Source organism: Micromonospora coriariae (assembly GCF_900091455.1).
Lineage (GTDB): Bacteria > Actinomycetota > Actinomycetes > Mycobacteriales > Micromonosporaceae > Micromonospora > Micromonospora coriariae.
The window spans coordinates 6,421,066-6,476,551 of record NZ_LT607412.1; the positions used below are offsets into that span (position 1 = coordinate 6,421,066).

General features: G+C 71.4%; 55 protein-coding genes and 1 pseudogene (1 of these 56 cut by a window edge). 18 read left to right on the plus strand and 38 right to left on the minus strand.

Going from position 1 to position 55,486, the window contains the following annotated elements; genetic code table 11:
• Window positions 1-39: 39 nt before the first annotated feature.
• From GA0070607_RS29965 to GA0070607_RS29980, 4 genes are all read right to left on the minus strand, one after another.
• Window positions 40-690, minus strand: coding sequence for a TMEM175 family protein (locus GA0070607_RS29965; protein ID WP_089021202.1), 651 nt, complete (start codon window positions 688-690; stop codon window positions 40-42).
• 56 nt (window positions 691-746) lie between these two features.
• Window positions 747-1,181 carry a VOC family protein gene (locus tag GA0070607_RS33910; protein WP_197701189.1) on the minus strand — a complete coding sequence of 145 codons (435 nt, stop codon included), beginning with the start codon at window positions 1,179-1,181 and terminating at the stop codon, window positions 747-749.
• On the minus strand, window positions 1,117-1,560 hold the full coding sequence (locus tag GA0070607_RS29975) for a DUF5990 family protein (protein ID WP_089021203.1): 444 nt from the start codon (window positions 1,558-1,560) through the stop codon (window positions 1,117-1,119). Before GA0070607_RS29975 ends, GA0070607_RS33910 begins: the two co-directional genes overlap by 65 nt.
• A 101-nt stretch (window positions 1,561-1,661) precedes the next feature.
• Window positions 1,662-2,045 (minus strand): VOC family protein, encoded by a 384-nt coding sequence (locus GA0070607_RS29980; RefSeq protein WP_231930518.1) that lies wholly within the window; start codon window positions 2,043-2,045, stop codon window positions 1,662-1,664.
• 295 nt (window positions 2,046-2,340) lie between these two features.
• Between GA0070607_RS29980 and GA0070607_RS29985 the strand changes: the two genes are divergently transcribed.
• A complete protein-coding gene (locus GA0070607_RS29985; protein WP_089021204.1) occupies window positions 2,341-2,817 on the plus strand; it encodes a hypothetical protein in 477 nt (158 codons plus the stop codon).
• A gap of 62 nt (window positions 2,818-2,879) precedes the next feature.
• Entirely contained in the window at window positions 2,880-3,305 is a 426-nt protein-coding gene (locus tag GA0070607_RS29990) for an HflX-like GTP-binding protein (RefSeq protein WP_157743312.1), read from the plus strand.
• A gap of 72 nt (window positions 3,306-3,377) precedes the next feature.
• Here the strand turns inward: GA0070607_RS29990 and GA0070607_RS29995 are convergent, their stop codons facing one another.
• From GA0070607_RS29995 to GA0070607_RS32630, 4 genes are all read right to left on the minus strand, one after another.
• Window positions 3,378-4,640, minus strand: coding sequence for a helix-turn-helix domain-containing protein (locus tag GA0070607_RS29995; RefSeq protein WP_089021206.1), 1,263 nt, complete (start codon window positions 4,638-4,640; stop codon window positions 3,378-3,380).
• Window positions 4,630-4,797, minus strand: coding sequence for a hypothetical protein (locus tag GA0070607_RS32865; RefSeq protein WP_172899130.1), 168 nt, complete (start codon window positions 4,795-4,797; stop codon window positions 4,630-4,632). Before GA0070607_RS32865 ends, GA0070607_RS29995 begins: the two co-directional genes overlap by 11 nt.
• A gap of 129 nt (window positions 4,798-4,926) precedes the next feature.
• Window positions 4,927-6,117: a helix-turn-helix domain-containing protein gene (locus GA0070607_RS30000; RefSeq protein ID WP_089022190.1), complete on the minus strand. Its 1,191-nt coding sequence runs from the start codon at window positions 6,115-6,117 to the stop codon at window positions 4,927-4,929.
• A gap of 253 nt (window positions 6,118-6,370) precedes the next feature.
• Window positions 6,371-7,585 (minus strand): hypothetical protein, encoded by a 1,215-nt coding sequence (locus GA0070607_RS32630; protein ID WP_157743313.1) that lies wholly within the window; start codon window positions 7,583-7,585, stop codon window positions 6,371-6,373.
• Window positions 7,586-7,840: 255 nt separating this feature from the next.
• Between GA0070607_RS32630 and GA0070607_RS34220 the strand changes: the two genes are divergently transcribed.
• Window positions 7,841-8,713 (plus strand): DUF4231 domain-containing protein, encoded by an 873-nt coding sequence (locus tag GA0070607_RS34220; RefSeq protein ID WP_157743314.1) that lies wholly within the window; start codon window positions 7,841-7,843, stop codon window positions 8,711-8,713.
• 59 nt (window positions 8,714-8,772) lie between these two features.
• Here GA0070607_RS34220 and treZ read toward each other — a convergent pair whose 3' ends face one another.
• From treZ to glgX, 3 genes are read right to left on the minus strand one after another with little or no spacing between them, the layout of a single operon-like run.
• The gene (gene treZ / locus GA0070607_RS30010) at window positions 8,773-10,497 is read right to left on the minus strand and encodes a malto-oligosyltrehalose trehalohydrolase (RefSeq protein WP_089021208.1); all 1,725 of its coding nucleotides are present in this window, start codon (window positions 10,495-10,497) and stop codon (window positions 8,773-8,775) included.
• Window positions 10,494-12,818, minus strand: coding sequence for a malto-oligosyltrehalose synthase (gene treY, locus GA0070607_RS30015; RefSeq protein ID WP_089021209.1), 2,325 nt, complete (start codon window positions 12,816-12,818; stop codon window positions 10,494-10,496). Before treY ends, treZ begins: the two co-directional genes overlap by 4 nt.
• Window position 12,819: 1 nt before the next feature.
• Window positions 12,820-14,937, minus strand: a complete 2,118-nt coding sequence (gene glgX / locus GA0070607_RS30020) for a glycogen debranching protein GlgX (RefSeq protein ID WP_089021210.1) — start codon at window positions 14,935-14,937, stop codon at window positions 12,820-12,822.
• 330 nt (window positions 14,938-15,267) lie between these two features.
• Between glgX and GA0070607_RS30025 the strand changes: the two genes are divergently transcribed.
• Entirely contained in the window at window positions 15,268-16,671 is a 1,404-nt protein-coding gene (locus GA0070607_RS30025; protein ID WP_089021211.1) for a glycosyltransferase family 4 protein, read from the plus strand.
• A gap of 182 nt (window positions 16,672-16,853) precedes the next feature.
• On the opposite strand, the gene GA0070607_RS30030 is transcribed toward GA0070607_RS30025, so the two are convergent.
• The 6 genes and pseudogenes from GA0070607_RS30030 to GA0070607_RS30050 all read right to left on the minus strand — a co-directional run bounded on the left by GA0070607_RS30030 (window position 16,854) and on the right by GA0070607_RS30050 (window position 22,803).
• Window positions 16,854-18,137 (minus strand): citrate synthase, encoded by a 1,284-nt coding sequence (locus GA0070607_RS30030; protein ID WP_089021212.1) that lies wholly within the window; start codon window positions 18,135-18,137, stop codon window positions 16,854-16,856.
• A 163-nt stretch (window positions 18,138-18,300) separates the two neighbouring features.
• Window positions 18,301-20,301 (minus strand): sulfatase-like hydrolase/transferase, encoded by a 2,001-nt coding sequence (locus tag GA0070607_RS30035; protein WP_089022191.1) that lies wholly within the window; start codon window positions 20,299-20,301, stop codon window positions 18,301-18,303.
• 43 nt (window positions 20,302-20,344) lie between these two features.
• Window positions 20,345-21,775: a class I SAM-dependent methyltransferase gene (locus tag GA0070607_RS30040; protein ID WP_089022192.1), complete on the minus strand. Its 1,431-nt coding sequence runs from the start codon at window positions 21,773-21,775 to the stop codon at window positions 20,345-20,347.
• Window positions 21,776-21,792: 17 nt separating this feature from the next.
• Entirely contained in the window at window positions 21,793-21,942 is a 150-nt protein-coding gene (locus GA0070607_RS32870) for a hypothetical protein (protein ID WP_007459587.1), read from the minus strand.
• An 87-nt stretch (window positions 21,943-22,029) separates the two neighbouring features.
• Window positions 22,030-22,460 (minus strand): annotated as a pseudogene (locus tag GA0070607_RS30045) (sensor histidine kinase); the annotation flags it as partial.
• 112 nt (window positions 22,461-22,572) lie between these two features.
• Window positions 22,573-22,803: a hypothetical protein gene (locus GA0070607_RS30050; protein ID WP_089021213.1), complete on the minus strand. Its 231-nt coding sequence runs from the start codon at window positions 22,801-22,803 to the stop codon at window positions 22,573-22,575.
• A gap of 200 nt (window positions 22,804-23,003) precedes the next feature.
• Here GA0070607_RS30050 and GA0070607_RS30055 point away from each other — a divergent pair, with 200 nt between their 5' ends.
• The 3 genes from GA0070607_RS30055 to GA0070607_RS30065 all read left to right on the plus strand — a co-directional run bounded on the left by GA0070607_RS30055 (window position 23,004) and on the right by GA0070607_RS30065 (window position 25,590).
• Window positions 23,004-23,954 (plus strand): serine/threonine-protein kinase, encoded by a 951-nt coding sequence (locus GA0070607_RS30055; RefSeq protein ID WP_089021214.1) that lies wholly within the window; start codon window positions 23,004-23,006, stop codon window positions 23,952-23,954.
• A 63-nt stretch (window positions 23,955-24,017) separates the two neighbouring features.
• Entirely contained in the window at window positions 24,018-24,443 is a 426-nt protein-coding gene (locus GA0070607_RS30060) for an OsmC family protein (RefSeq protein ID WP_089021215.1), read from the plus strand.
• Window positions 24,444-24,741: 298 nt separating this feature from the next.
• Window positions 24,742-25,590, plus strand: coding sequence for a hypothetical protein (locus GA0070607_RS30065; protein WP_172899131.1), 849 nt, complete (start codon window positions 24,742-24,744; stop codon window positions 25,588-25,590).
• Between the two features lie 44 nt (window positions 25,591-25,634).
• Here the strand turns inward: GA0070607_RS30065 and GA0070607_RS30070 are convergent, their stop codons facing one another.
• From GA0070607_RS30070 to GA0070607_RS30090, 5 genes are all read right to left on the minus strand, one after another.
• A complete protein-coding gene (locus GA0070607_RS30070) occupies window positions 25,635-26,177 on the minus strand; it encodes an ATP synthase subunit B family protein (RefSeq protein ID WP_089021216.1) in 543 nt (180 codons plus the stop codon).
• A gap of 167 nt (window positions 26,178-26,344) precedes the next feature.
• Window positions 26,345-26,791 (minus strand): response regulator, encoded by a 447-nt coding sequence (locus GA0070607_RS30075; protein WP_089021217.1) that lies wholly within the window; start codon window positions 26,789-26,791, stop codon window positions 26,345-26,347.
• 68 nt (window positions 26,792-26,859) lie between these two features.
• The gene (locus GA0070607_RS30080) at window positions 26,860-27,207 is read right to left on the minus strand and encodes an STAS domain-containing protein (RefSeq protein ID WP_089021218.1); all 348 of its coding nucleotides are present in this window, start codon (window positions 27,205-27,207) and stop codon (window positions 26,860-26,862) included.
• Window positions 27,208-27,323: 116 nt separating this feature from the next.
• Entirely contained in the window at window positions 27,324-28,373 is a 1,050-nt protein-coding gene (locus GA0070607_RS33915) for a cobalamin B12-binding domain-containing protein (protein WP_089021219.1), read from the minus strand.
• Window positions 28,374-28,375: 2 nt separating this feature from the next.
• Window positions 28,376-30,136 (minus strand): PP2C family protein-serine/threonine phosphatase, encoded by a 1,761-nt coding sequence (locus GA0070607_RS30090; protein WP_089021220.1) that lies wholly within the window; start codon window positions 30,134-30,136, stop codon window positions 28,376-28,378.
• 196 nt (window positions 30,137-30,332) lie between these two features.
• On the opposite strand from GA0070607_RS30090, the gene GA0070607_RS30095 reads away from it, so the two are divergent.
• Window positions 30,333-30,671, plus strand: coding sequence for an STAS domain-containing protein (locus GA0070607_RS30095; protein WP_089021221.1), 339 nt, complete (start codon window positions 30,333-30,335; stop codon window positions 30,669-30,671).
• A 78-nt stretch (window positions 30,672-30,749) separates the two neighbouring features.
• Here GA0070607_RS30095 and GA0070607_RS30100 read toward each other — a convergent pair whose 3' ends face one another.
• A complete protein-coding gene (locus GA0070607_RS30100; protein WP_089021222.1) occupies window positions 30,750-31,064 on the minus strand; it encodes a hypothetical protein in 315 nt (104 codons plus the stop codon).
• Between the two features lie 203 nt (window positions 31,065-31,267).
• Between GA0070607_RS30100 and GA0070607_RS30105 the strand changes: the two genes are divergently transcribed.
• From GA0070607_RS30105 to GA0070607_RS30115, 3 genes are all read left to right on the plus strand, one after another.
• The gene (locus tag GA0070607_RS30105; RefSeq protein ID WP_089021223.1) at window positions 31,268-32,242 is read left to right on the plus strand and encodes a DUF2267 domain-containing protein; all 975 of its coding nucleotides are present in this window, start codon (window positions 31,268-31,270) and stop codon (window positions 32,240-32,242) included.
• A 117-nt stretch (window positions 32,243-32,359) separates the two neighbouring features.
• Window positions 32,360-33,154, plus strand: coding sequence for a spermidine synthase (locus GA0070607_RS30110; RefSeq protein ID WP_089021224.1), 795 nt, complete (start codon window positions 32,360-32,362; stop codon window positions 33,152-33,154).
• 67 nt (window positions 33,155-33,221) lie between these two features.
• On the plus strand, window positions 33,222-34,346 hold the full coding sequence (locus GA0070607_RS30115; RefSeq protein ID WP_231930521.1) for an AI-2E family transporter: 1,125 nt from the start codon (window positions 33,222-33,224) through the stop codon (window positions 34,344-34,346).
• A gap of 19 nt (window positions 34,347-34,365) precedes the next feature.
• Here GA0070607_RS30115 and GA0070607_RS30120 read toward each other — a convergent pair whose 3' ends face one another.
• Together GA0070607_RS30120 and GA0070607_RS30125 are read right to left on the minus strand one after the other, a co-directional pair.
• Window positions 34,366-35,667 carry an NAD(P)/FAD-dependent oxidoreductase gene (locus GA0070607_RS30120; protein ID WP_089021225.1) on the minus strand — a complete coding sequence of 434 codons (1,302 nt, stop codon included), beginning with the start codon at window positions 35,665-35,667 and terminating at the stop codon, window positions 34,366-34,368.
• A gap of 41 nt (window positions 35,668-35,708) precedes the next feature.
• Window positions 35,709-37,865: an amylo-alpha-1,6-glucosidase gene (locus GA0070607_RS30125; RefSeq protein ID WP_089021226.1), complete on the minus strand. Its 2,157-nt coding sequence runs from the start codon at window positions 37,863-37,865 to the stop codon at window positions 35,709-35,711.
• A gap of 119 nt (window positions 37,866-37,984) precedes the next feature.
• Between GA0070607_RS30125 and GA0070607_RS30130 the strand changes: the two genes are divergently transcribed.
• Window positions 37,985-39,433, plus strand: a complete 1,449-nt coding sequence (locus GA0070607_RS30130) for a M20/M25/M40 family metallo-hydrolase (protein WP_089021227.1) — start codon at window positions 37,985-37,987, stop codon at window positions 39,431-39,433.
• A gap of 207 nt (window positions 39,434-39,640) precedes the next feature.
• Here the strand turns inward: GA0070607_RS30130 and GA0070607_RS30135 are convergent, their stop codons facing one another.
• Both GA0070607_RS30135 and GA0070607_RS30140 read right to left on the minus strand, forming a co-directional pair.
• Window positions 39,641-40,168: a GNAT family N-acetyltransferase gene (locus tag GA0070607_RS30135; RefSeq protein WP_231930524.1), complete on the minus strand. Its 528-nt coding sequence runs from the start codon at window positions 40,166-40,168 to the stop codon at window positions 39,641-39,643.
• A 46-nt stretch (window positions 40,169-40,214) separates the two neighbouring features.
• Window positions 40,215-41,231 carry a LacI family DNA-binding transcriptional regulator gene (locus GA0070607_RS30140; protein WP_089021229.1) on the minus strand — a complete coding sequence of 339 codons (1,017 nt, stop codon included), beginning with the start codon at window positions 41,229-41,231 and terminating at the stop codon, window positions 40,215-40,217.
• A 125-nt stretch (window positions 41,232-41,356) separates the two neighbouring features.
• Between GA0070607_RS30140 and GA0070607_RS30145 the strand changes: the two genes are divergently transcribed.
• The gene (locus tag GA0070607_RS30145) at window positions 41,357-41,938 is read left to right on the plus strand and encodes a CGNR zinc finger domain-containing protein (protein WP_089021230.1); all 582 of its coding nucleotides are present in this window, start codon (window positions 41,357-41,359) and stop codon (window positions 41,936-41,938) included.
• Window positions 41,939-41,989: 51 nt separating this feature from the next.
• Here the strand turns inward: GA0070607_RS30145 and GA0070607_RS30150 are convergent, their stop codons facing one another.
• The 5 genes from GA0070607_RS30150 to GA0070607_RS30170 form a co-directional block, all read right to left on the minus strand.
• Complete coding sequence (locus GA0070607_RS30150; protein ID WP_089021231.1) at window positions 41,990-42,283, minus strand: DUF6510 family protein; 294 nt, start codon at window positions 42,281-42,283, stop codon at window positions 41,990-41,992.
• 38 nt (window positions 42,284-42,321) lie between these two features.
• Window positions 42,322-43,101: a ferredoxin reductase gene (locus GA0070607_RS30155; RefSeq protein WP_089021232.1), complete on the minus strand. Its 780-nt coding sequence runs from the start codon at window positions 43,099-43,101 to the stop codon at window positions 42,322-42,324.
• Window positions 43,094-43,693: a sulfite oxidase-like oxidoreductase gene (locus GA0070607_RS30160; protein ID WP_089021233.1), complete on the minus strand. Its 600-nt coding sequence runs from the start codon at window positions 43,691-43,693 to the stop codon at window positions 43,094-43,096. Before GA0070607_RS30160 ends, GA0070607_RS30155 begins: the two co-directional genes overlap by 8 nt.
• Window positions 43,694-43,769: 76 nt before the next feature.
• A complete protein-coding gene (locus GA0070607_RS30165; RefSeq protein ID WP_089021234.1) occupies window positions 43,770-44,792 on the minus strand; it encodes a TerC/Alx family metal homeostasis membrane protein in 1,023 nt (340 codons plus the stop codon).
• Window positions 44,793-45,009: 217 nt separating this feature from the next.
• Window positions 45,010-45,420, minus strand: a complete 411-nt coding sequence (locus GA0070607_RS30170) for a DUF2267 domain-containing protein (RefSeq protein WP_089021235.1) — start codon at window positions 45,418-45,420, stop codon at window positions 45,010-45,012.
• Between the two features lie 157 nt (window positions 45,421-45,577).
• Between GA0070607_RS30170 and GA0070607_RS30175 the strand changes: the two genes are divergently transcribed.
• Both GA0070607_RS30175 and GA0070607_RS30180 read left to right on the plus strand, forming a co-directional pair.
• Window positions 45,578-45,847 (plus strand): DUF2795 domain-containing protein, encoded by a 270-nt coding sequence (locus GA0070607_RS30175; protein ID WP_089021236.1) that lies wholly within the window; start codon window positions 45,578-45,580, stop codon window positions 45,845-45,847.
• A 45-nt stretch (window positions 45,848-45,892) separates the two neighbouring features.
• On the plus strand, window positions 45,893-46,561 hold the full coding sequence (locus GA0070607_RS30180) for a DUF1345 domain-containing protein (protein WP_197701190.1): 669 nt from the start codon (window positions 45,893-45,895) through the stop codon (window positions 46,559-46,561).
• 216 nt (window positions 46,562-46,777) lie between these two features.
• Here GA0070607_RS30180 and GA0070607_RS30185 read toward each other — a convergent pair whose 3' ends face one another.
• The 5 genes from GA0070607_RS30185 to GA0070607_RS30205 all read right to left on the minus strand — a co-directional run bounded on the left by GA0070607_RS30185 (window position 46,778) and on the right by GA0070607_RS30205 (window position 51,071).
• On the minus strand, window positions 46,778-47,443 hold the full coding sequence (locus GA0070607_RS30185) for a hypothetical protein (protein ID WP_089021237.1): 666 nt from the start codon (window positions 47,441-47,443) through the stop codon (window positions 46,778-46,780).
• A gap of 71 nt (window positions 47,444-47,514) precedes the next feature.
• The gene (locus GA0070607_RS30190; protein WP_089021238.1) at window positions 47,515-48,486 is read right to left on the minus strand and encodes a pirin family protein; all 972 of its coding nucleotides are present in this window, start codon (window positions 48,484-48,486) and stop codon (window positions 47,515-47,517) included.
• Window positions 48,487-48,548: 62 nt separating this feature from the next.
• Window positions 48,549-49,556 carry a hypothetical protein gene (locus tag GA0070607_RS30195; RefSeq protein ID WP_157743315.1) on the minus strand — a complete coding sequence of 336 codons (1,008 nt, stop codon included), beginning with the start codon at window positions 49,554-49,556 and terminating at the stop codon, window positions 48,549-48,551.
• A gap of 142 nt (window positions 49,557-49,698) precedes the next feature.
• Window positions 49,699-50,280, minus strand: a complete 582-nt coding sequence (locus GA0070607_RS30200) for a hypothetical protein (protein WP_089021240.1) — start codon at window positions 50,278-50,280, stop codon at window positions 49,699-49,701.
• Between the two features lie 479 nt (window positions 50,281-50,759).
• Complete coding sequence (locus GA0070607_RS30205) at window positions 50,760-51,071, minus strand: MazG-like family protein (protein ID WP_089021241.1); 312 nt, start codon at window positions 51,069-51,071, stop codon at window positions 50,760-50,762.
• 237 nt (window positions 51,072-51,308) lie between these two features.
• Between GA0070607_RS30205 and gdhA the strand changes: the two genes are divergently transcribed.
• Complete coding sequence (gene gdhA / locus GA0070607_RS30210; protein ID WP_089022196.1) at window positions 51,309-52,646, plus strand: NADP-specific glutamate dehydrogenase; 1,338 nt, start codon at window positions 51,309-51,311, stop codon at window positions 52,644-52,646.
• A gap of 146 nt (window positions 52,647-52,792) precedes the next feature.
• On the plus strand, window positions 52,793-54,163 hold the full coding sequence (locus tag GA0070607_RS30215; protein WP_089021242.1) for an aldehyde dehydrogenase family protein: 1,371 nt from the start codon (window positions 52,793-52,795) through the stop codon (window positions 54,161-54,163).
• Window positions 54,164-54,225: 62 nt separating this feature from the next.
• Here the strand turns inward: GA0070607_RS30215 and GA0070607_RS30220 are convergent, their stop codons facing one another.
• Window positions 54,226-54,939 (minus strand): hypothetical protein, encoded by a 714-nt coding sequence (locus GA0070607_RS30220; protein ID WP_089021243.1) that lies wholly within the window; start codon window positions 54,937-54,939, stop codon window positions 54,226-54,228.
• 256 nt (window positions 54,940-55,195) lie between these two features.
• On the opposite strand from GA0070607_RS30220, the gene tsaA reads away from it, so the two are divergent.
• Window positions 55,196-55,486, plus strand: the 5' portion of a protein-coding gene (gene tsaA / locus GA0070607_RS30225; RefSeq protein ID WP_089021244.1) for a tRNA (N6-threonylcarbamoyladenosine(37)-N6)-methyltransferase TrmO. 135 nt of this gene lie beyond the right edge of the window; only the first 291 of its 426 coding nucleotides appear in the window; the start codon lies at window positions 55,196-55,198; its stop codon lies beyond the right edge, outside the window.

Sequence of the window (55,486 nt, forward strand, 5' to 3'; positions counted from 1 at the left end):
GACTCCAACTTCTTCGGCGACCGCGGCCCAACGGACCGTTCAGTCGCGCAGGTCGCTGGCCTTCTGGTCCTCGCCGTACTCGCCGGGGATGGGTAGGTAGTAGGCGGGGAGGAAGCCGGCGATGATGACGACGCCCGCGATCGGCACGAACACGCCGACGAGGACCCCGGAGCCGATCCAGATCAGCGCGAGCGCGAATCGGCGACCGATTGCCCGAACACCGAAGGGGCCGAGACCGGGGTACAGCAGTTTCGCACGGCGGAGATGAGCCCAGGTGACGTTGAACAGGGCTGCCGCCGTCCACAGTGTGGCGCCGTAGACGACGACTGCCGTCCGTAGGCCCTGCTCCGCGCGCAACGCGCCGGCGAGCAGCGAGGTGGAGAACGGCAGGAACGCGATGACCATCAGGAGCAACGTGTTGAGGAACAGGACCGCACGGTCGACGTGCCGGACACGGTCGAACATGACGTGGTGATTGACCCACACCTGCCCGATGAGCAGGAAGCTCAGCGCGTACGCCAGGTACGACGACCACAACGCCCCGAGGCCCCGCAGGAGATGCCCGAAGTCCTCCGGCGGCTGGATCTCCAGCACGAGAAGCGTCACCGCGATGGCGAACACAGCGTCGCTGAAGGCCACCAGCCGGCCCGGACGACGCGCGAGCCGCGGGGTGTCGCTTCTCGAAAGCATGCCCCAATTATGCTGTTTGTCTACTCCCGCCGGGCTCGCCCGCAGCCCGTCGCGGCCTAGCTCTGCGGCGCCAGGGTGCGCAGGACGCAGAACTCGTTGCCCTCCGGGTCTGCCATGACCACCCAGCTCCGGCCTGCGCCCTGACCCACATCGGTCCTGGTGGCGCCGAGGCCGAGCAGTCTGGTCACCTCGTCCTCCGTGCTGCCGTCGATCGGGCTGACGTCGAGGTGGAGCCGGTTCTTCACGGTCTTGCCCTCGGGCACCTGGATGAACACCACGGTGGGCGACATCTGGCGGGCCGGAACATCCTCGACGGTCCGGACTGCCCAGAGTATGCCGCCCGTCCAACAGATCCGAGATCTGCTCACCAGGGACCTCAGACGGGCCGGGCCCGACCCCCGCAGCCCGTACGTCGCCGTGCGGCAGTCACTCCACCGACCAGGCAATGGCGGGAGGGCGCACCCGGGCGCACAGCGGTCCGCCGCTGGCATCGGTCAATCCGAGGCTGCCGACCAGGGTCCCGCGGTCCTCGTGTGCGGCGCGCAGCAGCTCTGTCGGGATGTCAGTGAACATCAACTTCGCGCGTCGGAACATCGCGAAGCCGTCATCGGTCACCGCGCCCCAGCTCAGATAGAGAAACCGGGCTCCGGGGCGCCCCTGCACCCACGGCCCTCCGACATCCAGCATCCCGTCGATCTCCCGGCTGGACACCTCGAAGCACCAGGTCGCCGTCGCCGCGTCGGCGGGCACCTGGTCGACCACCTCGGCCTTGCGCTGGACCCCGACGTGCACGTTGCCGAGCCGCAGCGCGTCGGCTTCCGCACCGGCGCGCCGCCCCGGGAGGTCGCTGCCGTCGATCCGGATCCGCATCCCACCGACTCTAGTAACGCGACCACGAACGTTGGCCAAGGGAGTGACGGTTCGGATTCTCCTGGCCGGGCCAGACGTCGGTCCGCGTCGGGCCTAGCCGTTCATGCCTGGTCGAAGCACAGGCAGAAGGGGTGCCCGGCGGGGTCGAACATCACCCGGACGTTCTGCTGCGGCTGGAACTCCGCCACTGTGGCTCCCAAGGCGACCGCGTCTGCGACGGCCGAGTCCAGGTCGCCGACCTGGAAGTCGAAGTGCATCATCGGGCGCTGTTCCCTGTCGACCGGGGGCCAGACCGGCGTCCGGTAGCCATCCGCCTGTTGGAACACGAAGAAGGGCCCTTGCGGGGAGGCGGCGACGATGGCTGTTCCAGGCTCCTCGTGTCCGATATGCCACCCGAGAAGCTCGGCGTAGAACCTGGCCAGACCGCTGGGGTCCGGTGCCTCGATCGTCGTTCCCCACCACATGCCACTGGTTCGCGACCTCATGCCAGTAGCCTGCCCTATGAACGCGACCATGTCGTGCCAAGAGCACCCGAGATCCGGCGGCGGCCTCCTCCAGCGGGCTGACCCGAAGAGCAACCCCCGGCCCGCGCTTGCGCGGGCGGTGCCGGCGTCGGGAGAATCCTGAGCCGTGTCGGAAGATCATCAGCCGGAGCGCGGCGAGGACGAGACGGTCATCGAAAGCCACGTCGCCTGGTGCCCTGTCGACCCGGAATTGGCCGGTCACATCATCGGGTTGGCAGACCTACAGTGGAACGATCGGGCTCTTACCGACAGGGCGATGCGCGGTCTCGGCTGGTCTGACGACGACGTACCGACCGACGAAGCTCGCCTCGTCACCACCGCCGGTCACGCCGTCTACGGCGACCACTGCCTCTACCTGCCGTTCGCCCATTCCTACGACGTCGGCGGCGAGTTGTGGCCGGACGACTTCTGGGGCTCGCTGCCCGGCTGGTCGAGCCGGCCGGCCGGCCGCGAGGAGTTCAAGGCGCACATCGACGCTGCCATCGAGCGGTTCGCCGAACAGCTCGGCCCACCGGATTGCGACGTCCGCACCGAAGGCCGGCACCTCACCATCGGTCGGTACTCGCGGCGGTACGCGGCCTGGCGACGTGACGGCAACATCCTCGTGATCGGCGTGGCCCTGGACGGCTACTCCTACGCCCAGGACGAGGAGGCTGTCATCTACATAGGTGAGTTCGCCACGGACAGGCCGTTCCCGGACGCCGCGGGCTTCCTCAACCTCATGCACACCTAGACCCGCTGCCGCCCGGCCGAATATTCCGTGGTGTGGAACAGCTGCCCTGGGATGCTGTCCGGGTGACCGTCATCCGCTCGGTGGTCCTGGTGGGCCTGTTCTCGGCGAAGGACCGCGATTACCAGGATCGCCTGGACGCGCTGGAGGCGCAGGTAACCGCACTGGGAGGCCAGGTGCTGGACCGGTTCGTCCAGCGCAGGGGCGTCTCCGATGGTGGGGTACGACTGATGTCCGCGCCATTGTCGCGTCGGTTTCTCATCGGTCCGGGAAAGCTGGACGAGATCGCCACGACCTGTTCGAGCAGAAACGTCGACGCCGTCGTCTTCATCAACGGCCTGAGCGGCTACCAGCGCCGATGGCTGTCGACACGCCTCGGGCGCCCGGTGCTGACCCAGGCCGACCTCGACCCGTCCGCGCATCACCTGACCACCCCTACCCAGTCTCAGCGTCGCGCCGACCGCGGCCAGCGACCCACACGCCGACGGTAGTGCGACATCACCTCACGTCTGCAACACGCTCAACGTGGAGTCGCCGAGCGGCCAGGTCCCGTGTGCGAAGGGTCAGCGGGTGAGGCCGACCAGCGTCGCCAGGCGCGCCACGCCGGCCGGCGCCGGGTGACCCCGGGCGACTTCGGCGATCACGGTACGCGCCAACGGCCGGCACCGGACCTCGGCCGGCGCGACACTGTCCGCGTCCACAAGGGCCCGAGCGGCGCCGCGCAGGTCACCCACCTGGAGGTACGCCCGCGCGGCATCGACCAGGTACGCGCCCCGGTACTCGGCCGGCAACCGCCGCCACGCCTCCCGCCGAATCACCGTGACGTGCCGCCGCACCGCCTCGCCGGCATCGCCCCGCAAGACCGCCACCACCACCCGCGCGAGGTCGACGGCGGTCGGCCCGAAGCCGGTGCGGTGCTGGTCGTCGTACCCCCGGAGTTGGGCGGCGATCCCGGCGGCCCGGTCGGTCAGCTCCTCGGCGCGGCGGGGGTCGCCGCAGCCGGCGGCGGCCAGGGCGGCCTGGAGCAGCAGCGTCCCACCCACGGCCCACTCCCCCGCCGCCCGCTGCGGCCTGGGTGCGCCACCGCCTCGGTGATCATGAGGTTGACGGGGGGTTTGATCTCTACACAGCCCGCCAACCTCATGATCACCGAGCGGGAAGAGGGCTGGGCGGGTGGGTGGTGTGCCCATGCGGTTGGCGGCGGTGAGCGTTGCGGCGAGAGCCAGGCGGTCCCGGCCCGACGCGCGCAGCGCCTGCCCGACCGACACGGCCGCCGTCGCCGCGAGCACCGGCTCGTCGCCGGCGGCGGCCATCGCCCGGTCGGCGGCCAGCCACCCGAGGTCGGCGTCGCCGAGCTTCACCAGCAGGGACGAGGTGATCCGGTACGCCTGCACCAGCAGCTCCGCTGACTGTGCGCCCTGGGCGGCGTCGAGCAGGCCCGGCAGCAGGCGCACCAACTGCGGGTAGTGCGCGTGCTGGTAGGTCAACCAGGCGTGCCCGATCTGCCGTCGCAGCTCTTCCGGCGTCTGGGCTGGGGCTTGCGGGGTGTCGTAGCGGGCGAGCGCTGCCCGGATGTCGTCCACCCCGTCCGGCGTGCCGGTCGGGGTGCTCCGCGGCTGGCCGAGCAGCACCTCCGGGTCGACCCGCAGCACGTGGGCCAGCTCCTGGATCACCGAGTACCGGTCCAGGGTGCGGACGCCCCGCTCGACCTTGTCCACCCAGCTCTTCGACCTGCGCAGCCGGTCGGCGAGCATCTGCTGGGTCATCGACCGCCGCACCCGCCACCGCGCGACGCGGCGGCCGATCGGCAGGTCATCACTGGTCACGCCGCCACCGCCGGTCCGGGACCGCGCGGGTCGTGTCCTCCACCGGTACGCGCTCCGCCTCCGCCTGAGCCAGGAGGCGTTGCTTGGCTGCCTCCCGCTCGGCCGCCTCCGACTGCTCGCCGCTGTTGTCCGGAGCGCTGTCGTCCCGACCGCTCATCCCCGCCTCCTCCTGAAGAGACCCAGCGGCGATGCTCAGAACCAATCACCGCCGCACATGGCCTACGGGACGCGAGTGCGGCCCAAAACGGACACTAGAGCCGGTCAGTGATGGCGGAATTACTGGCAGTTATACGGCCAGGTTGATGCCGATGCGGCCGGCGAGTAACCGCAGCTCGTCGGGGATGGCGCGGCGCCGGGCGCGCTGTGCCAGCGTCACCACGGCATCGCGGGCAAGGGGGTTGATGGCGAACGGGATCGGTGCCGCGCGCTCAGCCTGCACAAACGCGGCGAGAGCCTCCGTGTCCCGGCGACCGCCGTCGGCCAGCGCTCGGCCAACATCGAGCCAGTAGGACATCCGGCGATTAGATGCCACCAGCACCTGTGGTCGTACCGTCCGTGACAGCTCGATCACCTTGCCGGACTCGCCTTGCTCCGCTGCGATGGACATCTTCCAGAGCCCTACGTTGGTCGGCCCAAAGCAACAATCGTTGAAGCCGCCACCGTCAGCGGGATCTCCCAAACTCGCCGCCTCCCGCGTCGCCTCCGCGAGATGGTGGTGAGCATCATCCGGTCGACCATCTACCGTGGAGGCGAGCGCAGCCGTGAGGTGCAGTTGGCCGAGCATTTGCCTGACCCGGACGTCGGATGCGTTTCCCTGAAGCTCCGCCAGCGATCGGTCGGCAGCTCCGGCAGCCAACCGCGCCGCCTCGATTGGCAGGCTCTGCACGTACGCAAACCGAGATGCCCCGATCCATGCGCGATCTTCGACGTCCTCAGCAGCCAACACGGATACCCGAGCGGCATTGAGCGCCAGGTGTCGGTATCCGAGGTGCCGGAGGCAGGTGGAGGCTTGGTAGGCGACCTGAACCAGCGTGGCCCCACCCACGGCGGCGGCTTCGAGCAGCAGGCCGGGGAGCAGGCGAGCCATTGCCGGGTAGTTGCACGAGTTGCGGAGCTGGTCGCTGCGGGCGATCTCGGCGGCCAGACGGTCCTCGGTGTAGGTCGGCGGGCGGCGTTCGCCGTCCTCGATCTCGATCAGGGCCGACCAGATCGCCGGTACGCACTCGGCGGCGGCCTCGCGGGCAGGATCGCCGGACTCTGTGCCCTGGCCGAGCAGGTCCGCCACCGTGAGCTGGAGCGCGGCAGCGAGAGCGACCAGAGTGGATCGGCGGTCGATCGTCTTCCTGCCCGACTCGACCTGCGACACGTAGGACTGGGTGACCCCAGCGAGCCCGGCGAGGACGGCCTGAGTCATCCCGCCGCGGCGCATCCGCCAGTACCGGATCCTGGAACCGATGGTGTCCGGCTTCTTGACCATGCCTTCGCCCGCTCCCATTAGAAGACTGGGATAGCGGCCGCGGACCCCTATCCCGCATGGGTGGACGGTACACCGGTAGGGCCCCCCAGCGGTGACTCCAAGTACCCGGCTGTACCACATGTACCGCACTCCGGTGCGCCACCTTGGCGACCATGACCGGCCCGAACTGGTCGGAATCCACCACACCACAACAACCCGATCGCCAATTTGTGCAAAACTTCCGGGCGAAGCAGACGCCTACCTTTTAGCCAATTCACTGCTCACTAGACCAGAAACCCGGATAGAAGATTGTGAGAGGATTTTCCCCCTGATCATGTGACTCCATCGACATTCTGATCTGCGAGGCAATCTCAGTCCGGTACGTGTCCAACCGAGGCACAAGCGTATAGATCGAAGTTGTATCTATCTGCACGGTACGGAATTCCCTCACATCGAACGGCAGTCGATCCGCGACCCTACTTAGCTGCACAATTGGCTTACGTACAGCGTGCCTCAACGCGAGTTCATAAAAAACATTGGGATTGTGATAGGAGAGATCAGCAATTACCAGCGGCGCACGAACTATGTATTCAATCACTTGTTTCGAGATGAGGCCAGGATCAGTGATCTGGTCAGCACGGACAAGTTTCATTCCAAACTCTTGCAGGGCCGGCTCCACCAATGACCCCATGAACAAATCGGAATGCTGCCGCTCCTCCGATTCTGGTTGCCCAATGGGCGCAATGTAGAAGCAAGTGTCAGACATCGAGTCGCGCACTTGCACGTCCACTACTGACGCCACGCGTACGGTATCCGAAGCGACGGTACCTTCGATGACTTGAGGTACACGCTGAGACACGGCGAGTGAGAACTTGTCCATGTCTTCGAGAACGTGCTCTCTTGTGAGCAGCCGCTCGGCACCAGCTATCGTTCGAAGCAACCCTAGGAATTTCGCGTTAACAACGAAGGTTTCAACGCATTCGTTTGCGAAATCCTTATCTATACCTTGACTGAGTACATAATCTTTGAGAACAGAAGCAGTGGGTAGGCGATTTCCCTTAAAATTTTCGTACAGCTTCCGAAAGGCCTCGTTCTTCTCGATTGCAAGCTTAAATTGCGCGGCGAAACGCTCGGGTGGAGGCGTATCGGACGAGGTTGCGGTAGCTCCATCGGGCGTCAGTTCCAGGTGTTCGGACTTATAGCTACCAACCGTGATTCCATATTGGAACGAGCCGGTAATGATCGCGCGACTAGCCATGCTATCCGCTTCACGCTTCATGTTCTCAAACAATGTTAGGCGGCGAACCCTTTGCCCAGCGGCATGCTCCTGTATTGCATGTCCGAGCGTGAGCGCCTCATCGAACGTGATAGGCGGCACCGGCCGCGTTCGTCGTTTGCGACGCTCGGTGCCGGACGCCTCGCCAGGTGTTGTCGCGCCGTTCAGGGCTGTGGTTGCAGAGATGAGCGGCTCATCCTCGACCGATGTCATGCGCAGATGGTAACTTCACACTCCCTTGATCAACACGCGCCACAAGGGCCAACAAGGGGCAACTGACAAAGAAATGACACGGGCGCCACCATACTCGAACGTCCGTTCGGATAATGTTCGAACGGAGGTTCGAAAAGTTGCAATCAAGGACGACCGAGCCGCCGCAACACAGCTATTTCAGGGCCAACCCGGCACTATTTGCTACGAACCCGTTCAAGTAGGACTAGCGGGCCGCCCCTTCAGGAAGGCTATGACGTGTTAGAGGCTGAAGACTTCCCGCCGTTCCAGCGGGCCGTGTCCCGCGAGTCTCAGGTGGGAAAAAAGGTATTTCTGAGGCTGTCTGAACTACGGCTGTTGCTGCTACTGCTGGCGGCTGCAACTGGAGCGGTCAGTTGGAACATTAACAGATTGGCATTAGGCGCCCTGGTTGCCGCCTGTTGTTTTGCCACCGCCTCAGCTGTCGAAGTATTCCTGCTTACCAATCGTCCGAATCAGCGGTGGTATTCAGGTCGAGCCTTGTCCGAGTCGGTCAAGTCCTTGTCGTGGCGCTACGCAGTTGCAGCGGACCCTTTCCCCCGCTCACGGGGTGAACGAGAGTGCGCTGAGGATTTTACTAGTCGCTTGTTAGCCATGGCGGACGACATGGTTTCAGCCGGACTCGCGGCCCCGGCGGCAACTGGCCAACAAATCACTGGCCAAATGCGTGCTCTGCGCTTGTCGTCCTTCCAGGTGCGTCGAGTATCCTACGTCAACGGTCGACTGGAAGGGCAGAGGGTTTGGTATGCCAACCAGTGCAGTTGGCACCGAGCGAGAGCCAAAAGCTGGTCGGTGGCACTACTCGTACTAGAGATAGCTGGCGTAGTCCTTGCAGTGTTGCGCGTTGCTGGACTCACAACAGTCGATCTACTTGGCATCGCCGCTGCCGCAATTGCTGCAGGTGTCGCCTATATGCAAACAAGGCAATACGACAGCACGGCCATCGCCTACGCCTTAGCGAGCCAGGAGCTCGCTGCCATTGGATCAATCGCGGTGCAAGCCAACTCGGAATCCAAGTTCTCCCGGCTTGTAAACGATGCCGAGACAGCGATTTCGAGAGAGCATACGATGTGGCGAGCGCGGCGGCGCTGAGGGCGGAACGCATCAATAGCGCCTAGAACGTTCGTCCCGGTATGGCTGATTGCCTTCGTTTAGAGCGCCACGATCGCCGCGGTCTCTGCCGGCAGCTCGATCCGGTCCCGCATCACCGTGACCCCCTCCCCCGTGGCGAGCAGCACCCGCCGCGCCACCCCAGGCAGGCTCACCCCTTGCCCCCGCCCAGCCAGGTTCGCCACCACCAGCGTGTCCCCCCGCCGCATCAGCAGGAACTGGTCCCCATGCTGCACGTTAACGGCGTGCAACCGAGGATCCGACAGGTCCGGAAGCGACCGCCGCAGCGCGATCAACCGCTGGTAGAACGAGAACATCTCCCGGTGCTCCGGCTTGTCCAGCTCCGCCCAGTCCAACCGCGACCGCACGAACGTCTGCGGATCCTGCGGATCCGGCACGTCCCCCTCAGCCCACCCGTGCGAAGCAAACTCCCGCCGCCGCCCCAAAGCCACCGCCGTAGCCAACTCCGGCTCCGGATGCGACGTGAAGAACTGCCAAGGCGTAGAAGCCGCCCACTCCTCCCCCATGAACAGCATCGGAGTGAACGGCGCGGTCAACAGCAGCACCGCCCCGACCCGCAACAGCGAGGGCGACAACGAAGCAGAGATCCGATCCCCGGTAGCCCGGTTGCCGATCTGGTCATGGTTCTGCAGGTACGCCACGAACCGGTGCCCAGGCAGCCGAGGATCAACAGGCCGCCCATGGTGCCGGTTGCGGAAGCTGGACCAGGTGCCCGCGTGGAAGAACCCGCCGGTCAGCACGTCCGTCAGCGCCTCCAGCGACCCAAAATCCCCGTAGTACCCCTGCCGCTCCCCCGTCAGCAGCGTGTGCAGCGCGTGGTGGGCGTCGTCGTTCCACTGGGCGTGCAGCCCGAAGCCGCCCGCCTCCCGAGGGGTGATCAGCCGTGGATCGTTGAGGTCGGATTCGGCGATCAGCGACAGCGGCCGCCCCAGGTGCGTCGACAAAGACTCAACGGAAACAGCCAGCTCTTCCAGAATCGGAACAGCCCGCGAGTCGGGCAGGGCGTGCACGGCGTCCAGGCGTAGGCCGTCGACGTGGTAGTCGCGCAGCCACATGAGCACGCTGTCGATGATGTAGCGGCGTACCTCGTCGGAGTGCGGGCCGTCCAGGTTGATCGAGCGGCCCCAGGTGTTGCTCTGCTCGGCGAGGTAGGGCCCGAACCGCGGCGCGTAGGCCCCGGAGGGCCCGAAATGGTTGTAGACGACGTCGAGGATCACCCCCAGCCCCTTGGCGTGGGCGGCGTCGACGAGGCGTTTCAGGCCGTCCGGGCCGCCGTAGGGCTGGTGTGGGGCGTACCAGCAGACGCCGTCGTACCCCCAGTTGTGTTCGCCGTTGAAGGCGTTGACCGGGAGCAGTTCGATCAGGTCGACGCCCAGCTCGACGAGGTGGTCGAGGCGGTCGATGGCCGCGTCGAAGGTGCCCTCCGGTGTGAAGGTGCCGATGTGCAGCTCGTAGAGAATGCTGCCGGGCAGTTGCCGGCCCGTCCACGAGTCGTCGGTCCACTCGAAGGCGGAATGGTCGTAGCGGCGGCTCGGCCCGTGCACTCCCGCAGGCTGCCACGGCGACCGGGGGTCGGGCAGCGGGGTTTCGTCGTCGTTCAGCAGAAAGGAGTAGTCCAGCCCGGCGTCGGGCACCTCGATCCGCCACCAGCCGTCGGGGGCGGCGCGCATCTCGTGGTCGACGTCGCCGGTCAGGCGCAGCCGGACCCGGGTGGCGTCCGGCGCCCACACGGTGAATTCGGTCATCTCGCAGCCTCCACGGAAGCGGTGGGAGGAGCCAGCAGTGCGACGGGATAGTCGGCCAGCAGATCGGCCAGGGAGGTCTCTCCGCCACTGTAGACCCGGCCGGTGAACAGGTCCTTCACCTCGTTAACGGGAAGCGACAGGACTGTGTCGCACCAGCCACCGGCGCGGGCCAGGCCCAGCGGCAGGCGGGTGGCCACCGTGATCGCGCCGCCCCGGTCGAACGCCATCGCGTACCGGCCCTCCGGCCCGTGCGCCGGCACCGGCCGGTAGCCGCTGAACAGCTCCGGGTGCGTCCGGCGCAGCCGCAGGGTCCGCGAGACCACCAGGAGCTTCGCGGCGCCGCTGTCGTCCACCGGGGGACGCCAGCCGCCGTCCAGACGCGCCAGCATCTCCCGGCGTACGGAGAAGTCGACCGGGCGGCGGTTGTCGGGATCGACGAGGGAGTTGTCCCACAGCTCGGTGCCCTGGTATGTGTCCGGCACTCCGGGCATGGTGAGCTGCACCAGCTTCTGGCCGAGCGAGTTGGACCGGCCGGCCGGGGTGATGGCGGCCGCGAACTCGGTCAGCTCGTCGTTAAGGCTCGGGTCGTCGTACATGGCGTCGACCACGGCGTGCATCGCCTGCTCGAACGCCGGGTCGGGGTCCGCCCAGCTGGTCGAGGTCGACGCCTCCCGGGCGGCCTTCTCGACGTACGCGTGCAGCCGCTCCCGTTCGATCGGCCAGGCGCCGACGGCGGTCTGCCAGAGCAGGTGGGCGAATGCCGGGTCGGGCAGCGGGGCGTACGCCATCCAGGCGGTGACCTGCTCGCCCCAGCGTTGCGGCAGCTCGCTGAGCACGGCGAGCCGGGCGCGGACGTCCTCGCCGCGCTTGGTGTCGTGGGTGGAGACGGTGGTCATGCTGGCCGGCCAGCGGACCTGCCGGGCGGTGGCGAAGCGGTGGAACTCCGCCGGCGGCACCCCGAAGTGGGCGGGGCTGCCGCCGACCTCGTTGAGCGCCACGAACCGGCTCCACCGGTAGAAGGCGGTGTCCTCCACGCCCTTGGCCATCACCGCGCCGGTGAACTGGGGGAAGCGCTGGGCCAGCTCGTCGTCGGGGTCGCGCAGCCGGCGGGTGACCGCGTCCAGGGCGGTGGTCAGGTCGGGGCGGCGTCGGCCCGCCTCGGAGCGGGCGGCGGCGAGGTGCCGGGCGCCGTGCGGCGGGTAGCCGCGGTAGACGGCGAACGCGGCGGCCAACTCGGCGAGGGCCGCCCGCGCCCGCTCGGTCGGCACCTCGGGGGCGAGCGCGGCCAGCCGGGTCAGCTCGGCGGCGAGCAGCCGGGTGGCGGCGGCCAGCTTCGTGTCGTGGGTGAGATTTTCCCAGGAGGTGGGGCGCCCGACGAGGCGGGTGTCCAGCACCGTGAAGTCGCCCTCGGCGTCGGGGTCGACGAAGAGCCCGGTGACGGCGGCGAGGGCGTCGTAGCCGGTGGTGCCGTCCACCGGCCAGTCCGGCAGCTCCTCGCCGTACTCCAGGATCTTCTCCACCACGAGCCAGGCCTGCGGCGCGGCCTCCCGCAGCCGGGTCAGGTAGCCGCCGGGGTCGCGCAGGCCATCCGGGTGGTCGACCCGGATGCCGTCGACCTCCCCGGCCGCGGCCCAGCGCAGGATCAGCTCGTGGGTGGCGGCGAAGACCGCCGGGTCCTCCACCCGCAGCCCGGCCAGGTCCGAAACGGCGAAGAATCGGCGGTACGTCAGCTCGGCGTCGCCGCGCCGCCAGGAGACCAGCTCGTAGTGCTGCCGGTCGTGCACCTCGCGCGCGCTGCCGTCGCCGGTGCCGTCGGCGATCGGGAACCGGTGCTCGTGGTAGCGCAGCTCCCCGTCGACCACCTTCAGGTCGTCCAGGGCGTCCGGCGTGTCGGCCAGCACCGGCAGCAGCAGCCGGCCCCGGTCCCAGTCGATGTCGAACCAGTCGGCGTACGCCGAGGAGCGACCCCGGCGCAGCACGTCCCACCAGGCGGGGTTGGCCGGCGGCACGGCCACCCCGGCGTGGTTGGGCACGATGTCGACGACCAGGCCGAGCCTCTTGTCGCGCAGCGCCCGCAGCAGGCGCTGCCGGCCCGCCTCGCCGCCCAGCTCCGGGTTGACCGCGCGGTGGTCGACCACGTCGTAGCCGTGCGCGGAGCCGGGGGTGGCGGTCAGCAGCGGCGCGCTGTAGAGGTGGCTGACGCCGAGGTCGGCGAGGTAGTCGGCGATCCCGGCGGTGGCGTCCAGGTCGAAACCGGGGCGGACCTGCACCCGGTAGGTGGCTGTCGGCGTCTTCTGGTTGGGGTGAGGGGGCACCGCCATCTCAGATCATCCTCTCCAGCACCACCAGAGAACGGTCCGGCACCCGGACGGTGCCACCCGCGCTGACGACCGTGACGTCGTCCGGTTCGGGTTCGGCGGTGCTGATCACCCGTTCCCACTTCTGGCCGTACTCACTGCCGGGCATGGTGAAGTCCAGCGGCGCGTCGTGGGCGTTGAAGCAGAGCAGGAACGAGGCGTCGTGGTGGCGCTGGCCGTACTGGCCGCGCTCGCGGATGCCCTCGCCGTTGACGAAGAGCGCCACCGAGCGGCCGAAGTCGTTGCCCCAGTCCTCGCCGGTCATCTCCCGCCCGTCCGGGGTGTACCAGGCCAGGTCCGGCAACGGCTCGTCGACCTCACGGCCGCCGACCGGCAGGCCGGTGAAGAACCGGCGGCGGCGGAACACCTGGTGCCGGGCCCGGAACGCGGTAAGCGTCCGGACGAACTCCAGCAGGTGCGAGTCGGCGTTGTCCCAGTCGACCCAGGCCAGCTCGCTGTCCTGGCAGTAGGCGTTGTTGTTGCCCCGCTGGGTGCGGCCCAGCTCGTCGCCGTGGCCGATCATCGGCACGCCCTGCGAGAGCATCAGGGTGGCCAGGAAGTTGCGCCGCTGCTTGGCCCGCAGGGCGAGCACCGCCTCGTCGTCGGTGTCGCCCTCGACGCCGCAGTTCCAGGACCGGTTGTGGCTCTCCCCGTCCCGGTTGTCCTCGCCGTTGGCCTCGTTGTGCTTGTCGTTGTACGACACCAGGTCGTTGAGCGTGAACCCGTCGTGGACGGTGACGAAGTTGATGCTGTGGAAGGGCCGGCGGCCGTCATCCTGGTAGAGGTCGGCGGAGCCGGAGATCCGGGAGGCGAACTCGGCCAGGGTAGCCGGCTCACCGCGCCAGAAGTCCCGCACGGTGTCGCGGTACTTGCCGTTCCACTCGGTCCACACCGGCGGGAAGTTGCCCACCTGGTAGCCGCCGGGGCCGACGTCCCACGGCTCGGCGATCAGCTTGACCTGGCTGACCACCGGGTCCTGCTGGACCACCTCGAAGAAGGTGGAGAGCCGGTCGACCTCGTAGAACTCCCGGGCCAGGGTGGCGGCCAGGTCGAAGCGGAAGCCGTCGACGTGCATCTCCTGCACCCAGTAGCGCAGCGAATCCATGATCAGCTGAAGCGAGTGCGGGCTGCGCACGTTGAGGCTGTTGCCGGTGCCGGTGTAGTCGACGAAGTAGCGGCGGTCCTCCTCGCTGAGCCGGTAGTAGCTGGGGGCGTCCACGCCCTTGAAGCTCAGCGTCGGCCCGAGGTGGTTGCCCTCGGCGGTGTGGTTGTAGACCACGTCGAGGATGACCTCGATGCCGGCCGCGTGCAGCCGCTTGACCATGCCGCGGAACTCCTGCACCTGCTGGCCGAGGCGGCCCAGCGCGGAGTAGCCGTGGTGCGGGGCGAAGAAGCCGATGGTGTTGTAGCCCCAGTAGTTGCGCAGTCCCAGATCGACCAGCCGGTGGTCGTGAATGAACTGGTGCACCGGCATCAGCTCGATGGCGGTCACGCCGAGCCGGGTCAGGTGCTCGATCATCGGCGGGGAGGCGATGCCCGCGTACGTCCCACGCAGTTCCTCGGGGATGTCCGGGTGGCGCATGGTCAGCCCCCGTACGTGCGCCTCGTAGATCACCGAGTGGTGGTACGGGGTGCGCGGCGGCTTGTCGTTGCCCCAGTCGAAGTACGGGTTGACCACCACCGACTTGGGCATGAACGCCGCCGAGTCGGTCTCCGACATCCGCTCCGGGTGCTCCAGGTCGTAGTCGTAGACCGCCGGGCCCCACGTCACGTCGCCGTCGATGGCCTTGGCGTACGGGTCGAGCAGCAGCTTGTGCGGGTTGCAGCGCAGCCCGTTCGCCGGGTCGTACGGCCCGTGCACCCGGTAGCCGTAGCGCTGTCCCGGCTCGATCCCCGGCAGGTACGCGTGCCAGACGTAGGCGTCCACCTCACGCAGCTCGACCCGCAGCTCGGCGCCGGTGTCCCACTCGTCGAAGAGGCACAGCTCCACCCGGTCGGCCAGCTCGGAGAAGATGGCGAAGTTGGTGCCCATCCCGTCGTAGGTGGCGCCCAGGGGGTACCGATCGCCCGGCCAGACCTGCATGTCGCTCCTTCAGCACCGTGATCATGTGCGCACCGCGCCACCAGTGCACCGGCGTGCCCGCCAGCGCGCATGCCGGTATTGCCCCTCGCCCCTTCGCGTCAATCCATCCTTTCAGGGGATGCCCGGAATCCACCTGTCTGATGCGCGCCAAACCTTCAGGTGTCTTCCGTCACCTTGGCCCCTCTCGGGATGCGCGACGGCGCTCGATGCCCTTTGCTTGTTCGGGGACGCGCCCGCGCGTACCCCTACTCGGCCTTCGGCCACCCCGACACCTCCCGCTTCGCCGCCACCGACGCCGGCGCGTACCACCATGCATGGACGGAGATTGATGTGACGACCCTGCGGGTCGGCGAGCAGCTCGCCGGCGCCACGGACCGGGTCCACCGACCCACCCTCACCTCCCGGCCCCAGGTTCCGGCGCAGTCCGGCCCGGGGGTGCCGCCGCAGACCCGCCGCATCCTGATGCTGTCGTGGGAGTACCCGCCGGTGCTCGTCGGCGGTCTCGGCCGACACGTCCACGCCCTCTCCGTCGCCCTCGCCGCCGCCGGCCACGACGTCACAGTCATCACCCGCCACGCCGACGACGCACCCCTGGAGGAATACGCCGACGGCGTACGCATCCTGCGCGCCCCCGAAGACCCCGTCACCTTCCCCCTGGCCACCAACTCCCTACTCGCCTGGACCATGGCCTTCAACCACACCCTCACCCGCACCGCCCTACGCGCCACCCAAGCCGGCACCTACGACGTCATCCACGCCCACGACTGGCTCGTCGCCCACACCGCCATCACGCTGCGCGACCACCTGGACCTCCCACTGGTGAGCACCATCCACGCCACCGAAGCCGGCCGACACCAAGGCTGGCTGCCCGAAGAGATGAACCGCACCATCCACGGCGTCGAACACTGGCTCAGCAACGAGTCCAACCGCGTGATCGTCTGCTCCGGCTACATGCGCGACGAGGTGAACGCGCTGTTCGGCGTACCGGCCGGCCGGGTCGACGTGGTCGCCAACGGGGTGGAGCCGCACCGCTGGCGGGTGCCCGCGCGTGCCGTGGCCGCAGCCCGCGCCCGCTTCGCCGACGACGGCCCGCTGGTCACCTTCGCCGGCCGCCTGGTGTACGAGAAGGGCGTGCAGCACCTGATCGCCGCGCTGCCCCGGCTGCGGGAACTCCACCCCGGGCTGCGTGCCGTGATCGCCGGCGACGGCCCGTACCGCGCGGAACTGGAGGCCGAGGTGCACCGCCGTGGCCTGGGCGGCATGGTCACCATGCCCGGCTTCCTGGGCGGCACCGACCTGCCGGCGTTGATGGCCGCCTCCGACTGCTTCGCGGTGCCGAGCATCTACGAGCCGTTCGGGATGGTGGCCCTGGAGGGCGCCGCGGCCGGGGCACCGCTGGCGGTGGCCGCCACCGGCGGCCTGGCGGAGATCGTCGAGCCGGGGGTGACCGGGATGACCTTCCAGCCGCACGACCCGGACGGGCTGACCGACGCCGTGCACGCGCTGCTGTCGGACCGGGACCGCGCCCGCGCGCTGGCCCGCCGTGCCCGGCAGCTGGTGCACGACCAGTACGGCTGGTCGGCAATCGCTCAGCGCACCGCCGCCGGTTACGCCGCCGCCATCGCGACCGATGCCGCGTTCACCGCCCAGCGCGCCGACCAGCGCATGTCCCAGGGCCGCACCCTGCCCGCGCTCCCCGACGGCAACCTGCTGGCCGCCGCCGGCCTGCGCTGAGGTGTAAGGAAGGGCCCCTTCTTAACGCCTGCGGTAGAGAAAGGGCCCCCTATTAACAACCGCACTACTGAACGCAGGCCAAGGGCCGCCGACCATGAGTCGGCGGCCCTTGGCCTATCGGAGTGTTAAGAAGGGGCCCTTCCTCTACACGAGGCGTTAAGAAGGGGCCCTTCCTTACGCGGTCAGCGGTCGGCGAAGGGGACGTAGTCCCGCTCGGCGGAGCCGACGTAGACCTGCCGCGGACGGCCGATCTTGGTCTCCGGGTCGTTGATCATCTCGCGCCACTGGGCGATCCAGCCGGGGAGCCGGCCGAGCGCGAAGAGCACAGTGAACATCTTCGTCGGGAAGCCCATGGCCTTGTAGATCAGGCCGGTGTAGAAGTCCACGTTCGGGTACAGCCGGCGGGAGACGAAGAAGTCGTCGGCGAGCGCGATCTCCTCCAACTCCATGGCGATGTCCAGCAGCGGGTCCGGCTTGGCCATCCGGCCCAGCACGTCCTGCGCGGCCTTCTTGACGATCGCCGCCCGCGGGTCGTAGTTCTTGTAGACCCGGTGGCCGAAGCCCATCAGCTTGACGCCGTCCTCCTTGTTCTTGACCTTGCGGACGAAGGAGCGGACGTCGTCGTCGCCGGTGTGGATCTGCTGGAGCATCTCCAACACGGCCTGGTTGGCGCCACCGTGCAGCGGGCCGAACAGCGCGTTGACGCCGGCGGAGACCGAGGCGAACAGGTTGGCGTTGCTGGAGCCGACCAGCCGGACGGTCGAGGTGGAGCAGTTCTGCTCGTGGTCGGCGTGCAGGACGAAGAGCATGTCCAGCACCTTCGACATCACCGGGTCGACCTCGTACGGCTCCGCCGGCACGCCGAACGTCATCCGCAGCAGGTTGTCCACGTACCCCAGCGAGTTGTCCGGGTACAGCAGCGGCTGCCCGATGGACTTCTTGTAGGCGTACGAGGCGATGGTCGGCACCTTCGCCATCAGCCGGACCGTCGAGATCTCCACGTGCTCGGAGTCGAACGGGTCCAGGCTGTCCTGGTAGAAGGTGGAGAGGGCGCTGACCGCCGACGAGAGCACGGCCATCGGGTGGGCGTCGCGGGGGAAGCCGTCGAAGAAGCGGCGCATCTCCTCGTGCAGCAGCGAGTGCCGCCGAATCCACTCGGTGAACTCGGTCAGCTGCTGCTCGGTCGGCAGCTCACCGTAGATGAGCAGGTACGAGACCTCCAGGAAGGAGGACTTCTCGGCCAGCTGCTCGATCGGGTATCCCCGGTAACGCAGGATCCCCGCGTCGCCGTCGATGTAGGTGATCGCGGATGAGGCAGCCGCGGTGTTCACGAAACCGGGATCGTACGTGGTCATCCCGGTTTCCTTCAGCAGCTTGCTCACCCCGATACCGGCGGGGCCCTCGACCGCAGGATGCACCGGCATCGACAGCTGCCCACCGGGGTGATCGAGCTTGACTTCCGTCATGTGGTTCCTCGCTTCGCCGGCAGATCTACGTTGAATTGCCTTCGCTTCTACCGTAATTGCGGCTCGGTCGACACCGCCCGCCGTGGTTCTGCGGTGAGGTATGCGTCACCCGATTCCCGACCGGACCGCCGGGAAACCCCTGCGAAACCACAGCGAGCCCAGCTCAGGACAGCGCGAGGCGTCGCAGCGTACCGTCCGCCGCCACCTGGTAGACGTCGAGTTGGTTGGTGCCGGCCCGGAACAGCTGGTCGTCGGTGAGCAGCGCGGCGAATCGGCGTCCACCGGGATCGGCCGGCACCACCGGCACCACCGCTCCGATCCGGCCGTTGACCGCCACCGCCAGCAGCGTGCCGTCCGGTATCCGGTCCGGCACGTCGCCCCAGACCAGCGCCGGCAGGGTGCCGGTGTCCGGATCCGTCGCCCGGAAGGCGGCCAGGTCGGCCACCCTGGCGCTGCCCCCGGCCGGACCGGCGCGTACCTCGGTGCCCACCAGGGGATGCGGTGGCGGCAGTGGCGGTGGGGCGGGCACCCCGCCGGGGAAGGTGACCGGTTCGCCGGGGCGGTCGTAGAAGTGCTTCGTGCCGTCGGTGCGCGGGGCCTGCCGGGCGGAGCGGCCGTCGACCCGCCACGGCAGCCGGATGCTCGCCTCGTCGGCCACGGTCGGCAGCAGGTCGACGTGTTCCCAGTTGCGGTCGTCCACCCGGCCGGACCGCTGCCCGGGCTCCTTGACGAACATCGGCACCCACGCCACCTCGCCAGCGGCGGCCTTGATGGCGTCCATCCCCCGGCCCTGGGCACCCGCCCGGAAGCTCACCCCGTGGTCGGCGGTGACCACGACGAGGGCCTGGTCGTAGAGGCCGCTGCCGCGCAGGGTGCGCAGCGTCTCGCCGATCAGCCGGTCGGTGTAGCCGAGCTGGGCGAGGTGCCGCTGTCGGGCCAGCTCGACCCAGCCGGCGCCGTCGTTGGGCAGGTCCTCCGGGGCGTCGTACCGCGCGCCGGACGGCAGGTACGCCCACGGCGAGTGCGGCATCAGCAGGTGCAGGAAGTGCAGGGTCGGTCGGGATGCCGGCTTCAGACCAGCCAGGAAGCTGGTGAACCGGGCCGGCTGGTTGTCGTCCAGGCTGTCCCAGCGGAACTTCGGATCGGCCGGCACCGGCTCGGCGGCGTCCAGGCCGGCCTCGGCGCGGGTCTTCTCCCGGTAGGAGTCCTCCGGGTCGACCCGGGTGGGCGTCGGCCCCGCGACCTGGCCGAGCAGCTTGCCGGTTTCCCGCACGAGCACGCCGAGCCCCTGCTCCGGCGCGACCGGCTGCTCACAGCGGCTGGGCGGGCAGAGCCGGGTGATGCTCTCCTCGGCGCGGATGTCGTACAGGCCGCCGAAGGCGGTGAAGATGTTGTCCGGGTACTGCGAGTAGTGCGGCGCGACGGACCGCGCCGGGTAGCGCCCGGTGAGCATCGCCGGCAACGCGTTGGGCGTCCAGCCACTGACCCCGGTGGCGTTGCGGTACCAGGTCGAGCCCCCGGCCAGCTCGGCGAAGTGCGGGTACCGGGCCGCGTCGATCCGCCCGTCGCCGCCGAGCAGGCTGACCAGCGGCAGTTCGTCGAGGATCAGCATGACCACCGGCGGGTGGCCGCCCGTACCCTGCGCGGTGCCGGCCGCGCCGCCGTCGCCGTGCGGCAGCACCACCGCCGAGGCGGGTGAGCCGAGCAGGAAGAGCGCCACGAAGGCCACCGGCCCGACGGCGGCCAGCCGCAGCACCCGGCTCGGCGCCCGCCACCGCCGGTGCGCGGCCGCGCCGGCCACGCCGGCCAGGCCCGCGACGAGCAGCAGGGGTACGCCCCGAAGCGGCGTCACGTGCCGGCCCACCTGCACGGCCAGGGCGGCCAGCAGCAGCCCGACCAGCCCGGTGTGGGTGAGCGCGCGAGCGTTCCGGCCGGCGAGGCGGCTCAGTGAACCGAGCAAAGCCACCGGCACTGTGGGCACCACCGCCACCAGGGCGAGCAGCAGCAGGATCTGCCCCGGGTCGGCCCGGTGGAAGAGGAAGAAGTCGGGACTGCGGCCGAGCACGTCCAGCAGCGGCTGGGTCACCACCAGCCCGACCAGCGCCACCACCTCCAGCAGGCGGCACAGCTCACCGCGCCAGCCCCGGTCCCACCGCCCGGTCACCGGCTTCGCGGCCGGCGCGCCCGGCGGGAGTGCCGACGCTGGTTCAGCCACCCATCACCGCCCGGTAGAGCGTGCGGGTGCCCGAGGGCAGCTCCAGACGATCGGTGATCCGTCCCCGGGCCGCGAGCAGCCGCTCGAAGGTGTCCCGCCGGTAGTCCGGAAAGAGTCCCTCGGGCTTGTTGGCGAGCAGCCGGCGGGCCATCGGATCCTCCGGATGCACGAACTCCACCACCACCGCACCTCCCGGCGCCGTCAGCCCCGCCAGCCAGTCGATCACCTCCGGCAGCGGCACGTTGCGCCCGATCGCCAGGTGGTGCACCACGGCCAGGGCGAGCACCGCGTCCGCCGACGCCCGCTCGGCGAACCCGGCGCGCTCGACGCCCCGCCAGCCGCCACCGGGCGACGGGTCGGCCAGATCGAGCACCAGCGGCAGGATCCGGCGGTGGCCCTCGGCCCGCAGCGCCCGGTACAGCTCGTCGACCACGGCCGGGTCCTGCTCGACGGCGACCACATAGTCGGCGTGCCCGGCCGCCAGCCGGGCGTACCGGCCGTCGTTGGCGCCGAGGTCGAGCACCAGGCGCGGCCGGGCGCCGGCGGTCAGCGCGGCGGACACGAACCGCTCCTTGGCCGCCCGGTCCTGGGCGGAGTAGCCGCAGGTGCGCTGGTAGTCCGACCAGTGGCTGCCCGCCGGGCGACGGTCCAGCTTGCGGACGAGTTTCTCGATGCCACGCACGGTGGCCAGCAGCAGCTCCCGGGAGTAGCCGGCGGCCCGCAGCTGGGCGCGTACGTCGGTGGTGCTGGCGGCGGCGTTGCGTTGCTGCATCGCGCCGTGCAGGTGCACGTGGGTCAGTACGCCGGGGCGCAGCCGGCGGGCTCCGGCGAAGAGCGGGCGGAGCTGGTCGGCCTCGATGCCGTCGACCCGGGCGCGCAGCCAGGACTGGAAGTCCACCCCCAGGTGGGCGGTGAGCAGCAGCGGGTAGAGCACGGTCTGGCAGAACTGCCGGTAGCCGGCCCACGGCTCGCCGTCGCGTACCGGTTCGAAGGAGCCGATGTCGATGAAGACCGCCTCGGCGCCGCGCCACTGCAGGTTGTAGGCCGAGCCGTCCTTGGTGGTGAACCCGTCGGCGAGCGCGGCGCGCAGGATCTCCAGGTGCAGCAGCGCGGCGTCGCGCAGCATGGTGAAGGACCACTCGTACGGGTGGGAAACGAAGGGGATGCGTTCGTGGCGCAGCACCGCCGCCCACGGATCTGCGGCGGACGCGGGCACCAGCGCCGGTGGCGCGTCCTCGGTGGCGCAGACCTTGCCCGCGGCAACCAGCGCCGGAAAGAAGGCGGTGGCTCGCAGCGCCCGCCAGTGCTCGGCGGCCTGCGCGTCGAGCCCACGCAGCACCTCGTTGCCGACGTGGAAGACCCGGTTGGCCGGGTCGCGGAAGGAGGCCGGCTCGGGCCGGGCCGCCGCGGGTGAGATCGCCATCGCCGGGACCGGCCGACTCACCGCTGGTCGGTGGGCTGTCGGCGGAACCGGTCGACCAGGCGTCGCCAGTAGAGTTTGGCGGCGACCGCGGCCCCGGCCACCCCGCCCACGACCGCCTGCACGATCAGGCTGCCGGATCCCGCGTCCAGGTAGGCCAGATGGATCACCGATCGCTCCTTCACTCGCCGTCTCGACACCGGAGTCCCGGGCGTACAGCGGTGAGGCTTTTTGACCCAGAAAGCCGGACTTGTCCCTCACCGTACGCCGATCGTCCTCGCCGTAGCGGACACATCGGCGTACTCCCAGCCTCGCCACAGAAAGCGACAGCACCGACGGCTGGACGAGGCGTGTGCCGGCACCGCGACCGTGCCGTGGTGGGCCTCCACCACCGCCGCCACGATCGCCAGGCCGAGGCCGGTGCTGCCGTGTGTGCCCGGGACCGGGAGCTGTCGCCGCGGGCGAACCTCGCGAACATCTCCGGTTGCAGCTCCGCCGGCACTCCGGGCCCGTCGTCGGCGACGGTGAGCACGGCCGCGTCCCCCTCGACGTTCAACGTGGTCGTCACCACCGTGCCGGGCGGGTGCACCCCGGCGTTGGCCAGCAGGTTCGCCACCACCTGGTGCAGCCGGGCGGCGTCGCCAGGAACCCGGATCACCACCTCGGGAAGGTCGAGCCGCCAGGCATGTCCCCCATCGTGGGCGCGGTGGCTGTGGCACGCCTCTGCGGCACCTGTGTGCCAGCTGTGCGGACGGGTCGGCGGCGGATGGGTGTCACCGCCGGTCAGCCCCGCCGTGGGGTCACTCGGACACCCCGTACGGGTCGGTGCGCACGAACCGCATGCTCCAGCCGCCCACGCCGTCGGGCCGGTCGCGCTCGTAGAGGTGGTCGGGCCCGGCCTGCACCGGCCCTGTGCCGTCCGGGTGCCGCATGATCCAACGCGGCGGCGGGGCGCCGTCCGGGCCGGCCGGCACGTCCCGGACCAGGCCGTCGGCAGGCCCGCCGACGAAGCGTACGGTGACCTCGCCCATCGCCGCGTCCCCTCGGGTGACCGTGCCGGCACGTCCGGTGACACCGGCCCTGGCTCGCAAGCTACCGCACCCAGCGTCGGTGCCGCAGCGGGTGCGCAGGCCCCGCGGCTCACGATTCGCCCGACGGTTTGCCCAGTTCGGGGGCCGGGTACCGCGAACGGAGCAACCGCCGCCGGCGGGACGAGGGCGAGGAGCGGTCGATGCGCACGCTGGACGGGCGATACCGGCTCGAACGGCGCATCGGCGTCGGCGGCATGTCCGAGGTGTGGCGAGCCCACGACCGGGTGCTGGACCGGCCGGTCGCGGTGAAGCTGATCTCGCCCGGCGCGGACGGCCAGCACGGCCCGGTGGAGCGCATCCAGGCCGAGGCGCGCTCCGCGGCACGCCTGGTGCACCCGAACGTCGCGAGTGTTCACGACTTCGGCACGTCCTCCTCCGCACTGCCCGGTCGCCAGGTGCCGTACATCGTGATGGAGTTGGCCGAGGGGGAGACACTCGCCGCGCACCTGCGGGCCGGTCCGCTGGACTGGCGGATCTCGGTGCGGGTGTGCGCGGAGGTCGGCGCGGCGCTGGCGGCCGCGCACGCGAACGGCATCGTGCACCGCGACGTCAAGCCGGCCAACGTCATGCTCACCCCTTCGGGGGTGAAGGTGCTCGACTTCGGCATCGCCAGTCCGGCCGGGGCGCCGGATCCGATGCCGGAAGGGATGATCGTCGGCACTCCGGCGTACCTGGCGCCCGAGCAGTTCGACGGCGCGTCGCCCACCCCGGCCGCCGACATGTACGCCCTCGGCGTGCTGCTCTACTACTGCCTCACCGGCCGGCTGCCGTACCCGGCGGACAGCACCATCGAGCTGCTGGGCGTACGCCGTCGCCGGCCACCGGACCCGCTGCCCGAGATCGCCGGGCTCCCGCCGGAGGTGGCCGAACTGTGCCATTCCTGCCTGGCCGAGGACCCGGCGCGGCGACCGACCAGCCTGGTCGCGGCGCTGTTGCTGGCCGAGGCCGTGGACGCCCGGGTGTACGTGCCGATGCTGGTGCCCACGGCACGCCGACCGGCTCCGACGTCGCCCTGGACCGAGCAGGCCGCGATGGAGGCCACCGAGGCGGTGCGGGTGGCCGACGGGCCGGACCGGTCCGGCGGGCGCTGACCGCTCGGCGTTTCGCTGCGCGCCGGCCGGGAAGTCGGGTCGGTGAGCGACGGGAGGAACGCGATGCCGGATCCGAGTTCCTGGCTGCATGAGGCCACCGCGACCGCCGAGGGCGGCCACGTACGCACCGACGATGGCGGACTCTCCTCCGCGCTGGCCTCGCCGCTGGCAGCGCACTGCACCGGGTTGAGGCCGGAGCAGTTGTTGGCCGCCGCCTTCGCGTCCTGCCTGCACCACGCGGCGGTGGAGGCGGCCGGGGAGATCACCGACGAGTCGCACACCGTTCAGGTGCGGGCCGAGGCGAAGCTGGGGCGCGACGACGATGGTCTCTACCGGGCCGATGTGCACGCCTCGATCTCCTCGGCGGGGCTGAGCCGGCAGCAGCTGGCCGATCTGGTCGAGTACGCCGACCGGCTCTGGCCGTTCTCCAGTGGCGACAACAGCCGGCACCGGTTGACCGTCACCCCGGCCGAGAACGGCCGGCACTGATCTGGTCGCCACCCGGGTCGTCGGTCCACCGAACGGCCACGCCCAGGTCCCGGGTGTTCGTTGGACCGGGCATCGGCCATAAGGATGAGTGGTGACGGGCCGCCGAAGAGGATGCCGCTGGCGTTGACGGCGACCGACTTCGGCCGGCGAATCGGGAATACCCGGCTGACCCGAAGGGCGTAGTTGATCAGCTTTGCGGAGCTGTTGCCCCCTATTGTCGCCAAGATCGGGGCAAATTGTGGCGCATGCCACCGTACGGGCCGGTGGCATCGGGAAAGCAGTTCTCTAGCCTCGGCGAGTGCATCGCGACGACCCCTCCGACCAGAAGCTGACCGACGCGCGCCCGACCGCCCTTTCGAGCGACGCCGCATCAACCGAACGGACGATCGGCCGTCACCGGGCCGCCGAACCACCCCGCCGCGCCCTGCTCGGCTCGACCTCGCTCCGGGTGGCCCTGGCCACCGGTGTCACCTGCTGCCTGAGCCTGGTCGCGGTCGCCACCGCCCGGGGCGGCGAGGACAGCGTCCGCCCCGCGGAGCCGCTGGCCGAGGCGATTGCCAACCGCGCCGCCATCGCCGACGAGCGCGCCTCCCGGTCGCTGGACCGCGACGCCGCGCCCGCGCGGATCATGCCCAGCCCGACCCCGAAGCCCACCCCCACCCGCACCGCCGTGCGCAAGGCGGTCAAGAAGCCGGTCAAGCCACGCCGACCCCGACCGGTCGCCGGACTCGACCAGGCCCAGATGGACAACGCCAAGATCATCGTGGACGTCGGGCTGGAGATGAAGATGCCGCGCCGCGCGCTGGTGGTGGCACTGGCCACCGCCATGCAGGAGAGCAACCTCTACAACCTGGCCAGCGACGTGCTGCCGGAGTCGGCGCAGTACCCGAACCAGGGCAGCGGCTCCGACCACGACTCGGTCGGCCTGTTCCAGCAGCGGCCCAGCAGCGGCTGGGGCACGGTGGCCGAGCTGATGCGCCCGTCGTACGCCGCGCGGGCCTTCTACGAGGCGCTCAACGAGATCCCGGGCTGGCAGGACATGAGCGTCACCGCCGCCGCCCAGGCCGTGCAGATCTCCGCCTTCCCCGACGCGTACGCCCAGCACGAGGAGCGGGCGACGACCGTCGCGGCGGCCCTCACCACCTGAGCGCGGACGGTGGTCGCCAGGCGACCGTCGACCCGCGGTGCGTGTCAGCGGCTGTGCGCGCCGTCCCGCCCGGCCGGCGGCTCCATGCCCACGTCCCGACCGCCGGCGGCCACCCGCGTCGCCGGTACGCCCGTGCCCGCCGCCGCGGTCGGGGTGTCGGTGGGTACCGGCTCGGCGGTCAGGCCGTCGAGAATCTCGTCCACCCGCGCCTCGCGTCGCCGTCGGGCGTCCAGCGCCGCCTCGAAGTCGCGCCGGGCCTGCATGGCCTCCGCGTACGCCCGCTCGCGTACCTGCCGGGCCTCCTCGCGGGCCTCGTCCAGCTCGATCCGGGCCTGGGCCAGGATCTCGGCCGCCTCCCGCCGCACCCCGTCGCCAGCGCGCCGGGTGTTCGCGGCGTCGCCCAGATCCAGCCGCTGGAGCAGCCCGCTGAGCCAGGTCGCCTCCTCGCGGATCTCGTCCCAGACCCGGGCGGTCCCGGCGGCGCCCTCCGCCCGCGCCGCGAGCCGGGACAACCGGATCCCCAGCTCATCCAGGCAGGAGTCCACCTGCCGCTGGTCGTAACCGGTCTCAACGACGGAGAACCTCATGCTGTCGCCCCCCAGGCAGCTGCTGTTTCTTCCCACCTGGATCCTCGGTCGCGACGGGAGCGGCCGAGGGGGTTCGGGAAAATTGTTCAGCATCCGAGCACGCGGGGCGCGGCGATCGGCGATCCCCGGGCCGGCGTGGATGATGCCGCCCGGTCCCGCCGGAGACGTCAGGCGCGCTTCGGCAGCACGACCACCCGGCCGAAGAACTCGTCGATGCGGCGCACCACCTCGTTGAAGTCGTCCAGGTCGATCGGCTTGGTGACGTACGCGTTGGCCTGCAGCGTGTAGCTGCCCACGATGTCGGTGTCCGCGTTCGACGTGGTCAGCACCACGATGGGGATGGTCCGCAGGTCCTCGTCCTGCTTCACCGCGCCGAGCACCTGCCGCCCGTCCATCCGGGGCATGTTCAGGTCCAGCAGGATGACGTCCGGCCGGCGGGCATTCAGGTGCCGCCCCTCGGCGCGGAGGAACTCCATCGCCTCCTCGCCGTCGCTCACCACGTCGATGACCTTGTCCACATCGGAGTCCGCCAAGGCTTCCTCGATCATCAGCACGTCGCCCGGGTCGTCGTCCACCACCAGGATGCGTACCGGATGCGGGCTGTCTGCGCCCATCACTACCTGCCTCGGCTCAGCGGGGACGGGACCAGACGGTCACCGTGTCGGCGGGGAAATCTAGCCCATCAGGGGGCGCTGTGGGCCGCCGGGTCGACGGCGTCCGGTTGGTAGTGCAACACGTCGGCGAGGCCGGTGACCCGCAACACCCGCTCGACCCGCCCGGTGGCGCCGGTGAGCCGCAACCAGCCGCCCTCGGCGGCGGCCCGGTTGTCCCCCCGCACGAACACGGCCATGCCGGTGGAGTCGCAGAAGGTGAGATCGGTGAGGTCGAGCAGGACGCGGCTCTCGCCCGCGTCGGCAAGCCGGTCGATCGCGGCGGCCAGCTCGGGCGCGGTGCTCAGATCAAGCTCACCGGCGAGCCTCAGGCAGTAGCCATCGCCGTCGCGCCCGGCGTGCCTGACGCTGAACGTCACCGTGCTCCCCCTCGCTCCACCGTTGGGTGGGACGTTTGCAGTGCGGCAAGTATAAGCAGGGGCACCCGGCCGAGCGCATGGCGCGGTGATCGGCAGCGAACGCCGCAGGTCGGCGATCAGGGGGCGGTACTGCCCCCGACGACGGGCAGCACGGCCCGGCCCAGGGTCAGCGCGCGCACCGCCCGGGGGAAGTCGCGCAGCGCGGCGGCGTAGTGCTCCAGGGGCAGGTCCACCGCCGCGGCGGGCACCCCACGGCTGGTCAGGATCCCCACCAGCCACTGGACGAACTCGGTGAACAGCGAGGCGTCGTCGACGTAGAGCGCCGCGGCCAGGAAGTCGATGATGTGGCCCAGGTCGCTCACGGTCGAGTCGAGCTGGGCGGCCGTGTACGCCCGCGTCGCCGGCACCCGCTCGCGCAGGTCGGCCAGCGCGCTGTCGATCAGCTCACCCCGGCGCCGGACCAGGCTGGCGTACTCGTCGTCGGCCAGGTGCGACAGCTGTGCCGGTGGCACCCGACGCAGCGCCCGCTCGTCGGCGATCAGCTCCGCCGCCGCCGGCGCGTCCGCCGCCCAGGGGGCGCCCAGCCGACGGGTCCACCGCCCGTCCGCACCGAACCCGCGCCCGCCGACCACCACCGGCACGTCCGAACGGCGGCACGCCTCGATCATGCGGTGCGCGTGCGGCAGCCGTACCGGCAGCGCGCAGGCCAGCGCCACCGCGTGCGCGTCGTGCTGGTGCAGGTACGACACCAGGTGCGCCGCCGGGACGCTCGCGCCCAGAAAGGTCACCTGCCACCCACGCAGCCGCAGCACCTCGGCCACCAGCCGGGGCGGCAGCGCGTGCCACTCACCATCCATGCAGGCCACGACGACCCGCCCGCCGGTCGGACGCGGGTTGGCGTGCGCGGCGACCGCCGCCACCACCCGCTCGCTGATGTGGGTGGCGGCGTGCTCCTGGGCGACGCTCCACTCGTTGCGCGCCCACCGCTCGCCCACCTCCGACTGGGCGGGCGCGACCAGGTCGAGCAGCACCCGCTCGGCCGGCAGGCCCGCGTCGAGCAGGCCGAGCGCCAGGTCGATCGCGGCGTACTCGTCGGCGTCGGCGAGGCAGTCCAGATAGCCGGGGTAGACGTCGGTCAGGTCGGCTGCGGTGGACGGCCCGGTCACGCTCACGTCTCCCTCTGCTGGTCGGCCCTGGTCGGTGTGGGAACGGCGTGCAGGTGCCGTGACGGTCGCCCGTTCGGGCTGACCGCGCGCAGCGCCAGCACCGCGATGTCGTCGTGGTCGCCGTGCGCCAGCCAGTCGCAGGTGACCTGCTCGACCCGCTCGGCCAGGGCGGGTGCCGGCATCCGCTGGCAGCCGGTCACCGCGGTGACGAGCCGCTCCGGGCCGAACTGCTCGTCGCCACGACGGCCACCACGGGCCTCGGTCACCCCGTCGCTGTAGAGCAGGCATGTCTCGCCCGGGGCCAGTCGCACGGTCACCTCACCGACGCGTGGGTCGGGCACCACGCCGATGAGCATGCCGCGCAGCGGGACGGTCTCCACCTCGCCGGAGGCGCGCAGCACCAGCGGCGGCAGGTGCCCGCCGCCGGCCATGGTGAGGGTGAGACCGCCCTCGCGCTCCAGCCTGGCGACGCCGAGCACGATGGTGGCGAAGCGGCCCTGGCCGTGCGCCTGGGTCGTCTCCAGCAGCGCGTCGTTGAGCAGCCGCAGCAGCCGCCCGGGGTGCGATTCCACCCGGTGCAGGGCCTGCAGGCACTGGCGCAGCTGGCCGGTGAAGACCGCCGCCTCGACGCCCTTGCCCGAGACGTCACCGAGGAAGAACAACGAGCCTCCGTCGGCGAGCCGATGCGAGCCGTAGAAGTCGCCGCCGATCCGCAACCCCGCCTGCGCCGGCCGGTACGCGGTGCCCCACTGCACGCCGGCGGTCTCGGCCGGCTCCACGGGCAGCAGGCTGGCCTGGAGGGTGTCGGCCACCTCCGCCTGGTCGCGGTAGAGCAGCGCGGTGGTCAACGCCGCCCCGGCCCGGGCCGCGAAGGCGCGGATCAGCTCCACGTCGCCGTCGTCGTACGGGCGGGTGGCACGGCGGGCGACCAGCAGCACCCCCGCCGGGGTGTCTCCGCCCGGCAGCGGGACGACCCGAGCGGCGCTGTCGGCACCGGGCAGGCCGGGCAGCCAGCCCGCGTCGACCGCCTGCTCCACCAGCCAGTCCACCGCGTGCGGCTCCGCCCCGGTCAGCCCGTCGGCGATGGCCGTCGGCAGGTCGCCGCCGGCCAGCACGCCGCTGTCCACCATCGGCGCCTCGTCGTCCGCCCGTGAGGCCCGCCACCAGCGGGCCCTCCCCGAGCGCGGGGCGAGCACCAGGACGGCCACCTCGGCCAGGGACGGCACGGCGAGCCGGACGACCGCCGCGGCGGCGCGGTCGGGGTGCAGCGGGTTGCCCAGCTTGTCGCCCACCACGGCCAGGAAAGCCGAGCGGGCCCGCTCGGCGAGGAGCGCGTCGGCGCGGCTGGCGCTCTCGGTGACGTCCTCGACATACCAGCAGCAGCGGGCGCCGGACAAGGGCACGCAGCGCGCGGTGAGCCGGCGTCCACGATGGGTGAAGCCGCCCGGGCTCCCGTCGCTCAACGCGGGCACGCCGGCCGCGGCGAGCAGCTCACCGGGCACCACCTCGGGCAGCAACCGCTCGGCCACCGGGCTGATGTGCCGCACGACGCCGTCCGCGTCGCAGACGACCAGACCCTCGCGGAAGTGCTCGACGACCTCGGACCAGTCGGGCGGGACCTGACCGCGGTCGGGGGCCAGCGGCGGCAGGGCGCCCCCGGGCCGGGCCGGGGCGTCGGCGGACCACGCCGGCGCCCGTGTGGTACTCGGCGTGGAGATCCGTCCGTCGCCCGGGTCCCAGTCCCTGACGTCGGCAGCAGTCACCAGCTGAGCCTCACTCCTTGTCGTTCACCCCGGCCGCGCCGGAACCGCGATCGGCGATCGAACTGTCCCGCCCACCCTACGCCGGGCGGCCGGGAGCGGCACCTCACGGCAGCTGGGAGGCGGATCGCCCACGCCACCGTCGCGGCGCTCACGCCCCCGGATTTGCGTTCGGTCCGGCTGCTGAGAACATGGAGGAATGTCCCGGCAGCAGTTGACCATCGAGGTGACCCGGCTCGATGGCGGGCAGGTCCGGCTGCGGCTGGCCGGCGAGCTCGACTACGACAGCGCGCCCGACCTGATCGCGGCGGCGGACGAGCTGCGCGGCGACGACCACCAGCCCTTGATGGTCGACCTGACCGGCGTGAGCCTCTGTGACTCGTCCGGGCTCAGCGCCCTGCTCGTGGTGCACCGCGCCGCCGGGGCGATCCGGCTGACCGGTGGCAGCCCGCAGCTCCAGCGGATGCTGGACCGCACCGGGCTGGCTGAGCTGCTGGCAGTGGAGCACGCCGACGGCGACCTGCGCGCCATCGGCTGATCGGCGCGGCGCGGGCCGCCCCCGGAAAGGGGGGTGGCCCCCGACCCTGGGACCTGGGGTCGGGGGCCGGAGGAATGTCTAGGGTGCGGTCATCGGCTGGAGCCGGGGCCCGCTTTCGCGTAGCTCGCCGGTCGGCTCGGCGTCGGCGTCCTCGGGTGCCCCTGAATCAGGCGTCTGGTACAGGTAGCGGACAAAATCCGCACCGGACTCGTTGTCGTCCGCGCCCGGCCACTGGCCGATGCAGTCCATGCCGACCACCTCGCGGCCGGTCCCGTCGGCCTCCTCCAGCAGCGCCCACAGGCTCACCGGGTAGCACCGCGTGGCGTCGGGCGTGAGCTGCCAGCGGGCGTACCAGCCGGGTCGAGCGGGGACGATCTCGACGATCCGTTTCATGACGACCTTCCTTCCGCGTACCTCGGAAGAACTCCGGTCCTGATCTGATCCTGGGGGCAGGGCGGGTGAGCGCCCATCACCCGCCCCGGATGAAGCCCACCGATGCCCGGCCGGCCTGCCCCGGCGGCGTCCGTTTCGGCGCCCCGGACGGCGGGAAGGCGACGAACGCAGGCACGATCCCCAGCGGAAGGGGTGTCATCACCATGCGTAAGCAGATGGAGGGCGACAACCAGCGGCGCCGGGCACTGGCCCGGCAGGCCCGCGAACAGGGTCGCCAGCCCAGCGAGTTCGGCGCCAGCCTCAGCGCCTCCAAGCAGATCACCAGCCTCGATCAGGGCAGGCGGGCCGGACCGGGGCCGGCCGGACGCCACAAACCGGACAGCACGCGCGGCGGACCGGCGCCGCCGCAGCTCGGCACGCCGGACAATCCCAGGCCGCAGTCCCCGACGCCGGAGTCGGCGGGGACCAGCAGCATGGGCTACAACGAGCTGGTCGAGGACGTCCGGCGCCGGGCCGGCGTCGACTTCAAGACGGCCAAGGTGGGCACCGAGGCGACAGTGCTGGTCCTCGCCTTCGCGCTGGAGGCGGCGGAGCGGCAGCGGCTGCTCACGGCGGTACCGTCGTCGTTGCACGATGTGCTGCCCGTCGACGGCGTCGAGCGGCACCGCGACCTGCCCGGCTTCCTGGCCGAGGTGGGCCGGATCAGCGGCCGCACCCCGGAACAGGCCCGATACCAGGCGGAGGCGACGCTCGCCGCGCTCGCCGCGCAGGACGGCGACCTGGTCGAGTCGCTGCACGTACCCGACGGCCTGCGGGACCTGTTGAACCCGCCGGAGGCCGGTGGTGGTCTCGTCGGCGCCTCCACCACCACACCCACCCTGGACGCGGCCGAGCTGCGCGCGGCGCTGGACGACCTGCCGTACTGGGCCGGCGACAGTGACGCCCTGTACCGGGTGGTCGCGCTGCCGCCGGACAACCTGGACCGGGTGCTGGACCGGCTCGACCGGCTGCGCCAGGAGACCGGACGCGCCCCGAGCATCGGGCGCCCCGGAGACACGGCCGCCGTGCTGACCGTGCGGACCAACCAGGCGGACGGGGTGACCGCGCTCGACGTGGACCTCGCCCACCGGATCGACGACGCGATCGACGAGGTGGGTGCCGGGATGGCCGCCGGCTGACCGGGGCACATCGGCGCACGCGGGCCGGCGGCGCGGGCAACACGCCCCGTGCCGCCGGCCCTTCGCCGTGCCGGGCCACAGGCGGCGCTCCCCGGCGGCTCGGCTAGCGTGCCGGACATGAACCGCGCCGCCGACCGGCTGGAACTGGCCGCCGATCCGGTCCGCCGGACCGGGCGGATGCTGCTCTCCGGCGGCGTCGAGCAGTCGTACGTGGACGTCGACGATCCCCGGCACCTGCACTTCGAGTACGTCCGGCGGATCGCCTCAGCGGTGGAGCTGGCGGCCCCGGCGGGCGACCCGCTGAGCGTGCTGCACCTGGGCGGCGGCGCGTTGACGCTGCCCCGTTGGCTGGCCGCGACCCGGCCCGGCTCCCCGCAGCGGGTCATCGAGCGGGACCCGGCGGTGGTCGAGCTGGTCGCCCGGGAGCTGCCGCCGCTGCCGCCCGAGGTGGAGGTGCAGATCGCCGACGCCCGGGAGGCCGTCGCCGCCAGCCCGGCCGGCCGGTACGACCTGGTGATCGCCGACATCTACCGGGCGGCGCGGATGCCACCACACGTACGCACCGTGGAGTTCGCCGCCGAGGTGGCCCGCACCCTGCGCCCGGATGGGTTGTACCTGGTCAACGTCACGGACCTGCCGCCACTGGTCGGCACCCGGGTGCAGGTGGCGACGCTGCGGGCGGTCTTCGGCGACGTGTGCGTGCTCGGCGACCGGCGGATGCTGCGCGGCCGGCGCTACGGCAACCTGGTGCTCGCCGCCACGCCCCGCCCCGGCGGGCTGCCGGTCGGCCGGCTGGCGGTGGCCGCCCTGCGCGACCCGGTGCCCGGCGGGCTGCTGCACGCCGCCGCGCTGGACGGCTTCGTCGCCGGCGCCCGACCGGTCACGGACGCCGACAGCATCGACCAGAAATGACCACCCGATCCCTGGGCGATCGGCCGCACACCGCCGGGTGATCAGCGCCGGTGCCGGGTTTCCGGAGGTGAGCGCCGGGAAGCCGCGCCGGATGAGCAACGCCGACACGCGGGTGACCGCTCGCCGGACCCTGATCGTGATCGGTCTGGTGCTGGCGACCGTGTTCGCGCTGGCCTTCGTGTACGCGACCCGCCGGGTGCTGGTCTGGGCCGTGGTGGCCGCCTTCTTCGCCGTCGCGCTCAAGCCACTGGTGGACCGGCTCCAACGGCTGTGGGTGCGGCGACGCGCGTTGGCCACGCTGCTCGTGTTCCTCGCCGCGTTCGTGGTGGTGGCGGTCCTGGCCACGGTCATCCTGGCGCCACTGCTGAACGAGCTGGGGCGGTTCGCCGAACGGGCGCCGGACCTGCTGCGCGACGCTCGCGCCGGCCGCGGCCCGCTGGGGCAACTGCTGGAGCGCTTCGGCGTTCGACGGTACGTGTCCGAGCACTCCGAGCAGCTGCGCACCTTCGGCACCCGGCTGCGTCAACCTGCCGTCGGCGTGCTGCGCGGCGTCGTGGAGACGGTCGCCGGGCTGGTCACGGTCATCGTGCTGGCGTACCTCATGGTGCTGGAGGCGCCGCGGATCACCGGTCGCGTGCTCGCGGCGGCCGGGGACGGCCAGCGCGAGCGGTTGCGCCGGGTGGGCCGCGAGGTGTCGCGCACCGTGACCGGCTACCTCACCGGCAACCTGGTGATCAGCGTGATCTGCGGGGCGTTGACCTTCGTGGTGCTGGCGCTCACCGGTGTGCCGTTCGCCGCCGTGATCGCCCTGCTGGTGGCGGTGGCGGACCTGATCCCGCTGGTCGGGGCGACGCTGGGAGCGGTGATCGCGGCCGGAGCGGGGTTCCTGCACTCCCCCACCGCCGGCGTCGTGGTGCTGGTCTTCTTCGTTGTCTACCAGCAGGTGGAGAACCACCTTCTGCAACCACTCATCCTGGCCCGCGCGGTCCGGCTGAACCCGCTGACCGTCCTGGTCAGCGTGCTGCTCGCGGCGGAGCTGGCCGGCCTGCTCGGCGCGCTGCTGGCCATTCCCGCCGCCGGCATCGTCCAGACCCTGCTGCGCGAGTACGGCCCGGCCCGGCTGCGTCCCGACCCGCCGGCCGGTCCCGCCGACCCGCGACGCCGACCGGCCGGTCCCGCCCACCAGGGCTGACCGGCCGGATCGGCAGTGCTCAGCGGGACCGGGCCGCGACCTCGGGTGAGGTGCTCTCCAGCGGGACCGCGTTCGCCGGGACCAGGCCCAGCTGTGCCGCCTGCCGGGCGAGCGTGGCGTCCAGCGCCCAGTCGGCGCTGACCCTCGTCCGGTTCCCCGGCATCGCCATCAGGTGGTACGCGCGGGTGACCGCCTTCGCGGGCAGCCCGGCCAGCGGCACGTGCAACGGGTTCGCCGCCGCGGCCTTGCCGCCCAGGTCGACCACCCAGCCCAGGTCGTGGTGCTTGTACGGCTTGCGCTGGCCGAACCCGTAGGACGCGGCGATGTTGTGCGCCACGCGTTTGCCCTGCCGCTGGGCGTGCTGGGCGGTCATCGTGCAGATCTGGCCGGGGCGGGTCAGGTCGGGCACCGCTGCGGCGTCGCCGCAGGCGTACACCTCGGGGTAACCGGGGACGGTGAGGAACTCGTCGACCACCAGACGGCCCTTCTCGGTGCGCAGGCCCAGCTCGCTGACGAACGGGTCGGGGCGCACCCCCACACACCACACCAGCGTGCAGGTCGGCACGTAGTCGCCGTCGGTGAGCTTCACCCCGTCGGCGGTCGCCTCGGCCACCGAGGTGCCCATCCGCACGTCCACCCCGCGCCGGTCGAGCACCTTCTGCGCGGTCTGCGACATCCGCTTGTCCAGCTCGGGCAGCACCCGGGGGGCGATGTCGAGCAGCATCCAGCGGGGACGGACCGTGAGCCGGGGCCGCTGGGCCTGCAACGCGTCGGTGAACAACTGCCCGTGCGCGGCGACCTCGGTGCCGGTGTAGCCCGCGCCGACCACCACGAAGGTTGACCGGGCACGCTGCTCGGCCGGGTCCTCGGCCTGCTCGGCCAACTCGATCTGGCGGATCACGTGGTCGTGCAGGTAGACCGCCTCGGGCAGGCCACGGAAGCCGTGCGCGTACTCGGTCACCCCGGGGATGGGCAGCAGCTTGTTGACGCTGCCCACGGCGAGCACGAGCCGGTCGTACGCCAGCCGGTTCTTGTCCCCCTCCGGCTGGGTGAAGCCGACCCAGCGGTTCTGCAGGTCCACGTGGTCCGCCTCGCCGATCACGACCCGCACGCCCTTGAGCGTCCCGGTCAGCGGCACGGCGATCCGCTTGGGCTCGACCACGCCGGCGGCCACCTCGGGCAGCAGCGGCAGGTAGAGGAAGTAGTCGGTGGAGTTCAGCAGCACGATCTCGGCCCGGTCCCGGGCGAGGCGGCTCAACGTCTTCGCCGCGTGGTACCCGGCGAACCCGGCTCCCACGACCACCACACGAGGTTTCGTCATTGCGGGCCGTTTCCCGCAGCAGCCCGGGACAAACGTCAAACTCAGCTCGGCTGGAGCCGGAGGTGACCGCTGGTGCCCACCGCCTCCAGCCCCCACTCCTGGCCGAAGGCCCGCACACGATCGGCCGTGATCCGGCCCAGTTCGGCCGGGATGTCCGGGTCCAGCAACAAGCGCCCCTGCTCCGGGTTGAGCCCCAGCATCGCGCGGATCAGGGCCAGCGGGGCGCCGGCCGCCCACGCCTGCGGGCTGCACGCGGTCGGGAACGGCACGGCGAACACCATCCGCTCCCGCGCGAAACCGCTGAGCGCCTCGGGCAGCCGATGACCGAACTGCTCCGCCGCCTCGAACAGCGCCAGACTGATCCGGTTCGCCTCGGCCCGGTAGCCGTAGCGGGCCAGGCCGAGCACCGCTATCGAGTTGTCGTGCGGCCAGACCGTGCCGAGGTGGTAGCCGACGGCGTTGTACAGCGACTCCTCGCGGGACAGCGTGCGGATGCCCCAACCGGAGAACATGTCCGGCGACATGAGCTGGCGCACCACGGCGTCGGCCCGCTCCGATGGCACGATCCCGCTCCACAGCAGGTGACCCATGTTCGAGGTCTTGGAGTCCACCCGGTTCTTGTCTCCGTCCAGGGCGACGGCGTAGTAGCCGCCCCGCTCCTCGATCCAGAAGTCCCGGTTGAAGCGCTCGTACAGGGTGCCGGCCTCGTCGCGCAGCCGCATCGCCAGCGCGGGATTGTCCAACGGCCCGTCGAACAGCTCGGCCAGCCGCAGCTTCGCGTCGTAGGTGTAGCCCTGCAGGTCACAGGTGGCCAGAGGGAGCACCGGGATCCGGCCGTCGGCGAAGCAGACGCCGTCCGGGGAGTCCCGCCAGCACTGGTTTCCCAGCCCTTCCGGTGAGCGGGTGGCGTACTCGACGTACCCGTCGCCGTCCCGGTCGCCGTACACGTCGATCCAGTTCAGCGCGGCCAACGCGTTGTCCCGCAGGCGCTGGACGGTCTCGTCGTCACCGGTCCAGCGCCAGTACTCGGAGAGCAGGATCAGCCAGAGCTGGGTGGCGTCGGCGGTGCCGTAGTACGGCCCGTACGGCTTGAGCCCGCTGCGGGTCAGCTCACCGCTGCGCACCTCGTGCAGGATCTTGCCCGGCTGCTCGTCGGCGAAGTCGTCGCACGTGTCGCCCTGCAGGCGGGCCAGCCCCAACAGGGCACCCCTGGCCAATGCCGGTCCCGCGACCAGCGTCTGGTAGGCGGTGATCAGCGTGTCGCGGCCGAAGACGGTGAGGAACCAGGGCAGTCCCGCGCCGGGCAGCATGATCCGCTGGCCCTTGACCTCCAGGTCCAGTCGCAGCGCCGAGATGTCGTCGCGGGACTGGCGCACGGTCCGCTCCAGCGGCTGGTTGTCGCTGCGCAGCACGGCCCGGTCCTCGGTCCACCGGCGCAGCGGGTCGTCGGCCCGGCCATGGATGATGTCGGCGATGTCGCCCCGGACCGGCTCGACCACCCCCATCCCCGGCGGCAGCGGCACGTGCAGGTCCACCTGCCACTGCTCACGCGGGGGCAGGTACAGGTCCCAGACCAGCTCGTCCCCCTCGACGCGGTCCGCCGGCGCCTGGCAGCGCACCCTGGTCTCGGCCGAGAATCTCCCCTGCCCGTAGGAGAAGCACAGCTCGGCCCCATCGGCGGCGTGGTTGCGGACGATCTCCGCGGACCGGTCCCGGACCACCGACTTGACCTCGAACAGGTCGGCGAAGTCGGCGGCGACGGCCAGCCGCAGCTCCACCCGGACCGGCTCCGGCCGGAACGACCGCACCTCCACCCGCTCATGGAAGCCGTCGCCGACATAGCGCAGTCGTTCGACGCCCAGACTGTTCAGCGGCAGTCCGGGCAGCTCGGGGTTGGTGAGGACGTACTGCGCCGAGTAGTGCTCGATGGTTTCCGCGCGCAGCGCCAGCAGTTCGCTGCCGTTGACGGTCAGCGTCCAGCCGCTGATCAGCCGGGTGTCCAGGTGCACGAGCCCACCGATGCTGCCCGGCGGCACGTCCCCCCGCGAATTGGAGTACAGGAACGTGGGGCCACTGAGCACGGCCAGCGAGTCGGGCCCCAGCTCGGGCGGCATGGCGCGCTGGTCCCCGCCCTCCCCGGGCGCCTCCGGTCGCACTCCGGGAGTGGGATCCGCGGGGGTCGCGCGCACGGCAGCCATGGCACCCACGGTAGGAACGGGCGACACGAGGTGTCATCACCCGGTCCGGGTGAAAGCCCGCTGAACATCCACGCCCGGCGATATGGACAGACGCCTCCATCGATGGGGAGGATGCCGGAATGGGATCTGACGACACCGGCGCAAAGCCCACGAGGTCCACCCGCCGCACCTTCCTGTCCGCCTCCGCCGCCGCCACCGCGGCGACCGCCGCCACCGCGGCGGTGCCCGCGCTCGCCGCGCCGGCCACCGCCGACGCCCCGCCGTCCGGCCCGGGCCGCCCGGCACGCCCGCAACGGCCCGACCGCGAGCTGCGCGAAATGCTGCGCCAGGTCGATCCGCGCCGCATCGAGGCGATCGTCCGCCGGCTGGCCGCGTTCGGCACCCGGCACACCCTCTCCAGCCAGGACGACCCACAGCGGGGCATCGGCGCCGCCCGGGACTGGATCTTCGCCCGCCTCCAGGAGTACGCGGCGGCCTCCGGCGGCCGGATGACCGTGGAACTCCAGTCGTACATCCAGCAACCGGCTTCGCGGATCCCCACCGCGACCCGGATCACCAACGTGGTCGCCACCCTGCGCGGGACGACCTCGCCGAACCGGACGTACGTGGTGACCGGCCACTACGACTCCCGGGTCACCGACGTGATGGACGCGGTCAGCGATGCGCCCGGCGCCGACGACGACGCCTCCGGCGTGGCCGTGGTCATGGAGCTGGCCCGGTTGATGGCCAGCCGGCCCACCGCCGCCACAGTCGTCTTCGCGGCGGTCGCCGCCGAGGAGCAGGGGCTGTACGGCTCGGCGTACCTGGCCCAGCAGCTCAAGGCGGCCGGTGCGGACGTGCAGGGCATGTTCAGCAACGACATCGTGGGCAGCAGCACGGCCGACGACGGTACCCGCGACCCGTACGCGGTGCGGCTGTTCGCCGAGGGCGTGCCGACGGCGGAGACCCCTGCGGAGGCGAGCACCCGGCAGTCCGTCGGCGGCGAGAACGACTCGCCTTCCCGGCAGCTCGCCCGGTTCGTTCGGGACGTGGCGGAGAACGCCACCACCGGAATGCGGGTACGGGTCATCTACCGGCGGGACCGCTACCTGCGCGGCAGCGACCACATCTCGTTCCTTCGCCAGGGTTGGCCGGCGGCGCGGTTCACCGAGCCGAACGAGGACTTCGCCCACCAGCACCAGGACGTCCGGGTGCAGGACGGGCAGCAGTTCGGTGACCTGCCGGAGTTCTGCGACTTCGGGTACATCGCCCGGGTGGCCCGGGTCAACGGCGCGGCGCTGTGGTCGCTGGCCCAGGGGCCGGGCACGCCCAAGGGTGCCATCATCGTGACCACCGACCTGACCAACAACACGACTCTGCGCTGGCAGCGCGGAACCGAACCGGACCTGGCCGGCTACGAGGTGCTGTGGCGTGAGACCACGGCCGCCGAGTGGCAGCGAGTCATCCCGGTCGGTGACGTCACCGAGGTCAGCGTCGACCTGTCCAAGGACAACGTCTTCTTCGGCATCCGCGCCGTTGGCCGTGACGGCCTGCGCAGCCCTGTCGCGTTCCCCCGGCCGGGCAGCTGAGCGGCGGGGGCGGCCGGGGCGGACCGTTCGATCGTCCCGGTCGTCCCCTTGGCGGCCTGGCGTCCACTGAATTCACAATGTCGAAACCCGGCGCCGGCAACTTCGGGTCGAACCCACCGCGGCTCGGCGGCTGCACAGCCGAGCAGGCCCCGCCAGCGCCCACCGGCTCGCCGCCGGGCCCGCAGCGGAGCGGGCCCGGCGGTCGTGTCAGCTCGCCGCCGGCGCCGTGATCGCCCAGCGCTCGTGGTCGCGCCACGCGCCGTCGATGAACAGGTAGTCCGGGGAGAAGCCCTCCAACCGGAAACCCAGCTTGCGGGCCACCCGCCGGGACGGCTCGTTGCCGGGTTGGATGTTCGCCTCCAGCCGGTGCAGCCCGAGCGCGTCGAACGCGTGGCCGATGACCAGGGCGAGGCCCGCCGAGGCGTGCCCGGTGCCGCTGTACGGCTGGAACGCCGCGTATCCGAGGTAGCCGCCGCGCAGCGCGCCCAGCACGATCCCGCTGATGTTCACGTAGCCGGCGATGTCGCCGCCGGCCCGGTCACAGATCAGGTAGCCGGAGCTGTCCCGGCGGCGGATCCGGCGCAGGTACCGGTCGTACTCCTCCGGGCTGTCCGGCGCGACCAGCCACGGGTGGTGCAGGTCCCGGCTGCGGCGCGCGGCGGCGATGAACTCCTTCGAGTCGGTGGGCCGGGGTCGGCGGATCGCGGCGGGACCGCCGGTACGCAGGTATCTCACGGCGGACCACTCTGACCGATCCACCCGGGCGCTGTCCAACCGTCGGTCAGCGCACCGTGGGCTCGGTGCTCTCCCGGGGGAGCACGGTGTGCGGCGCGGTGATCACGGCGACCGCCGCGTCCGGCTGGTCGATCCGGGCGGTGAGCCGGGCCACGGCCTCCCGGGCGAGGAACCCGGTGTCGATGGAGACGGTGCTCAGCGTGGGCCGGGAGTAGCGCCCCTCCTCGATGTCTCCGATGCCCATCACCGCGACGTCGGTGGGGACACGCAGCCCGGCGTCGAAGGCCGCGCGCATCGCGCCGATGGCGAGGGGGTCGGAGTAGCAGAAGATGGCGTCCGGTCGGTCCGGCTGGGCGAGCAGGGCGCGGGCCGCACGGTAGCCGTCGGCCCGGCGGTGCCGCGACGCCGGCAGCAGGTGACCGGGTACTGCCGTCAGCCCGGCCCGGCGCAGCGCGCGGTGATGGCCGGCCGTGCGCGGCCTTGGCACGGCAACGGACTCCGTCGGGTACGCGCCGATCGCGGCGATCCGCCGGCGGCCGGCGCGCAGCAGGTGGGTGGTCGCGTCCTCGGCGGCCTGGGCGACGTCGACGCACACCTGGTCGCAGTGCCCGTCGCGGGTTTCGCCGCCGACCAGCACGACGGGACGCCCGGTGGCCGCCCACACCTCGACCAGTTCGGCCGGTGCGACGGGGCCGCTGACCAGCACGCCGTCCACCGGCATCGGACGGGCAGCGCTCAACGACGACCCCGGGCGCTCGTCGTCGGGCTCCACCTGTTCGATGATCACCCGGTAGCCCCGGCTCCCGGCCGCGCGGACGACCGCGCGCGCGAGGTCTGCCTGGCAGGGCGCCTCGGTGCCGGGCAGGACGAGGGCGAGCACGCCGGTGCGGCCGGTGCGCAGGGTCCGGGCGAAAGCGTTCGGCCGGTAGCTCAGCTGGGCGACGGCGGTCTCGACCCGCCGGCGCACCTCGGGGCTCACGTGGGGATAGCCGTTGATGACGTTGGAGACGGTCTTCACCGACACGTCAGCGAGCCGCGCCACGTCCTTGAGGGTGGAAGCCACGACCCGCCCTCCCCTGAACAAAAATCACACCACCAAAGCTGTTTCACTGGTGTACTTCCGACCCTCGCAGGCGATTTCACACCTGTCAAGGCGCTACGGTGGTGTAACTGGCAAGGAGGTGGTCGGTGGACGACGACGCTGGGGTGCCGGCCGCCGTACGGCTCGTCCGGGACTTCGTGAACACCCTCGAGCCGCAGATCGACGACGAGATGTTGACCAGCCCCGACCGGCTCCGCGACTGGTTCGTCGAGCGGGACCTGATGGCGGTGGACGCGCGCCTCGGGCCGGCGGACCTCGACGTGGCCGTGACGGTCCGGGAGGGCCTGCGCGCCGTGCTGCTCGGCCACGCCGGTCACCACGGCGACCCCACAGCGCTCGACCGGCTCAACCGGGCCCTGGCCGGTGTGCCCGTCACCCTGCGCTTCACCGACGACGGGCACCGCCTGGTCGCCGCCGGCAGCGCTCCCCTGGACCGGGCGCTTGCCGGGCTGGTCGACGCGATCCGCGTGTGCGGCGAGGATGGCACCTGGCCGAGGCTCAAGGTCTGCGCCCGCGACACCTGCCGCTGGGCCTACTACGACGCCTCCCGCAACCAGGCCCGCCGTTGGTGCTCGATGGCCGGCTGCGGCAACTACATCAAGATGAAGCGGGCGTACGCCGTCCGCACCGGCCGCACCCGCGCGGTCCGCGACGGCGGGAGCGGGTAGGGCTCGCGCCCCCGTACCGCGGCGGCCTTCTGGGCAACGTCGACCGTTCCGTCACAGCGGGCCGGGCTGGGTCTGCTCCAGCGGCATCGGGACCTGGAGGAAGGTGGTGCCGCGCATGTCCAGCCAGGCCCGGTCCGGTGCCCGAACCAGCCGCAGCATCACCGACTCACAGGACGGGCAGCGCGCGACCAGGCCCGGGGCGTGCGAGAACACGTGCAGGCTGGCCATCGGGCCGGTCATTCCGCAGTTCTCGCAGCGGCCCACAGCGGTGCTCAGGTCGACGGCGAACATCTCGCGCAGCGGGCCGTCGAGCATGTTGCCGTCCAGGTACGACATCTCGGTCATCGGGTCTCCTCGACGTTGCGTGGGGCGGGCGGGTGCGGTCAGCCGGTGGGGCCGAAGCGTTCGGTCTTCACCCGCCGCGACGGGTGGCCCAACCCCACCAGCAGGTCGGCCACGGTCTCCACGAACCCGGTCGGGCCGCAGACGTAGGTGAGTGGTTCCAGGTCCGGCGGCCAGCCGTGGGTGTTGACGTCGGCCAGCCCGATCCGGTGCGGCTCACCACGCCATCCCTCGGGCGCCTCGCGGGTGTACACGTACGCCACGTCCAGCCCGAAGTCGTCGCGGACCCGGCGGCGCAACTCGTCGCCGTAGATCACGTCGCCGGGCGTGCGCACCGAGTAGAGCAGCCGGAACGGCACCTTGCTGCCGGCCGCCCGGCGAGCCCGGATCATCGCCATCAGCGGCACGATGCCGGAGCCACCGCCGAGCAGCTGCACCGGCGCGGTCTCCTCCGGTCGCCAGATGAACCAGCCACCGAGCGGGCCGCGGACCTCCACCGGGTCGCCCGGGCCGTAGACGTCGATCAGGTACGGCGACACCTCGCCGTCCGGCACCCGCTGCACGGTCACCTCGATGCGCGGCCCGCCCGGACCATCCACGACGGGCCCGGCCACCGAGTACGACCGGGCAGCCTGGTAGCCGTCCGGGGCGGTCAGCCGCAGGTCGACATGCTGCCCGGGCAGGTGCCCCGGCCAGTCCGGCACCTCCAGCACCAGGGTGTGCGCGCTGGGCGTCTCCACCCGGCGCTCCACCAGCCGGCCGACCTGCCAGCGGATCGGAGCACGCGCCGGGGTGCCCGTCGCGACCGCGCGCTCAGTCACCCTGGTACCGCTGCTCGCGCCACGGGTCGCCGTAGTCGTGGTACCCGGCGGTCTCCCAGAACCCCGGCTTGTCCATCGTCTTGAGCCGGATGCCGCGCACCCACTTCGCGGACTTCCAGAAGTACAGGTGCGGCACCAGCAGCCGTGCCGGCCCGCCGTGCTCCGGAGCCAGCGGCGCGCCGTCGAAGGTGTGCGCCACCCAGGCCCGGCCGCCGCGCAGGTCGTCCAGCGGGAGGTTGGTGGTGTACCCGCCGTACGAGTGCGCGAGCGCGAAGTGCGCGCCGGTGTCCACGCCGTCGAGCAGGGTGTCCAGCGAGACGCCCTGCCAGGTGGTGCCGAGCTTGGACCAGTGGGTGACGCAGTGGATGTCCACCATCGGCGTCTCCTGCGGCAGCGCCATCAGCTCCTGCCACGACCACCGGTACTCGGTGCCGTTCTCGGCGGCGATGACGAACTCCCAGGTGTCCAGCGACACCCGGGGCGTCGGGCCGGCCGAGAGCACCGGGAAATCCTCGGTCAGGTACTGACCGGGCGGCAGGGCCGGCTCCTGTGTTCGGGGCCGACCCTGAAAGCCCGGTGACACGATTCCCATTACACAGTCGTACCACCCGCGCCGGCCGGGGCGGGGGCTTTCCCGCGTACCTCCTCGTCGCCCCGGCGCGGCGCGGTCAGCGCCGCTCCGCGACCACCTCGCGCTCCTCGGGCTGACCGCCCCGGGTGGCGCGCAGGCTGGTCAGCGTGACCACCACCAGCACCCCGATGATCACGCCGAGCGAGGCCAGGGTGGGGATCTGCGGCACGCTCTCCCAGATTCCGTGCGCCCAGTGCAGGCCCAGCTTGAGACCGATGAACGCCAGGATGATGGCCAGGCCGTAGCTGAGGTGCACCAGCCGGCTCAGCGCCGCGTGCAGGACGAAGTAGAGCGCCCGCAGACCGAGCAGCGCGAACGCGTTCGTGGCGAAGACCAGGTACGGGTCCTCGGTGATGCCGTAGACCGCCGGCACCGAGTCGACCGCGAAGACCACGTCGGTGGCCAGCACGGCGACCACCACCAGGGCGAACGGGGTCAGCGCCCGCTTCGCGCCCTGCCGGACTGTCATCCGGGTGCCGTGGTACTCGTCGACCACCGGCATGAACCTTTGCAGCAGCCGCACCGAACGCATCTTGTTGATGTCGACTTCCTGCTGGTGCCCGGAAAGGGCGTCACGGAGCAGCTTCACCGCGGTGGCGATGAGGATGATCGCGAAGAGCAGGAAGGCGAAATCGAGGGTCTGCAACGCCGCCGCACCGAGCGCGATGAAGATGGCCCGCAGCACCAGCGCGCCGGCGATGCCGTAGAGCAGCACCCGCTGGGCGAGCACCGCCGGCACCGCGAACGCCGCCAGCAGCAGCATGAAGACGAAGAGGTTGTCGACCGAGAGGGACTTCTCCACCAGATAGCCGGTGAGGTACTGCACGCCCAACTCGGAGCCGTAGCGGGCCCAGACCCAGCCGCCGAACGCCAGCGGCAGGGCGATGTAGAACGCCGACCAGCCGATCGCCTCCCGCATCGACACCTCGTGCGGGCGGCGGGTGACCAGGAAGTCCAGCACCAGCAACAGCAGCACGCCGGCGATGGTCAGCGCCCACAGCATGGGCGTGCCCACCGACGACAACTCACCGGCAGCGGACAGGTACGACACTTCGGTCATGGGGCCTCCTCGAACACCGTGTCATGTTCGAGGTCTCCTTCACCCACCAGAGATGGGCAACCACCCGAGGCGCGCCGGGCGCGCCGTACTGACCGGAATGGTTCGTGGGAAGTACTCCCCTCGCAGGACAAGGTTAGGCCAGGCTCAATCTCGACGCCAAGCGGGACGTCGATGGTTGCCCTGACCAACCGCTGGGTGCGACGTGGGCCTTGCGCGGTCAGCCGCGACGCAACGTCGCCCCCGGGGCCATCGCAGGCTCGACCAGCTGCCGGTAGTCGCGCGGCAGCTGGGTGACCACGTCGTCGAACTCCCCGCCGGTGATCGCCTCGCGCAGGGTGGTGAAAACCGCCCGGACGGCGTCCCGGGCGACCGGCTCCTCCACGTCGGCGCGCAGCGCCACCCGGGCGACGAACTCGGCCGCCCCGAACCGGTCCGCCTGCTCCGTGCGCGGGCTCGGCTTGAGCACCAGCTGCAGTGGTTTGGGCATCTGGGCGGCCAGATCCAGCACCTCCCCGCCGGTGAGCCGCTCGGCGAACGTCTCCAGCACGGCCCGGGTCAGCTCGACGGACCGCTCGGACGGCGCCCGGGTGCGTTGGGAAACCTGGTCGATGAAGGTGTCGTAGTTCATCACGTACTCCCTCGGGCTGGCGTCGGCGCCTGCGGGTACCCGCGGCGGCCGGGGAGAAACGGCAGGCGATTCGACCACCCGCCCGGGCGTGACCGGACGGCGAGCGGGTAACCGCCGCCCGTCGTGACCACATCGATGTCTTGAGGGAGCCCCTGCCATGGCGAGCTACGCCGACGTCCTGCAGTACCTGTCGAGCCTGGACTATCCGGCCGAGAAGGACGACGTGGTCCGCGAGGCCGAGCGGGAGGGTGCCCCGCCGGACGTGCTGAAGGCGTTGCGCGCCCTGCCTCCGGTGGACTACGCCAACGGCACCGAGGTGGCCCGATCGGCCGGCATCGACGCGGCCCCCGAGGTGGGCCCTTCGCAGCGGGCCGCGCAGGCCCGGGACAAGCACAACCGTGTCTCCCAGCACCTGCGTGGCATCTGATCCGCGGGCGGTGGCGGCCCGAGTCCCGACGCGCGGCCGGCACGGATGACTGGCAAGGGTCCGCTGTCCCGGGCCCCGATCGGGCACACCTCCGCCGCGGTCCAGCTCGCCCTGGTGGGGGTGGTGGGCATCGTCGCCGGCGGCGTCGTCGCCGTCATGTGGTCGCCGCAACTCGGCCCGCTGGTCGGCTGGGACGCGGCCGCGCTGAGCTGGCTGGGGCTGGTCTGGCACAAGCTCTGGCCGCTGGACGCCGCACAGACCTCGCGGGTCGCCTCGTACGAGGACCCCAACCGCGCCGTCCGTGATCTGGTGCTGCTGATCGCCTGCCTGGCCAGCCTGCTGGCGGTGGGGCTGGTCCTGGCCAGCGCCCACGCCGCGCCGCCCGGGCTGCACCGCGAGGTGTCCGGCGGGGTGGGCCTGCTCAGTGTGGTGCTCTCCTGGCTGGTGGTGCACACTGTGTTCGGCGCCCGGTACGCCCGGATCTACTACACCGGGCCGGACGGCGGGGTGAACTTCAATCAGCCCGACCCGCCGCGCTACTCCGACTTCGCCTACGTGGCGTTCACCATCGGGACGACGTTCCAGGTCTCCGACACGAACCTGACGAGCAACGAGATGCGTCGCACAGTGCTGCGGCACTCGATGGTGTCGTACCTGTTCGGCGCGTTCATCATCGCCGTCACGGTGAACCTGCTGGCGGGTCTGGCCCGCTGAGACGCCGGGACAGGCGGGCGCCCCGTGGCCACGAACCGCGACCGGGGGCGCCACGCAAACCTGCCCAGGCGGTGAAACGCGCCCGAACCGGACGCGATCACCAGGCGGTGGATGGGCGCCCGAACCGAGCGGCCAGCACTGCCGGGTACAACCATACGGCAGAACATCATCCGTACGGTCAGATTTTGCCGAACTGTGGGCCAGGGCACGTCCTGATCATCCGGTCAGCTCCGCGTACCGGTGCTCCAGGTCGACCCGCGCCAGCGCCCCCACCAGCCAGGCAAGGCGCTCCGACTCTCCGCTGCCGGCCAACCCGGCCAGGTCGTCGGCGGATCGGCCCAGGCCGAGCCGGCGGGCCGCGGCCAACGCCCGCCGGTCGGCCACCGGGGCGACCTCGCGCCACAGCGCCTGAGCCTCGCGCAGGAACAGGTCGACCACCTGGTCGTCCACGCCGGGCAGCTCGGCGAGGAGCTTGCGCTCCCGGGCGGGGTCGTGGTGCGCCAGCGCCCGCAACCGGCGCAGGTCACCCCGGTACCGCTCGACGACCGTGCGAGCCAGGTCGCCCAGCACGTCGGCCAACGCGTCCACGTCGCCACGCTGACCGGCGTCGCGCAGCACCCGCACCCGGTCCTGGTGCAGCGAGCGGGCCAACCGGGCGGCGCTGTCCCACCCCTCGTCGCGCAGCGCCCGCGCGCCGTCCAACGCCCGACGGAAGTCACCACGTCGCGCCAGCAGCACCGCGAGGTAGAGCACCTGGAACAGGCTCGCCGGGTTGTTGGTGACCCGGAAGCCGTACTGCTCGGCGAAGCCCCGTCCGCTGCCGGCGAGCCGCCGGGCCAGGCGCTTCCGGTCCTCCACGGGAGTGATCAATGTGGTCGCCATGCCGGCGACTACCCATGCCGACGTCGGTCACACGCTCACCGCGAGGGTGCGCCGCCGCGCGGGCCATGGCCTCAGCCGTGCAGGCCACCGGTGCGGTCGCGGGCCTTGAGCCGGGTGGTGGGCAGGGCGGGCGCCGGCAGCGGCGGTGCCGGATCGTCGGCGACGACGCCGAAACGTCGCCCGGCCATCCAGTCCTCCCGAGCCGCGGCGACCTCCTCGTGCGAACGGCCGACGAAGTTCCACCACATCACCAGCGGCTCGTCGAACGGCGTCCCGCCCAGCAGCAGCAACCGGGCCCCGGCCCCACCGCGCACGGTCAGCTCGCGGCGATTGGAGCCAAGGTAGAGCAGTGCGCCGGGTTCGAACCCGACACCGGCCGCCTCGGCGGAACCGGACATCGCCAGCAGCGCGTACTCGAAGTCGGGCCGCAGCGGCAGCGTGGTCGGCGCCGTGCCACTCAGCTCCAGCTGCGCGCCGACCAGCGGGGTGTGCACCACCGCCGGGGACCGCTCCCCGGCGAGCTCACCGACCAGCAGGGTGACGTCCAGATCGCCGTCGCGCCAGCGCGGCAGGTCCGCGTGGTGCGCGAAGTCCGCCGCTCCCGCCCGCGCCGGATCCGGCAGCGCCACCCAGAGCTGCACGCCGTGCATCACCGGCGGATGGGTGGCCGGCGACCGCTCGGAGTGCGCGATGCCGTGCCCGGAGGTCATCACGTTCAGCTGTCCGGGCCGGATCGGCTGGACGTTGCCGAGGCTGTCCCGGTGCAGAATCTCGCCGTCCAGCAACCAGGTCACCGTCTGCAGGCCGGTGTGCGGGTGCGGCGGCACCTCCATGCCGGGTCGCTGCGCCACGTCGTCCGGGCCGAAATGGTCGACGAAGCACCACGCGCCGACCATCCGACGGGGGCGCTGCGGCAGCAGGCGGCGGACGGTGGTGTATCGGCCCAGCGGCACGTCATGGCCCGGCAGCAGCACGCTGCCCGGATCGACGTCGGCCACGCCGGGTGGTCGGGTCTCCGCCAGCATCGATTCAGTACGCTCCACCGCCCGACTGTACGCTCGGCCCCACCCGCGGCCGCAGCGCTTCCCGCACCGGGCGACCTGGCTCACCGGGTGCTGGCACCCACCGTCACGCTGCTGACTCCCGCCACCAGGTCGAGATAGAGCCGGTCTGCCGACCGGTCCCACCCTGGCGTACCCACCAGCGCTCCGGCGGCCACCCCGACCCAGCGCTCGCCGCGCAGCACCACCGAGGCGGCGCCGGCTCCCGCACGGACCCGTACCGGCGGCTCGCCCGGCACCCGGACGTCGAGTTGACTGGTCCCGCCGGTCAACCGCACAGTCGTGGTGCCGCTCACCGCTGGCGGGAGCAGTTCGGTACGGGCCGACCCGCCGGCGAGCTCCAGCCCCAGCAACCGGGCCCGGGTCAGGTCCAGCACCTGGCTGCTCACGCCACCGACCAGCTGGAAACGCCAGCTGACCCGCTCGTTGAGCAACACCCGCACGGCTCTCGCCCCGGAGGCACCGGTCGTCACCACACCGAGCCGGACGGTCTCGCCCAGCACCGCCGGCCGGGCCGTCACGCCCGAGTCGGCCGGGCTGCTGATCCGGTAGAGGTCGTCACCCAGGTCGACCACCCGCAGCTCCAACAAGGACAACCCGTCCGCCAGCACGAAGGTGGCCCGCTGCCGCCCCGCCAACGGCGCGGTCACCGCCTGCCCGGCAGCCGCCGCGCCCTCGCCACCCGTCCCGCCGCCGGGCCTGTCGGGGTCGACCGCGCCGGTCTCAGGGTCGGCGTCCGATCGGGCACCGTCAGGTCGGCCCGCATCGGGGTGGACGCTGCCGGGGCGGACGTGGTCCGGCGGGGTGCCGTCCGGACGGGTGCGGTCGGGGCGGGTGCCGTCGGGTGCGCTGGAGTAGGACATGCCGAGGCGGTGCGGATCAGCAATGATCACGGCCACCGCGGTGGCGCCGAGGATCAGCACGACGGCCGCGGCGGCCAGCAGCACCCGAGTCCCGGTGGGCCAGCCCCGACCTGTGGCGACCTCACCCGTCGGCTCCGGCTCCGCCTCCGGTTCCGGCTGGTGATCCGTGCCGTTCCCCACTGCGGCCATGTACTCGTCCCTCCGCCGGTCCCCGCCGGTGAGTACGTACCCGCCCACCCTTCGGATCACTCAGCGCTGGTCCTGGACATGCCGCTGGCCGGCACCCCGGGTTGGGGTGCCGGCCAGCGGTCAGTGCTCAGTGCGCGGTGGGTCAGCTGTTCCAGTACTGGGCGACCAGGTCGGCGGCCTGCTGCTCCCACTGGGCGTAGGCATCCGGGTAGGCCGAGACCTGCACGGTCTGCGCGGCGTCGGTCAACGCCATGTCCTGCCACCCGTCAACCTGCTTGAGACCCTTGAGGAACGCGGTGGTCGAGTACTCGGGGTTGGTGATCTGCTCCGGGGTGCCCCAACCACTGGACGGGCGCTGCTGGAACAGGCCCAGCGAGTCATGGTCGTTCATGTCGCCGAGGTGGCCCAGGTTCTCCAGCTTCGACTCCTGCAGGCTCGTGGCGATCGAGATGACCGCGGCCCGCTCGGGCAGGCCGGCCTTCTTCGTCGCGGCGATGATCGCCTTCACGTTCGCGGTCTGCTCGTCGTTCAGGTCGATGTGCGACTGCGCGCCCTGGGTGCCGTGCGGGATCAGCTTGCCCATGTCGGGCTTGTCCGACTGCACCACAGCGACGGGCTTCGCGTCCACGGCCGGTGCGCCGTGGGCGACGGGGCCCGCGAAGACACCACCGACGAAGGCGAGACCAGCAACAGACAGCATGCTCTTACGAATGATCGTGTTCATGGGGGTCAGCTCCTTCAGGGGGTAGACACCCGCGCTCCGATCCGGGGGAACGGCGCAGGGGTGCGAGCACCTCGTCCGGCGCTTTCAACTACACGGGGAAAAGTCTTCAAGGTCGGCGGCCTACGGGCGGGGGCTCGTGGCGCCGGGACTGTGTGTAACGACCGCCGGGCCGGGGTCATTCCGGGGGTGGCCCATCCATCGGCACCCCTGTCATGCGGGTGCTGGTGCGGTCGGTGGTGCTGCGATCGTCAGGGTGTGTAACGACCCCCGGCCCGCCACGATTCCAGCCCACGGATGCGCCCGGTCACAGCCCAGAAACCCCCGATACCGGACATTCGACGTGGGGACCGCAGGCCGCCTCGGCTGGCTGGGGTTGATCGACTCGATATCGCCGATATCGGGCCATCCGCTCGCCTGGACACCCCGACATCGCCGACATCGAGTCGATCGCCGTGAACCAGGCGCGCCCCCGGGCGAGGTCAGCCAGCGAGGCGGGAGCGGACCTTCGCGGCGCATGAGTCCAACACCGAGGAAGCATCGAGACCCAGGCTCTCGATGGCGACCAGCGCCGTGAACGCGACGTCAGCCAGCTCCGCTGCCACGTCCTCGCGGGTGTGCGTGACGCCCTTGCGAGGATTCTGCCCGAGCAGACCGATCCAGGCCGCCGACGCCTCCCCCGCCTCCTCGGTGAGCTTGAGGATGCGACAGGTCAGTTCCGTCTGCCCGGTGCCGTTCGCCGCGTCCAACCAGCTGCGCGACGCCCGGGCCGCCTCCCAGATCGACTCGTTCACGGCGACCAGTCAACCCGACCCGCCCACCGGGCCGCACAGCCGGGCTGGGTCGGCGAGCGAGGTGACGCCGGCAGGACGCGGCCGGGACGAACGCCGGGACGGGTGGTGCCGGTGCGAGGACCGGCCGACGAGTGATGAACCGGACAGGGGCGGCGGGCCGTACTCCGGGGCGGCCGGTGGGTCACGCCGGCACAGTGGCGGCAACGATGCCGCCGATACGGAAGGGACGTGCCGGTCATGCCGGAGACCGTCGAGACGGTGTTCGCCAGTGTGGTTGCCCGCAATCCGGGCGAGCCGGAGTTCCACCAGGCCGTACGGGAGGTGCTGGAGAGCATCGGCCCGGCGCTGGCCCGGCACCCCGAGTACGCCGAGGCGCGGATCATCGAGCGGATCTGCGAGCCGGAACGACAGGTGATCTTCCGGGTGCCGTGGGAGGACGACCGTGGCCGGGTACAGGTCAACCGCGGCTTCCGGGTGGAGTTCAACAGCGCGCTCGGCCCGTTCAAGGGCGGGCTGCGCTTTCATCCGTCGGTCTACCTGGGCATCGTGAAGTTCCTCGGCTTCGAGCAGATCTTCAAGAACGCGTTGACCGGCCTGCCGATCGGCGGCGGCAAGGGTGGCGCGGACTTCGACCCCAAGGGGCGCTCGGAGCGTGAGGTGATGCGCTTCTGCCAGAGTTTCATGACGGAGCTGCACCGGCACATCGGCGCGCAGACCGACGTGCCGGCCGGGGACATCGGGGTGGGCAGCCGGGAGATCGGCTACCTGTTCGGCCAGTACAAGCGGATCACCAACCGCTACGAGTCCGGGGTGCTCACCGGCAAGGGGCTGGCGTACGGGGGTGCGCAGGCGCGCCGGGAGGCGACCGGGTACGGGGCGGTGTTCTTCGCCGAGGAGATGTTGCGGGAGAGCGGCGACAGCCTGGAGGGCAAGCGGGTGGTCGTTTCCGGCTCGGGCAACGTGGCGATCTACGCGATAGAGAAGGTGCACCAGCTCGGTGGGACGGTGGTGGCGTGCTCGGACTCCGACGGGTACCTGCTCGACGAGAAGGGCATCGACCTGGAGTTGCTGCGCGAGCTGAAGGAGGAGCGCCGCGGCCGGCTCGACGACTACCTGCGGCACGTGCCGCACGCGGTGGCCGTGGCCGACCGTACCGTCTGGGAGGTGCCCTGCGACCTGGCCCTGCCGTGCGCGACGCAGAACGAGATCGGTGGCGCGGAGGCCGCGGCGCTGGTGGCCGGCGGCTGCGTCGCGGTGGTCGAGGGGGCGAACATGCCGACGACCCCGGAGGCGGTGCGGATCCTCGGCCGGGCCGGCGTGCGATTCGCCCCGGGCAAGGCGGCCAACGCCGGCGGGGTGGCGGTGAGCGCGCTGGAGATGCAGCAGAACGCCAGCCGGGACTCGTGGACGTTCGTCCAGTCGGAGCAGCGGCTGCGGGAGACCATGCGGGACATCCACGCCCGCTGCTGGAGCACGGCCGAGGAGTACGGGCTGCCCGGCGACTACGTGGCCGGGGCGAACATCAACGGGTTCCGCCGGGTGGCCGAGGCGATGTTGGCGCACGGCCTGGTCTGAGCGGCAGGACAGTCGGGCCTGACCGGCCGGTCAGCGCAGCCATTGACTCTGGTCGACGGCGGCCCTAGGTTCAGGACGCTACCGGCCGGTAGGCAACCGTCCCGCCTGGTCGCCCGCGGGCGACATCCGTCCGATGAGGAGCATCGATGCTGTCCTCACCCGTTCGCACCCTCCGCCGCCTGCTCGCCGCCACCGCGACGCTGACCCTGGCGGTCGGTCTGGCCGGCGCCGCGCCAGCCACCGCCACCGCCGACCGCGACCCGGGTGGCAGCCAGCCGCTGCCCGGCTACACCATCGAGAACCCGCCGCTGGCGCCGCTCGTCGTGGCCGGCAGAACGACGACGGTACGTCAGGGCGTGCACCGCCACGCCGGGTACATCATCGAGGTCCCCGCCCGGTGGAACGGTGACCTGGTGCTGTGGGCCCACGGCTATCGTGGCCAGGGCACGGTGCTCTCGCCGGAGCCGCCCGGCTTCGGCCTGCGCCAGCGACTGCTGGAGCAGGGGTACGCCTGGGCGTCGTCCTCGTACGACCGCAACGGCTTCAACATCCGTTCGGGCGTGCTGGGCACCAAGGACCTCGCCGACCACTTCGGACGGACGGTCCGCCGGCCGCACCGCACCTACCTCGCCGGGGTGTCGATGGGCGGATACGTCATCGGCCGCTCGCTGGAGCAGTACCCCGGCTACTACGACGGAGCGCTGCCCATGTGCGGCGTGCTCGGCGACCAGACGCTGCTCGACTTCTACCTCGACTACAACCTGGTCGCGCAGTCTCTCGCCGGGGTGCCGGCCTATCCCACGCCGGCCGACTACCTGACCAACGCGGTGCCCCGCATCCAGGTGGCTCTCGGCCTGGCCGGGCTCACCCCCACCGGGCCGGACACCACCACCGACCGGGGCAAGCAGTTGCGGGCGATCACGGTGAACCGGTCCGGCGGGCAGCGCCCCGGCGCCGACGCCGCATTCGCGGTCTGGAAGGACTTCCTCTTCTCGATCAGCGTCACCAGTGGCGGCGACTCCCCCGCCCAGCGGCCCGGTCAGCTCTCCACCAACCTGCTCACCCGCTACACCCCGAACAGCCCGGTCAACGTCAACGCGACCGTCCGGCGGGTCGTCCCGGAGAACATCTGGCAGCGACTCCTGCCGACGCTGACCGAGGTGCCCCACATCGCCGGCCGCCCCACCGCGCCGGTGCTCACCCTGCACGGCCTCGGTGACCTGTTCGTGCCGTTCAGCATGGAGCAGGCGTACGCCACCGACGTGGCACGGCACGGACGCAGCCGGCTGGTGGTGCAGCGGGCCATCCGGGCCACGCAGCACTGCGAGTTCACCCCGGCCGAGGCCGGCGCCGCCTGGGACGACCTGGTGTCCTGGGTACGCACCGGTGCCCGCCCCGCCGGCGACACGGTTTCCGACCCGACGGTGGTCGCCCGTCCCGACTACGGCTGCCGGTTCAGCGATCGGGCCGCGTACGCCGCCGGGGTCGGCACCCGGCGCCTCTACGCCGCCTGCTGAGGTACACGACGACGCCGGCCGGCCCCCTGTTCGGGAGCCGGCCGGCGTGGTGTGCGCGGGTGTCACCAGAGCTGCTGGACGATGTCCGCCGCCTGCTCCTCCCACTGCGCGTACGCGTACGGGAAGGCGGAGACCTGGACGGTCTGCGCCGCGGCGGTCAGCGGCAGGTCCTGCCAGCCGCCCACGTTCTTCAGCGCGCTGAAGAACGCCGTGGCGGAGTACTCCGGGTCGGTGATCTGCTCGGGCGTACCCCAACCGGACGACGGGCGCTGCTGGAACAGGCCCTGCGAATCGTGGTCGTTGTACGCGCCGAGGTGGCCGAGGTTGTACAGCTTCGACTCCTGCAAGGAGGTGGCGACGCCGATCACCGCGCCCCGGTCGCCGACGCCGGTCTTCTTGGCCGCGTCGACGATGGCCCGGGCGTTGGCCAGCTGCGCGTCGTCGAGCGGGATGCGCGACTGGGCGCCTTCGATGCCGTGCGGAATGAGCTGCTCGCGGCTCGGCTTGCCAGCCGGCGGCTTGCCGGTGGCGGACCCGGTGGTCAGCCCCGACTCGACGGGCTGGTCCTCCTGGCGGGCCGCGGTGGCGGCCTTGCCGGTGGCGAGGTCGATGGCGGCGACGGCGCCCTGGTGCGGCCCGGAGGTGACCGGGGCGGCGGCCGCTGTCGGCGCGAGTGCCAGGCCACCGAGGGCGGCCACACCCACAACGCTCAGCGCGGTCTTGCGGTACGAGTCCTTAGCGATGGCGGGGAGCCATCGAGTGAAGTCGACCTTCACGATGGTTGCCCTTTCGATCGTGCGGAGCGCTCCGGGGTGAACACTCCTCGGGAGATGACCGCGGAAAGGGTTTGGGCTCCGGCGGTACGGGGGACACAACCAGCTTCACCTGTCGGGCATTCCGGAAATGCCCCGGCCTCGGCGAGGTGCGGTCCCGGTCACCCGCGGAATCGGACAGATCGCCTACTAACCCGACAGCGGTGACAGAGGGTGATCTTTCGCGGCCGTGCGCCACACCGTCCGGAAAGGAGCCGTCATGGCCCACGCCCAGAGCGATGCCTATCTGCTGCGCCCGGTCGGCCGGGTCTCGTCAACCTTGACCGATGCGGCGAGTGCGCCCAGACAGGGCGACGAGGGCGCACCGGACGCCTGGCTGGTCTTCGACCCGCAGGTGGAGCGGGCGCTGGGCGACGTACAGGTCGGCGCTGAGCTGCTGGTGCTGACCTGGCTGGACCGGGCCCGACGGGACATCCTCAGCGTGCACCCGCGCGGGGACGAGACACGGCCGGAGACCGGAGTCTTCAGCACCCGCTCCCCACACCGGCCC

Excerpts from the sequence above, each read along its gene's own strand:
- GA0070607_RS30195 (WP_157743315.1), bottom strand. The coding sequence starts at position 49,556 with ATGGCCGCAGTGGGGAACGGCACGGATCACCAGCCGGAACCGGAGGCG.
- GA0070607_RS30170 (WP_089021235.1), bottom strand. The coding sequence starts at position 45,420 with ATGAACTACGACACCTTCATCGACCAGGTTTCCCAACGCACCCGGGCG.
- GA0070607_RS30030 (WP_089021212.1), bottom strand. The coding sequence starts at position 18,137 with ATGACGGAAGTCAAGCTCGATCACCCCGGTGGGCAGCTGTCGATGCCG.
- glgX (WP_089021210.1), bottom strand. The coding sequence starts at position 14,937 with ATGCAGGTCTGGCCGGGCGATCGGTACCCCCTGGGCGCCACCTACGAC.
- GA0070607_RS30165 (WP_089021234.1), bottom strand. The coding sequence starts at position 44,792 with ATGACCGAAGTGTCGTACCTGTCCGCTGCCGGTGAGTTGTCGTCGGTG.
- treZ (WP_089021208.1), bottom strand. The coding sequence starts at position 10,497 with ATGACCGAATTCACCGTGTGGGCGCCGGACGCCACCCGGGTCCGGCTG.
- GA0070607_RS30125 (WP_089021226.1), bottom strand. The coding sequence starts at position 37,865 with ATGGCTGCCGTGCGCGCGACCCCCGCGGATCCCACTCCCGGAGTGCGA.
- GA0070607_RS30040 (WP_089022192.1), bottom strand. The coding sequence starts at position 21,775 with ATGGCGATCTCACCCGCGGCGGCCCGGCCCGAGCCGGCCTCCTTCCGC.
- GA0070607_RS33910 (WP_197701189.1), bottom strand. The coding sequence starts at position 1,181 with ATGCCAGCGGCGGACCGCTGTGCGCCCGGGTGCGCCCTCCCGCCATTG.
- GA0070607_RS30060 (WP_089021215.1), top strand. The coding sequence starts at position 24,018 with ATGCCGGATCCGAGTTCCTGGCTGCATGAGGCCACCGCGACCGCCGAG.
- GA0070607_RS30180 (WP_197701190.1), top strand. The coding sequence starts at position 45,893 with ATGACTGGCAAGGGTCCGCTGTCCCGGGCCCCGATCGGGCACACCTCC.
- GA0070607_RS32630 (WP_157743313.1), bottom strand. The coding sequence starts at position 7,585 with ATGACATCGGTCGAGGATGAGCCGCTCATCTCTGCAACCACAGCCCTG.
- GA0070607_RS30130 (WP_089021227.1), top strand. The coding sequence starts at position 37,985 with ATGGGATCTGACGACACCGGCGCAAAGCCCACGAGGTCCACCCGCCGC.
- GA0070607_RS30095 (WP_089021221.1), top strand. The coding sequence starts at position 30,333 with ATGTCCCGGCAGCAGTTGACCATCGAGGTGACCCGGCTCGATGGCGGG.
- GA0070607_RS30070 (WP_089021216.1), bottom strand. The coding sequence starts at position 26,177 with ATGAGGTTCTCCGTCGTTGAGACCGGTTACGACCAGCGGCAGGTGGAC.
- GA0070607_RS29965 (WP_089021202.1), bottom strand. The coding sequence starts at position 690 with ATGCTTTCGAGAAGCGACACCCCGCGGCTCGCGCGTCGTCCGGGCCGG.
- GA0070607_RS30075 (WP_089021217.1), bottom strand. The coding sequence starts at position 26,791 with ATGGGCGCAGACAGCCCGCATCCGGTACGCATCCTGGTGGTGGACGAC.
- GA0070607_RS30100 (WP_089021222.1), bottom strand. The coding sequence starts at position 31,064 with ATGAAACGGATCGTCGAGATCGTCCCCGCTCGACCCGGCTGGTACGCC.
- GA0070607_RS30105 (WP_089021223.1), top strand. The coding sequence starts at position 31,268 with ATGCGTAAGCAGATGGAGGGCGACAACCAGCGGCGCCGGGCACTGGCC.
- GA0070607_RS30185 (WP_089021237.1), bottom strand. The coding sequence starts at position 47,443 with ATGGCGACCACATTGATCACTCCCGTGGAGGACCGGAAGCGCCTGGCC.
- gdhA (WP_089022196.1), top strand. The coding sequence starts at position 51,309 with ATGCCGGAGACCGTCGAGACGGTGTTCGCCAGTGTGGTTGCCCGCAAT.
- GA0070607_RS30000 (WP_089022190.1), bottom strand. The coding sequence starts at position 6,117 with ATGGTCAAGAAGCCGGACACCATCGGTTCCAGGATCCGGTACTGGCGG.
- GA0070607_RS30150 (WP_089021231.1), bottom strand. The coding sequence starts at position 42,283 with ATGACCGAGATGTCGTACCTGGACGGCAACATGCTCGACGGCCCGCTG.
- GA0070607_RS30215 (WP_089021242.1), top strand. The coding sequence starts at position 52,793 with ATGCTGTCCTCACCCGTTCGCACCCTCCGCCGCCTGCTCGCCGCCACC.
- GA0070607_RS32865 (WP_172899130.1), bottom strand. The coding sequence starts at position 4,797 with ATGAGCGGTCGGGACGACAGCGCTCCGGACAACAGCGGCGAGCAGTCG.
- GA0070607_RS30160 (WP_089021233.1), bottom strand. The coding sequence starts at position 43,693 with ATGGGAATCGTGTCACCGGGCTTTCAGGGTCGGCCCCGAACACAGGAG.
- GA0070607_RS30175 (WP_089021236.1), top strand. The coding sequence starts at position 45,578 with ATGGCGAGCTACGCCGACGTCCTGCAGTACCTGTCGAGCCTGGACTAT.
- GA0070607_RS29980 (WP_231930518.1), bottom strand. The coding sequence starts at position 2,045 with ATGAGGTCGCGAACCAGTGGCATGTGGTGGGGAACGACGATCGAGGCA.
- GA0070607_RS30200 (WP_089021240.1), bottom strand. The coding sequence starts at position 50,280 with ATGAACACGATCATTCGTAAGAGCATGCTGTCTGTTGCTGGTCTCGCC.
- GA0070607_RS30055 (WP_089021214.1), top strand. The coding sequence starts at position 23,004 with ATGCGCACGCTGGACGGGCGATACCGGCTCGAACGGCGCATCGGCGTC.
- GA0070607_RS30120 (WP_089021225.1), bottom strand. The coding sequence starts at position 35,667 with ATGACGAAACCTCGTGTGGTGGTCGTGGGAGCCGGGTTCGCCGGGTAC.
- GA0070607_RS30050 (WP_089021213.1), bottom strand. The coding sequence starts at position 22,803 with ATGGGCGAGGTCACCGTACGCTTCGTCGGCGGGCCTGCCGACGGCCTG.
- GA0070607_RS30110 (WP_089021224.1), top strand. The coding sequence starts at position 32,360 with ATGAACCGCGCCGCCGACCGGCTGGAACTGGCCGCCGATCCGGTCCGC.
- GA0070607_RS29985 (WP_089021204.1), top strand. The coding sequence starts at position 2,341 with ATGCGCGGTCTCGGCTGGTCTGACGACGACGTACCGACCGACGAAGCT.
- GA0070607_RS29975 (WP_089021203.1), bottom strand. The coding sequence starts at position 1,560 with ATGCGGATCCGGATCGACGGCAGCGACCTCCCGGGGCGGCGCGCCGGT.
- treY (WP_089021209.1), bottom strand. The coding sequence starts at position 12,818 with ATGGCGGTGCCCCCTCACCCCAACCAGAAGACGCCGACAGCCACCTAC.